General features: G+C 59.8%; 50 protein-coding genes and 1 pseudogene (1 of these 51 only partly in view). 31 read left to right on the top strand and 20 right to left on the bottom strand.

Annotation, left to right across the window (positions count from 1 at the left end):
* Positions 1 to 1,387 carry the 3' portion of an FAD-linked oxidase C-terminal domain-containing protein gene (locus WKI89_RS02310; protein ID WP_337867602.1) on the top strand. Its footprint begins 41 nt before the window's first position, so only the last 1,387 of its 1,428 coding nucleotides appear in the window; its start codon lies off the left edge, out of view; its stop codon occupies positions 1,385 to 1,387.
* A gap of 17 nt (positions 1,388 to 1,404) precedes the next feature.
* Entirely contained in the window at positions 1,405 to 1,956 is a 552-nt protein-coding gene (locus WKI89_RS02305) for a hypothetical protein (RefSeq protein ID WP_337867601.1), read from the top strand.
* 11 nt (positions 1,957 to 1,967) lie between these two features.
* Here WKI89_RS02305 and WKI89_RS02300 read toward each other — a convergent pair whose 3' ends face one another.
* Both WKI89_RS02300 and mgtE read right to left on the bottom strand, forming a co-directional pair.
* On the bottom strand, positions 1,968 to 2,360 hold the full coding sequence (locus tag WKI89_RS02300; RefSeq protein ID WP_337867600.1) for an inorganic diphosphatase: 393 nt from the start codon (positions 2,358 to 2,360) through the stop codon (positions 1,968 to 1,970).
* Positions 2,361 to 2,550: 190 nt separating this feature from the next.
* Positions 2,551 to 3,912, bottom strand: coding sequence for a magnesium transporter (mgtE, locus tag WKI89_RS02295; protein ID WP_337867599.1), 1,362 nt, complete (start codon positions 3,910 to 3,912; stop codon positions 2,551 to 2,553).
* 585 nt (positions 3,913 to 4,497) lie between these two features.
* Here mgtE and ffh point away from each other — a divergent pair.
* The 6 genes from ffh to rplS all read left to right on the top strand — a co-directional run bounded on the left by ffh (position 4,498) and on the right by rplS (position 8,791).
* Positions 4,498 to 5,802 carry a signal recognition particle protein gene (gene ffh / locus WKI89_RS02290; protein ID WP_337867598.1) on the top strand — a complete coding sequence of 435 codons (1,305 nt, stop codon included), beginning with the start codon at positions 4,498 to 4,500 and terminating at the stop codon, positions 5,800 to 5,802.
* A gap of 87 nt (positions 5,803 to 5,889) precedes the next feature.
* Entirely contained in the window at positions 5,890 to 6,135 is a 246-nt protein-coding gene (rpsP, locus tag WKI89_RS02285; protein ID WP_337867597.1) for a 30S ribosomal protein S16, read from the top strand.
* A gap of 215 nt (positions 6,136 to 6,350) precedes the next feature.
* The gene (locus WKI89_RS02280; RefSeq protein ID WP_337867596.1) at positions 6,351 to 6,569 is read left to right on the top strand and encodes a KH domain-containing protein; all 219 of its coding nucleotides are present in this window, start codon (positions 6,351 to 6,353) and stop codon (positions 6,567 to 6,569) included.
* Between the two features lie 113 nt (positions 6,570 to 6,682).
* Positions 6,683 to 7,171 (top strand): ribosome maturation factor RimM, encoded by a 489-nt coding sequence (gene rimM / locus WKI89_RS02275; protein ID WP_337867620.1) that lies wholly within the window; start codon positions 6,683 to 6,685, stop codon positions 7,169 to 7,171.
* Positions 7,172 to 7,296: 125 nt separating this feature from the next.
* Positions 7,297 to 8,007: a tRNA (guanosine(37)-N1)-methyltransferase TrmD gene (trmD, locus tag WKI89_RS02270; protein ID WP_337867595.1), complete on the top strand. Its 711-nt coding sequence runs from the start codon at positions 7,297 to 7,299 to the stop codon at positions 8,005 to 8,007.
* 295 nt (positions 8,008 to 8,302) lie between these two features.
* On the top strand, positions 8,303 to 8,791 hold the full coding sequence (rplS, locus tag WKI89_RS02265) for a 50S ribosomal protein L19 (RefSeq protein WP_337867594.1): 489 nt from the start codon (positions 8,303 to 8,305) through the stop codon (positions 8,789 to 8,791).
* A 43-nt stretch (positions 8,792 to 8,834) separates the two neighbouring features.
* Here rplS and WKI89_RS02260 read toward each other — a convergent pair whose 3' ends face one another.
* Both WKI89_RS02260 and carB read right to left on the bottom strand, forming a co-directional pair.
* Positions 8,835 to 9,197, bottom strand: a complete 363-nt coding sequence (locus WKI89_RS02260; RefSeq protein WP_337867593.1) for a hypothetical protein — start codon at positions 9,195 to 9,197, stop codon at positions 8,835 to 8,837.
* A gap of 111 nt (positions 9,198 to 9,308) precedes the next feature.
* On the bottom strand, positions 9,309 to 12,431 hold the full coding sequence (carB, locus tag WKI89_RS02255) for a carbamoyl-phosphate synthase large subunit (protein WP_337867592.1): 3,123 nt from the start codon (positions 12,429 to 12,431) through the stop codon (positions 9,309 to 9,311).
* A 191-nt stretch (positions 12,432 to 12,622) separates the two neighbouring features.
* Here carB and WKI89_RS02250 point away from each other — a divergent pair, with 191 nt between their 5' ends.
* Positions 12,623 to 13,120: a ferritin gene (locus tag WKI89_RS02250; protein WP_337867591.1), complete on the top strand. Its 498-nt coding sequence runs from the start codon at positions 12,623 to 12,625 to the stop codon at positions 13,118 to 13,120.
* 179 nt (positions 13,121 to 13,299) lie between these two features.
* Complete coding sequence (locus WKI89_RS02245; protein WP_337867590.1) at positions 13,300 to 13,599, top strand: rhodanese-like domain-containing protein; 300 nt, start codon at positions 13,300 to 13,302, stop codon at positions 13,597 to 13,599.
* A gap of 57 nt (positions 13,600 to 13,656) precedes the next feature.
* Here the strand turns inward: WKI89_RS02245 and WKI89_RS02240 are convergent, their stop codons facing one another.
* The 4 genes from WKI89_RS02240 to WKI89_RS02225 form a co-directional block, all read right to left on the bottom strand.
* A complete protein-coding gene (locus WKI89_RS02240; protein WP_337867589.1) occupies positions 13,657 to 14,997 on the bottom strand; it encodes a hypothetical protein in 1,341 nt (446 codons plus the stop codon).
* A gap of 97 nt (positions 14,998 to 15,094) precedes the next feature.
* Positions 15,095 to 15,955: a sulfurtransferase gene (locus WKI89_RS02235; protein ID WP_337867588.1), complete on the bottom strand. Its 861-nt coding sequence runs from the start codon at positions 15,953 to 15,955 to the stop codon at positions 15,095 to 15,097.
* Positions 15,956 to 16,121: 166 nt separating this feature from the next.
* Positions 16,122 to 16,637: an Rrf2 family transcriptional regulator gene (locus tag WKI89_RS02230; RefSeq protein ID WP_337867587.1), complete on the bottom strand. Its 516-nt coding sequence runs from the start codon at positions 16,635 to 16,637 to the stop codon at positions 16,122 to 16,124.
* A gap of 9 nt (positions 16,638 to 16,646) precedes the next feature.
* On the bottom strand, positions 16,647 to 17,606 hold the full coding sequence (locus WKI89_RS02225) for a nitrilase-related carbon-nitrogen hydrolase (protein WP_337867586.1): 960 nt from the start codon (positions 17,604 to 17,606) through the stop codon (positions 16,647 to 16,649).
* Between the two features lie 478 nt (positions 17,607 to 18,084).
* Here WKI89_RS02225 and WKI89_RS02220 point away from each other — a divergent pair, with 478 nt between their 5' ends.
* On the top strand, positions 18,085 to 18,567 hold the full coding sequence (locus WKI89_RS02220) for a TlpA disulfide reductase family protein (protein ID WP_337867585.1): 483 nt from the start codon (positions 18,085 to 18,087) through the stop codon (positions 18,565 to 18,567).
* Here WKI89_RS02220 and WKI89_RS02215 read toward each other — a convergent pair.
* Positions 18,550 to 18,921 carry a transcriptional repressor gene (locus WKI89_RS02215; RefSeq protein ID WP_337867584.1) on the bottom strand — a complete coding sequence of 124 codons (372 nt, stop codon included), beginning with the start codon at positions 18,919 to 18,921 and terminating at the stop codon, positions 18,550 to 18,552. The genes WKI89_RS02220 and WKI89_RS02215 overlap by 18 nt on opposite strands.
* 75 nt (positions 18,922 to 18,996) lie before the next feature.
* Here WKI89_RS02215 and WKI89_RS02210 point away from each other — a divergent pair, with 75 nt between their 5' ends.
* Together WKI89_RS02210 and WKI89_RS02205 are read left to right on the top strand one after the other, a co-directional pair.
* Positions 18,997 to 19,899, top strand: coding sequence for a metal ABC transporter substrate-binding protein (locus WKI89_RS02210; protein WP_337867583.1), 903 nt, complete (start codon positions 18,997 to 18,999; stop codon positions 19,897 to 19,899).
* A gap of 134 nt (positions 19,900 to 20,033) precedes the next feature.
* Positions 20,034 to 20,507, top strand: a complete 474-nt coding sequence (locus WKI89_RS02205) for a hypothetical protein (RefSeq protein ID WP_337867582.1) — start codon at positions 20,034 to 20,036, stop codon at positions 20,505 to 20,507.
* Between the two features lie 16 nt (positions 20,508 to 20,523).
* On the opposite strand, the gene WKI89_RS02200 is transcribed toward WKI89_RS02205, so the two are convergent.
* On the bottom strand, positions 20,524 to 21,591 hold the full coding sequence (locus tag WKI89_RS02200; RefSeq protein WP_337867581.1) for an N-acetylmuramoyl-L-alanine amidase: 1,068 nt from the start codon (positions 21,589 to 21,591) through the stop codon (positions 20,524 to 20,526).
* A gap of 72 nt (positions 21,592 to 21,663) precedes the next feature.
* On the bottom strand, positions 21,664 to 22,713 hold the full coding sequence (locus WKI89_RS02195) for a YibE/F family protein (protein WP_337867580.1): 1,050 nt from the start codon (positions 22,711 to 22,713) through the stop codon (positions 21,664 to 21,666).
* Between the two features lie 121 nt (positions 22,714 to 22,834).
* On the opposite strand from WKI89_RS02195, the gene WKI89_RS02190 reads away from it, so the two are divergent.
* Positions 22,835 to 23,392, top strand: coding sequence for a YIP1 family protein (locus WKI89_RS02190; protein ID WP_337867579.1), 558 nt, complete (start codon positions 22,835 to 22,837; stop codon positions 23,390 to 23,392).
* 258 nt (positions 23,393 to 23,650) lie between these two features.
* Here the strand turns inward: WKI89_RS02190 and WKI89_RS02185 are convergent, their stop codons facing one another.
* The gene (locus WKI89_RS02185; RefSeq protein ID WP_337867578.1) at positions 23,651 to 25,621 is read right to left on the bottom strand and encodes an elongation factor G; all 1,971 of its coding nucleotides are present in this window, start codon (positions 25,619 to 25,621) and stop codon (positions 23,651 to 23,653) included.
* Between the two features lie 199 nt (positions 25,622 to 25,820).
* Here WKI89_RS02185 and WKI89_RS02180 point away from each other — a divergent pair, with 199 nt between their 5' ends.
* Positions 25,821 to 27,392 carry a DNA repair protein RecN gene (locus WKI89_RS02180; protein WP_337867577.1) on the top strand — a complete coding sequence of 524 codons (1,572 nt, stop codon included), beginning with the start codon at positions 25,821 to 25,823 and terminating at the stop codon, positions 27,390 to 27,392.
* A gap of 64 nt (positions 27,393 to 27,456) precedes the next feature.
* Complete coding sequence (locus WKI89_RS02175) at positions 27,457 to 28,803, top strand: sensor domain-containing diguanylate cyclase (protein WP_337867576.1); 1,347 nt, start codon at positions 27,457 to 27,459, stop codon at positions 28,801 to 28,803.
* Here WKI89_RS02175 and WKI89_RS02170 read toward each other — a convergent pair.
* From WKI89_RS02170 to gmk, 4 genes are all read right to left on the bottom strand, one after another.
* Positions 28,789 to 29,409, bottom strand: a complete 621-nt coding sequence (locus WKI89_RS02170) for a MarC family protein (protein ID WP_337867575.1) — start codon at positions 29,407 to 29,409, stop codon at positions 28,789 to 28,791. The genes WKI89_RS02175 and WKI89_RS02170 overlap by 15 nt on opposite strands.
* Positions 29,410 to 29,653: 244 nt before the next feature.
* The gene (argR, locus tag WKI89_RS02165) at positions 29,654 to 30,112 is read right to left on the bottom strand and encodes an arginine repressor (protein WP_337867574.1); all 459 of its coding nucleotides are present in this window, start codon (positions 30,110 to 30,112) and stop codon (positions 29,654 to 29,656) included.
* Between the two features lie 457 nt (positions 30,113 to 30,569).
* The gene (gene rpoZ / locus WKI89_RS02160; RefSeq protein ID WP_337867573.1) at positions 30,570 to 30,878 is read right to left on the bottom strand and encodes a DNA-directed RNA polymerase subunit omega; all 309 of its coding nucleotides are present in this window, start codon (positions 30,876 to 30,878) and stop codon (positions 30,570 to 30,572) included.
* A gap of 52 nt (positions 30,879 to 30,930) precedes the next feature.
* Positions 30,931 to 31,608 (bottom strand): guanylate kinase, encoded by a 678-nt coding sequence (gene gmk / locus WKI89_RS02155; protein ID WP_337867572.1) that lies wholly within the window; start codon positions 31,606 to 31,608, stop codon positions 30,931 to 30,933.
* 237 nt (positions 31,609 to 31,845) lie between these two features.
* Between gmk and WKI89_RS02150 the strand changes: the two genes are divergently transcribed.
* Positions 31,846 to 33,300 (top strand): glycoside hydrolase family 13 protein, encoded by a 1,455-nt coding sequence (locus WKI89_RS02150; RefSeq protein WP_337867571.1) that lies wholly within the window; start codon positions 31,846 to 31,848, stop codon positions 33,298 to 33,300.
* Between the two features lie 526 nt (positions 33,301 to 33,826).
* Positions 33,827 to 37,999: an LAGLIDADG family homing endonuclease gene (locus tag WKI89_RS02145; RefSeq protein WP_337867570.1), complete on the top strand. Its 4,173-nt coding sequence runs from the start codon at positions 33,827 to 33,829 to the stop codon at positions 37,997 to 37,999.
* 233 nt (positions 38,000 to 38,232) lie between these two features.
* Here WKI89_RS02145 and WKI89_RS02140 read toward each other — a convergent pair whose 3' ends face one another.
* Positions 38,233 to 38,358, bottom strand: a complete 126-nt coding sequence (locus WKI89_RS02140; RefSeq protein ID WP_337867569.1) for a hypothetical protein — start codon at positions 38,356 to 38,358, stop codon at positions 38,233 to 38,235.
* A 184-nt stretch (positions 38,359 to 38,542) separates the two neighbouring features.
* On the opposite strand from WKI89_RS02140, the pseudogene WKI89_RS02135 reads away from it, so the two are divergent.
* A pseudogene (locus tag WKI89_RS02135) lies at positions 38,543 to 39,044 on the top strand (helix-turn-helix domain-containing protein).
* A gap of 595 nt (positions 39,045 to 39,639) precedes the next feature.
* Here the strand turns inward: WKI89_RS02135 and lon are convergent.
* Both lon and WKI89_RS02125 read right to left on the bottom strand, forming a co-directional pair.
* Positions 39,640 to 42,024 carry an endopeptidase La gene (gene lon / locus WKI89_RS02130; protein WP_337867568.1) on the bottom strand — a complete coding sequence of 795 codons (2,385 nt, stop codon included), beginning with the start codon at positions 42,022 to 42,024 and terminating at the stop codon, positions 39,640 to 39,642.
* A 196-nt stretch (positions 42,025 to 42,220) separates the two neighbouring features.
* Positions 42,221 to 42,436 carry a hypothetical protein gene (locus WKI89_RS02125; RefSeq protein ID WP_337867567.1) on the bottom strand — a complete coding sequence of 72 codons (216 nt, stop codon included), beginning with the start codon at positions 42,434 to 42,436 and terminating at the stop codon, positions 42,221 to 42,223.
* Positions 42,437 to 42,972: 536 nt separating this feature from the next.
* On the opposite strand from WKI89_RS02125, the gene WKI89_RS02120 reads away from it, so the two are divergent.
* The 10 genes from WKI89_RS02120 to WKI89_RS02075 all read left to right on the top strand — a co-directional run bounded on the left by WKI89_RS02120 (position 42,973) and on the right by WKI89_RS02075 (position 54,126).
* On the top strand, positions 42,973 to 44,304 hold the full coding sequence (locus WKI89_RS02120) for an NAD(P)-dependent oxidoreductase (protein ID WP_337867566.1): 1,332 nt from the start codon (positions 42,973 to 42,975) through the stop codon (positions 44,302 to 44,304).
* A gap of 56 nt (positions 44,305 to 44,360) precedes the next feature.
* A complete protein-coding gene (gene preA, locus WKI89_RS02115; RefSeq protein WP_337867565.1) occupies positions 44,361 to 45,746 on the top strand; it encodes an NAD-dependent dihydropyrimidine dehydrogenase subunit PreA in 1,386 nt (461 codons plus the stop codon).
* A gap of 157 nt (positions 45,747 to 45,903) precedes the next feature.
* A complete protein-coding gene (gene hydA, locus WKI89_RS02110) occupies positions 45,904 to 47,283 on the top strand; it encodes a dihydropyrimidinase (protein WP_337867564.1) in 1,380 nt (459 codons plus the stop codon).
* 208 nt (positions 47,284 to 47,491) lie between these two features.
* Entirely contained in the window at positions 47,492 to 48,136 is a 645-nt protein-coding gene (locus WKI89_RS02105) for a LysE family translocator (RefSeq protein WP_337867563.1), read from the top strand.
* 8 nt (positions 48,137 to 48,144) lie between these two features.
* Positions 48,145 to 48,972 (top strand): ABC transporter ATP-binding protein, encoded by an 828-nt coding sequence (locus WKI89_RS02100; protein WP_337867562.1) that lies wholly within the window; start codon positions 48,145 to 48,147, stop codon positions 48,970 to 48,972.
* A complete protein-coding gene (locus tag WKI89_RS02095) occupies positions 48,972 to 49,895 on the top strand; it encodes an ABC transporter permease (RefSeq protein ID WP_337867619.1) in 924 nt (307 codons plus the stop codon). The genes WKI89_RS02100 and WKI89_RS02095 overlap by 1 nt, the downstream gene beginning before the upstream one ends.
* 2 nt (positions 49,896 to 49,897) lie before the next feature.
* Entirely contained in the window at positions 49,898 to 50,866 is a 969-nt protein-coding gene (locus tag WKI89_RS02090) for an ABC transporter permease (RefSeq protein ID WP_337867561.1), read from the top strand.
* A 134-nt stretch (positions 50,867 to 51,000) separates the two neighbouring features.
* On the top strand, positions 51,001 to 52,086 hold the full coding sequence (locus WKI89_RS02085) for an ABC transporter substrate-binding protein (protein WP_337867560.1): 1,086 nt from the start codon (positions 51,001 to 51,003) through the stop codon (positions 52,084 to 52,086).
* A gap of 90 nt (positions 52,087 to 52,176) precedes the next feature.
* Positions 52,177 to 53,415: a Zn-dependent hydrolase gene (locus WKI89_RS02080; RefSeq protein ID WP_337867559.1), complete on the top strand. Its 1,239-nt coding sequence runs from the start codon at positions 52,177 to 52,179 to the stop codon at positions 53,413 to 53,415.
* Between the two features lie 3 nt (positions 53,416 to 53,418).
* Positions 53,419 to 54,126 carry a PucR family transcriptional regulator gene (locus WKI89_RS02075; RefSeq protein ID WP_337867558.1) on the top strand — a complete coding sequence of 236 codons (708 nt, stop codon included), beginning with the start codon at positions 53,419 to 53,421 and terminating at the stop codon, positions 54,124 to 54,126.
* A 178-nt stretch (positions 54,127 to 54,304) separates the two neighbouring features.
* Here WKI89_RS02075 and WKI89_RS02070 read toward each other — a convergent pair whose 3' ends face one another.
* Positions 54,305 to 54,679, bottom strand: a complete 375-nt coding sequence (locus tag WKI89_RS02070) for a hypothetical protein (protein ID WP_337867557.1) — start codon at positions 54,677 to 54,679, stop codon at positions 54,305 to 54,307.
* 768 nt (positions 54,680 to 55,447) lie between these two features.
* Here WKI89_RS02070 and WKI89_RS02065 point away from each other — a divergent pair.
* Positions 55,448 to 55,780 (top strand): zf-TFIIB domain-containing protein, encoded by a 333-nt coding sequence (locus WKI89_RS02065; protein WP_337867556.1) that lies wholly within the window; start codon positions 55,448 to 55,450, stop codon positions 55,778 to 55,780.
* 122 nt (positions 55,781 to 55,902) lie between these two features.
* Entirely contained in the window at positions 55,903 to 56,355 is a 453-nt protein-coding gene (locus WKI89_RS02060) for a hypothetical protein (RefSeq protein WP_337867555.1), read from the top strand.
* Positions 56,356 to 56,533 lie beyond the last annotated feature (178 nt).

The raw sequence follows: 56,533 nt of genomic DNA, 5'->3' as shown, positions 1-56,533 counted from the left end.
CCGCCCCACCTACACCCAGCCTGCCCAGTCCGTCCAGGAATTGCAGGCGCGGCTGGGCCGGGAGAAGATGCTATTAGAGCTGGCCCAGCGGCGCAACTACTCCTACGACGGCATCGCCATGGGCGTAACCCCGGCCCTGGTGGTGCTGCCAACCTGCACCGCCGATGTGGTGGAGGTGGTGCGGTTCGCCAACCAGGTGGGGTTGCCCATCGTGGCCCGGGGGGCGGCCAGCGGGCTCTCGGGGGGGGCGGTTCCGGTTCAGGAGTCCATCGTGCTCTCCTTTACCCGCATGACCGGGCTGCACATCGAACCCCAGGCCCGCACCGCCACCGTGCAGCCGGGGGTGGTCACCCAGCAAATTAGCGAGCGGGCCCGGCCCCATGGCCTCTGGTACCCCCCCGACCCGGCCTCCTTTCGCACCAGCACCATCGGGGGCAACCTGGCCGAGAATGCGGGTGGGCCCATGTGCTTCAAGAAGGGTGTGACCGGCGATTACGTGGAGGCGCTCGAGTTCGTAGACTTTGCCGGCCAGGTGCACCGTGTGGAACGTAAGGCCTACGACCTGGTGGGTCTGCTGGTGGGCTCCGAAGGCACGCTGGGCCTGATCACCGAGGCCCGGCTGCGCTTGGAGCCCATCCCCCGCTACACCCGCACCCTGATGGCTATCTTTGGTGAGGTGGGGCAGGCCGCCGAAGCGGTCTCGGAAGCCATTGCAGCGGGTGCGGTGCCGAGCAAGCTCGAGTTCGTGGACAACGGCTGCATCAACGCGGTGGAAGACTACCTGCGGCTGGGCCTGCCCCGCGAGGCTGCGGCCATCTTGCTGGTGGACACCGACGGCAACGATCCCCTCGTTGTGGAAGAGGAGCTGCAATGGGTGGCTGAGGCCTGCCAGAAGCACGGGGCCACCGTGCGGGTCGCCCAGGATGCCGCCGAGAGCGAGGCCCTCTGGAAGGCCCGCCGCTCGATCTCGCCGGCGATTGGCGCCATCAAGCCCAAGCGCATGAACGAGGACATTGCCGTACCGCGCTCGAGCCTACCCGAAGTGGTGCGGGCCATCGAGGCGCTAGGCCGGCAGTACGGCCTGCAGGTGGTGCAGTTTGGTCACATCGGCGATGGCAACCTGCACCCCAACGTGCTCTACGACCCCAGGGTGGACTCCGAGGAGAAGGTCTGGGAACTCCTGCACGAGATTGCCCGGGTGGCCTTGCGGCATGGGGGCGTGCTCTCCGGTGAGCACGGCATCGGCCTGATGAAGCGCGACTTTATGAGCGAAGCGGTAGACCCCGAGACCCTCGAGGCCTTAAGGCGGGTCAAGGCCGCCTTCGACCCACACAACCGCCTGAACCCCGGCAAAGTGTTGCCCGAGCCCCACTTGCCGGAACACTGAGCAGCGAAGCTGGAGGCATGCGCACAGGCCTCTGGTTTTCACTTCTGGCCTGCTTTGCTTTTGTGGGGCTGGCCCAGGCGCAAAACCCCTTTTCGGTGGGGATGGCCTATACGACTGAACCGCTGGTCGCGTTTGAACAGGCCCAGCAGCCCGAACGACCCTCCTGGGATCGGCTGCTTTTTGGCCCGGCCCCGGAGGGCTACCGGGGGCTGGCCGTTTCCGCCCGCCTTCTGGCCTGGAGCGTGCCCTGGACCCTGGTAGGCTCTACGGTTGGGCTCGCGAGCGATGACCCCTGGCAGCGCTCGTTCTGGCTCACCAACTCGGTATGGGCGGCGGTGAACTCCGGCATCGCCCTGGTGGGGTTGTTGGGGCCTGAGCCGAGCAAGGATAGCCTCCGCGACCTGCTCTACATCAACGCCGGGATTGATCTGCTCTACATCGCCGGGGGTGTTTTCCTGGCCTTGCAGCCCGATGCCCGCAGCCAGGGGGCGGGATGGGCGATTGCCCTGCAGGGGGCCTGGCTGCTGCTCTTTGACCTGCTTAACGGGCTGGCGTTGGAAAACCGCTGATAACAAAACACCTATAGGGATAAAATGAACTGAATGGCCTCCTCAGCCGTGGTAAACCGGGGTTGCCGGCCCACAAACCAGGTGTAAAGGCCCGCATGGTCAAGGGCTTCCAGGCTGCCTGGCTGGCCCAGAATGATCTTGTGGTCACCGTCTTTGACCCAGACCATGCCCAGTACCTCGCCCTCGAGCCGCGTTCCTGCCGCAACTGGTTCTCGACTGGCCCAGATTGCATCCAGCGCGGCCTGGTCGGCGGGGTTGAAGTATTCAGGAATCAGGCCATAGTTCACGGGGGGCAGGCCCCACGCAGGTTGCCAAGGGGGGTCGTAGGGAACCAACTTCTGGCCGTCCCACTCGAAGCGCCGAGGGCTCCCCAGGCTCCACTCCACAATCATCTCGAGTCGCATACCACCTCTCCCTTCGGTCGGCTCGAACCCTTCACCGTTGATTACACCCAAAGGTGGAGGATTCGAGCGGAACCGGTATAAATTTTGTTGCCTGCGAGAGCAGTAAAAAAAGAGGCTGTGCTGGGGGTTACGAGCTTTTCCCCCGAGGGAACGATACGAGCCACCCACGATGGAAGACCCGTTTGGGCGCTCACAAATTTAGCAACCAGCGGGCTACGCTCAGATAAACCACCAGACCGGTTACATCGGTGACGGTGGCAATCAGGGGGTTGGAGATGAGGGCGGGGTCGAGCTTCAAGCGGCGCAGCAGCAGCGGCAGCATAGCCCCCACCACGTTGGCCAGCAACACCACTAGACCCAGCGAAATCCCTACCACCCACAGCAAGCCCACCTGACCATCGATCAGTACCTTAACGGTCAGCAATGCCGCCAGGGTTAGGCCCAACAGGGTTCCTACCCCCACCTCCTTGCGGGCGATACGCAACCAGTCGCTCAGCGACACATCGCGGGTGGCCAGCGCCCGCACAATTAGGGTGCTGGATTGGTTGCCGGTATTGCCCCCGGTGCCCACCAGCACCGGCACGTAAAAGGCCAGGGCTGTAACGGCCTCGAGCACCAATTCAAACCCCTGCAGAATCGAACTGGTGATGCTGCCGGTCACGATCAGGATAATCAGCCAGCGCACTCGAGCGCTCCACAGCTCCCAGACGCCGGACTTGCTGTACACCAGCTCGGGCGACTCCACCGCGCCCAGCCGGTAGATGTCCTCGGTGGCCTCTTCCTGGATGACGTCCACCACGTCGTCAATGGTGACAATCCCCACCAGTTTCTTATCCTCGTCCACCACCGGCAGCACCGTGAAGTTGTAGTCGGCCATCAGGCGGGCCACCTCTTCCTGGTCGGTGTCGTCGCGTACGAATATAACGTCGGGGTTCATAATCTCGGCGACACGGGTCTTGGGGTCGGCCACGATCAGGTCGCGCAGGGTGAGCACCCCTTGCAGATGCTCCTCGGCATCCACCACGTAGATCACGTAGATCTGCTCGGCGTCGGGGGCTTCACGCCGCAGAAAGCGGAACACCTCTTCTACCCGCATGGCGTCGCGCACTGCGATGTACTCCGAGGTCATGATGCCGCCGGCCTCGTCCTCGTCGTATTCGGTCAGCTCCTCCACCTCGGCCCGGGTCTCGGGGTCGAGCTGGCGCAGCAAAGCCTCGGCCTGGGCGGGGTTTTCTTCCTCGACGGCATTGATGGTGTCGGCTAGGTCGTCGAGGGAGAGTTCCTCCAGCAGCTCCTTGACCCGCCAGGGGGGCAAGGCTTCCAAGAGTTCGGCTTGCTCGGTTTCCTCGAGGTGGCTGAAAACCTCCGCGGCATCGGCAGGGGAGAGCAGGGTCAGGATGGGCAGGTGGTGTTCGGGGGCAAACTCCGACCAGTGCTCCAGAATCTGGGCGGGGTAGAGTTCTTCCAGCGCAGCCTTGACCTTGAAGGCGTCGCTCTCCTCGAGGGCGCTCTTGAGTGCTTCTAGCCCGATGAGGGTTTGGGTGTCGTACATGTGCGGCCTCCTTCGGTTTTCGGCCAGAGCCGAATCTTGGAAGGAAGCTCCGCAGGGTACACGGTTTGTCGAGGATTAGTCGGTGTGGGAGCACACCGGGCGAAATCTTCGACTAGAACTGTGATCTTCCACGGTGCCTCCTGGGCGGCTTGATACCTGGTAGCTTGACCCTATGTCTTGCTTGAGGCAAAAAGCCTAAAGTAGCGTAGCACTAGAGGCTGCTTCTGGCAAGCAAATTTGAGCCTTGGCGGGTGGCAGGCTCGAGCCGTTTGGCTTGGCTCGACAGCTCTCTCGTACGTATTCCGGCAGTATTGTTCACCTTTGATTACACCCAAAGGTGAAGGATTCAAGCGGAACCGGTATCAGAAAATAACCAGTACCCCGACAGGCCCAGACGATGCCCAAAACACATAAAACCGGGAAATGCTGCGAGGGTCAATCAAGGCAAGCACTTCCTCAAAAAATATGATATTGACACACTCAATCCATTGCTGCTAACCTAGCGGGCGGCCTCGAAGAAGTGGGGCAAAAATCGCAAAATTGCCTTTAGTGGTTTCTTGGGCATTTGCAGGTTAGACTGAGACTATGTTTGAAACCCTTACCCAACGCATCCGCGCCGCAGTGGACAAGCTGCGCGGGCGGGGTCGTATCACCGAGGCCGACCTCAAAGCGACCTTGCGCGAGATTCGTATGTCGCTCCTGGAGGCCGATGTCAACTTCGAGGTTGCCAAGGGCTTTGTGCAAGCGGTGCAGGAGAAAGCCCTGGGACAGGCAGTGCTGGAGAGCCTCACTCCCGCGGAGCAGATCCTGACGGTGGTCTACGAGGAACTGGTGAAGATGCTGGGGGGCGAGGCCCAGCAGCCAGTCCTCAAAAACGAAGGCAACCTGTGGTTCATGGTGGGCTTGCAGGGCTCGGGCAAGACCACCTCTGCCGGCAAACTGGCCCATTTCTACAAGTCCAAAGGCCGCCGCCCCTTGCTGGTAGCCGCCGATACCCAGCGCCCTGCGGCCCGCGACCAGTTGCGCATCCTGGGCGAGAAGATCGGGGTGCCGGTGCTGGAAGTGGCCGATAACGAGCGCCCCGAGACCACCCGCACCCGGCTGCAACAGCAACTGACCTTCGACTACCGCGACCTGGTGATTGTGGACACTGCGGGCCGTCTGCAAATTGACCAGGCCCTGATGGACGAGCTGGCCAGGCTCAAACAGGTGCTGGGGCCCTCCGAGACCCTGCTGGTAGTGGATAGCATGACCGGCCAGGAAGCCCTGAACGTCTCCAAGACCTTCGATGAGCGCATCGGCGTCTCGGGCCTGATTCTGACCAAGCTCGATGGCGACGCAAGGGGTGGGGCTGCGCTTTCGGCCCGGTACGTGACGGGAAAACCCATCTATTTTGCGGGTGTGTCCGAAAAAATTGAGGGCTTGGAGCCTTTCTACCCCGACCGGCTGGCCCAGCGCATTCTGGGCATGGGCGACCTGCAGACCTTGCTGGAGAAAGCCAAGCTGGCCGAGCTCGAGGCCCCCCAGAAAGACCTCAAAGAGATCACCCTCGAAGACCTCATCACCCAGATGCGCCAGATGCGCAAGATGGGCAGTTTCACCGAAATCCTGGGGATGATTCCGGGGATGTCGCGGATGCTGCCCCCAGGCTTCTCGGTGGACGAAAAGCAGGTGAACCGCATGGAGGCCATTGTGCTCTCCATGACACCCAAAGAGCGCCGCGATCCCAGGGTGCTCAACGCCTCGCGCCGCAAGCGCATCGCGGCGGGCTCGGGAACCACCGTGCAGGAGGTCAACCGCCTCATCAAAACCTTCGAGGATACCAAGCAGATGATGAAGACCCTGGCCAAACAGCAGCAAAGGGGTGGGAAGGGACTGTTCAGACGGTAGGTTTAACGTTGAGATGTTCTGAGGTTCAGAAGCCTCCGCTCAACAAAAAAACGCATGAAGAAGTTAGACAGCTAGAAGGAGAAAAACATGACCAAGATTCGCCTCTCTCGTTTCGGTTCCAAAGCTAACCCGCACTACCGCATCGTGGTGGTGGACAGCCGTGCCAAGCGCGACGGGGGTTATATCGAGCGCCTCGGCTACTACGACCCCCGCAAGACCACCAAAGACTGGCTCAAGCTCGACCAGGAGCGGGTGCAGTACTGGCTGGGCGTGGGCGCCCAACCCACCGACACCGTCAAGAAGCTGATCAAGCAGGCTAGCACGGGCGCATAACGCTTGTCACCGGCAAAAGCCGAAGGCTCATACCGTTTCCGCTTGAATCCTTCACCTTTGGGTGTAATCAAAGGTGAGGGGTTCAAGCCGACCGAAGGGAGTGGGAGTGCATTCCGGCAGTATCGTTTAGGCTTTCAAAGGTGAACGATACTGCCGAAATGCGTATCATACCCCTGGGCTTTCGGCTTTGCGGTTTTGGCTTTAGGCTAGTGGGTATGAAAGACCTTGTCGAATATCTTGCTAAAGCAGTGGTGGATCACCCTGGCTCCATTCGCGTTGACGAGCGCCGGGGCCGTGAGGGTCTGGTCTACTATGTAGAAACCCATCCCGAAGACAAGGGCCGCATCATTGGACGGCAGGGCCGGGTGATCGAGAGCATTCGCACAGTGGTGCGCTCGTTTGCCAAGGGCCGGGTGAGCGTGGAGGTGCGCTAGAGAGCAGGCTCGAGGCACCGACACCCAGACCTTGCACACGAGGGATGGGAAAGCCCCAAATGCGTCTGGAGCGCAGCAAGGGGCGTCTCGAGCGCAGGGTTGTCATAGAGCGTATGCGGCGCGTTGAAATAGGGCGTATTGGAAAATCCTACGGTATGGAGGGGGGTCTCAAGTTTCGCGGCGAGGCCGTGGTCTTTGACCTCAAGAAGGTATACCTGGAGGGTCTGGGCTACCGGGCCATCGAGGAGGTCGCAGAACTGAACAACGAAATCGTGCTGTATCTGACGGGTGTGCAAAACCGCCAAGAGGCCGAGCGGCTGGCCGGGTTGCGGGTCTATGCTGACCCGGACGACCTGCCCCGGTTGGAAGAGGGCGAGTACTACTATTTTGAATTAATTGGTCGGCCCGTTTTTGTGGATGGCCAGCCCTTTGGAGAGGTGGTAGACGTGGAGGATGGCCCACAAGACCTGCTCATCATCAAAGCCAGGGGTTCGTCCCTGCGGGCCCAGAGCAAGACCTATATGGTGCCGCTCCAGGCGCCTTATGTGCATATCAAAGCCGATGGCATCTACATCGAGGCGATACCGGGCCTGCTCGAGTAGGGCGTGCAGAAGGCCAGATATGACGTGCTTCGCTCTATTTTGACGGTGGGAATGGCCGCAGTAAAAACGAGTTTGGCACAGTTATTTTGGGTTCATTCCCCGAACCGCTCTACACGGCCTATGCTATGAAATACACCATCCTGACCCTGTTTCCCGACCTGGTACGCCCCTGGACGCAAGAGTCTATCATCCAGAAGGCGATCCAGCGTGGTCTGATCGAGGTGGAGGTGCGGGACATCCGCGCCTATGCGGAAAACAAACACCACACCGTGGATGATACGCCCTACGGCGGTGGGGCGGGCATGGTGATGCGGGTAGACGTGACGGTGCAGGCCATCGAGGCCGCCGGGTCCGCCGACGAGGTGATTTTGTTGTCCCCGGCAGGCCAGCCATTTACCCAGAAGCTGGCCGAAGAGCTGGCCGGTAAAACCCATCTGGTTTTGGTCTGCGGGCGCTACGAGGGGATTGATGCCCGCGTCGAGCACTTCGTGACCAGGGAAGTCTCGATTGGCGATTACGTGTTGATGGGGGGCGAACTGGGGGCGCTGGTCATCCTGGAAGCCACTGCGCGCTTGATTCCTGGGGTGATCAAGGAGGCTCAGAGCCACCAGCAGGACTCCTTTTCCACCGGCCTGCTGGACTACGCCCACTACACCCGCCCGCCGGAGTTTCGCGGCCTCGCGGTTCCGGAAGTTCTAACCTCGGGCCACCACGCCAAAATCGCCGAATGGCGGCGCAAACAAGCCCTCAAGCGCACCCAGGAGCGGCGTCCTGACCTGTTGGAAAAGGCCGAGCTGACGCCAAAGGACTTGGTTTGGCTCGAGGAAGATAGCTAAATGCCTCTACCGAACAAGCCAGCACACTGGGGAGGGCCGGCTGAGCCCGTCGAAGCCCAGCCTTAGACTGGGTAAAACCGGGAACCGCCAACCAACGGGCTGGCCGCAGCGGGGATGTGGCTCCTGAATTTTTCCAGCTTTGACAAGGGGTGTTTTGGCTGCTAGAATCACAACTTGCTGACCTGTCCCGAGTATCTGCTTGGCGGATACGCTTGAGGGCAAGAATCCAAGAACCCGCTTTTAGCCAACGGCAAAAAGCGCATGAGTAGGTTCCGCTGGAACAAGGAGTCAGACCATGAACCGTGGCGCTTTGCTCAAAGTTGTAGAGAAGAAATACACCCGAACCGATATCCCCCAGTTCAAACCCGGTGATACCGTAAAGGTCAACTATAAAGTAGTAGAAGGCAACCGTACCCGTGTGCAGGCTTATGAGGGCGTGGTGCTGAAGGTCAAGCGCAACGGCTTCAACAGTGCTTTCACGGTGCGCAAAATCTCTTTCAACGAAGGTGTGGAGCGGGTTTTTCCCTTCAACTCGCCCCTTATCGAGAGTGTGCAGGTGGTGAGCCGTGGTAAGGTGCGCCGGGCCAAGCTCTACTATCTGCGTGAGCTGCGCGGCAAGGCGGCCCGCATCCGCGGTGACCGCAAGCGCCTCAACGAAGACGTGGAAGCAAGGGCGCAGGCTGCCAAGGAGGCCGCCCAGGCCAAGGCCGCAGCCGATGCCGCCAAGCTGGAAGCTGAACACGCCGCAGAGGCCAGCCAGGCCGCGGAAGAAAGTAAAGAGTAGGGCGGTTTTTACAAGCAAGGCCGGAGTGGAACCCCCACTCCGGTTATTTTTTCCGCTGCGCTAGCGACTGGCGTATGTGCCACAGCCCCTCGGGGATTGAATACAGCAGCCACAAGTATCCAAACAACCCAATGGCAATCCAAAAGGCCCGGTGTGGGTCGCCCGGATTGAATAGGCCAAAGCTCAGGCTTAGCGGCAATGCAACCAACACGGCCCTGGAAAGCCCTGGACGCTTGTGGCGGAAATGATAGATTTCGCCAGTGCCCAGTCCAATCCAGAGCAAGGTCTCCCAGCGCACCACCTGATGCCAATAGAAGGTGAGCGGCCAGGATAGCCAGGCGATGGTCGTCAGAGCAATGAGCGGATAGGCCCAGATTTCCCAACGCTCGAGCGGCTCGCGGAACACCTGAGCTAGAGTATACGGGCCAAATCGCGTTTGCCACAAAATTTCCGCACCGCGTGCGGGGTCATGTACCTAGGCGGTTTTTGTTGTACTGCGTACATGCGGGAACCGCTCTCAGTGAGTCCCAGCATGCCAGTGCTGTAGAGATTTAACCGCCAGCCCGGACTGGCGGGCACGCCGAATGGCTTCTAGGCTCCACCTAGCTCCCTCGAGCGTGGTGATGAAGGGCTTGCCGGTCTCCACCGCGCGGCGCAGCTCAGGGTGGGGGGTGAGGGCAATCAGCAGGTCGTAATCCTCTTCGGAGAGCTGGAAACCGGCGGCCTCCCAGTCGGGTTTGAGCTGCTCGGCCCCGATGAAACGCACCCTGCCGGAAAGCGGCAGCCGCTGGCCCACCCCCAGCTCGGCCCGGTAGTAGGCCAGGTAGGGGTCGGTGTCTATGCCCATGCTCTCGCCGGTGGAGCGCATCTCGGGCCCCAGCACCGGAATCACCCCAGGGAACTTGAGCCAGGGAATCAGAACCTCCTTGACCGCGTAGAAGCTGGCGGTCGGATCCTGGGTGAAGCCCAGCTCGTCTAGGGTTCGGCCCACCGCGATCAGGGCCGCGTACTTGGCCAGCGGGTGGCCGATGGCCTTTGAGACAAACGGTACCGTGCGGGAGGCGCGGGGGTTGGCCTCCAGGATGTAGACCACGCCATCTTTGATGGCGTATTGCACGTTGATCAGGCCCTTGACCCCCACCGCCAGGGCCAGCTTGCGGGTGTAGGCCTTGACGGTCTCGAGCTGCTCGGGGGTGAGGGAGATGGGCGGCAGGATGGTGGCCGAGTCGCCGGAGTGCACCCCGGCCCGTTCGATGTGCTCCATGATGCCCGCCACCACCACCTGCTTACCATCGCACAGCGCGTCCACGTCGAGCTCGAGGGCGTTTTCCAGATACTGATCTAGGAGAATCGAGGGCCGCTCGGCCAGGGCTGCGTAGATGCCGCTCAGATACCAGCGCAGCTCCTCGGGGGTGCGCACCACCTGCATGGCCCGCCCCCCCAGCACATAGCTGGGCCGGGCCATCAGGGGATAGCCCAGGGTCTCGGCCAGCTTGAGAGCTTCCTCAGGGTTGCGGGCCACCGCACCCTTGGGCTGGGGGATGTCCAGCGCGGCGCAGAGCTGGTTGAACTCGGCCCGGTCTTCGGCTTTGTGGATGGCCTCCCAGCTCGTCCCCAGCAGCGGCACACCAGCCTCGGCGAGCTTTTTAGCCAGCTTGAGGGGGGTCTGGCCACCCAGGGTGGCGATGGCCCCGATGGGTTTCTCGTGCTCGGCCAGATTGAGCACATCCTCCAGGGTAAGGGGCTCGAAGTAGAGGCGGTCGGCGGTGTCGTAGTCGGTGGAGACGGTCTCAGGGTTGGAGTTGACCATGATGGTCTCGTAGCCCCGGGCCCCGGCTTCGCCGGGCCGCTCAGGTGGTATCACCGCTTCGCGCAGGGCCCAGACCGCGTGCACGGTGGCATAGTCGAACTCCACCCCCTGTCCGATGCGGATGGGGCCGCTGCCCAGAATGACCACCTTGGGCTTGCCAGTAGGGCGCACCTCGTCCTCGAGCTCGTAGGTGCTGTAGTGGTAGGGGGTATAGGCCTCGAACTCGGCCGCGCAGGTGTCTACGGTTTTGTAGACTGGCCTGGAGCCTGAAGCCAATCGCTGCTTCCGAGCTACCGTCTCCGAAACCCCAACCAGCTCACCCACTTGCGCATCCGATAGACCCAAGCTCTTAACAAAACGCCAGTCCTCGGCATCTTCCAGGCGGTTATTCTCGGTCTCGAGGTAGTGTTCGGCCTCCACCACCTCCTTGAGCTGGGTCAGGAACCAGGGCTCGATCTTGGTTTTTTCGTAAAGGTGGTCTACCTGCACGCCCCGCCGCAGCAGTTCCAGGACTGCATAAATTCGCGTGGGGCTGGGGTAGAGCCGGGCCTCCAGCTCCTCGCTGGTAAGCCCCGAGAACTCCGAGCGCACATCGGCCTCGAGGCTCCGCAGGGCCTTGCCAAAAGACTCCTTGAAGGTGCGGCCAATGGCCATCACCTCGCCCACGCTTTTCATCTGGGTGCCCAGCCGGTCGGAAAAGCCGCCGGGGTTGGTGTTGGGCAGGGTGCCGAACTTTTCAAAAGCGAAGCGGGGAATCTTGGTGACCACGTAATCTATGGTGGGCTCAAAGCTGGCCGGGGTTTTCTGGGTGATGTCGTTGGGGATTTCGTCCAGCCGATAGCCCACCGCCAGCAGCGCGGCAATTTTGGCGATGGGGAAGCCGGTGGCCTTGGAGGCCAGGGCGCTCGAGCGCGAAACCCGGGGGTTCATCTCGATCACGATCATCCGCCCGCTCTTGGGGTCAATGGCAAACTGGATGTTGGAGCCGCCGGTCTCCACCCCAATCTCACGGATGATGGCGATGGCCGCATCGCGCATGCGCTGGTACTCCACATCCGAGAGGGTCTGGGCCGGCGCGACCGTGATGGAGTCGCCGGTGTGCACCCCCATGGGATCCAGGTTCTCGATGGAGGTGATGATCACCACGGTATCGTTTTTGTCGCGCATGACCTCGAGCTCGTACTCCTTCCAGCCCACGATGGACTCCTCCACCAGGGCGGAGTGGGTGGGGGAGAGCGAAAGCCCCCGGCTCAGGATTTCCACAAACTCGGCCTCGTTTTCCGCGATGCCCCCGCCGGTGCCCCCCAGGGTGAAGCTGGGCCGCACCACCACCGGATAGCCCGTCACTTCGCGGGCAAAGGCCAGCCCCTCTTCCAGGCTGTGCACCATCTTGCCCCTGGGCACGTCCACGCCAATCTTGAGCATGGCTTTCTGGAACTCCTCGCGGTCTTCGCCTTTTTTGATGGCGGCGGCGTTGGCCCCAATCAGCTCGACACCGTACTTTTCCAGAATGCCCTGTTCGTAAAGGGCCATCGAGAGGTTGAGCGCGGTCTGGCCGCCCAGGGTGGGCAGGAGGGCGTCGGGCCGCTCGACGGCGATAATTTTTTCCAGGAACTCCACCGTGAGGGGCTCCAGGTAAGTGCCCTCCGCAAGCTCAGGGTCGGTCATGATGGTGGCCGGGTTGGAATTCACCAGCACCACCTGGTAGCCCACGCTGCGCAGGGCCTTGACAGCCTGGGTTCCCGAATAATCGAATTCTGCCGCCTGGCCGATGGTGATGGGGCCGGAGCCGATAATCATAATCTTTTTCAGGTCGGTGCGAGCAGGCATACCAAGGGGAGAGCATAGCACTTATTAGGGCCGGTGGCTACCCGGTTTTTGCATAGTGTTGCGCGGTTTGAGTATAAACACGCAAATGCCCGGCCTGGGGGTTGGATTACTTTAGGGCTCTTCAGACGTGCTACGCTCGAAGTGTGTAGTTTGCAGTAAGACTATCGCTTCTGGAACAAAAGGAGTCGAATATGCCAAAGGCTGCACAGTCCATGATCTCGAGCAACCTCGCCCAGAAACTCGGAGAGCAGATTGGCCACGAACTCGGTGCGCACCAGCAATACCTGGCCATCGGCACCTACTTTGCCCAGCAAAACCTGGACAAGTGGGCAGCGCTCTTTTACCAGCAGGCCGCGGAGGAAAAAGAGCATGCCATGAAGATTGTGCGCTTTCTGACCGATGTGGGCCAGACCGTGCACTTCCCGGCCATCCCGGTGGCTTCCACCGGTTTCAAAAGCCCGGCGGATGCAGTTGCCCAGGCCCTCAAGTGGGAGCGCACCGTGACCGAGCAGTTCCAGGCCATGGCCAAAATTGCCTTGGCCGAAGGTGATTATGTAGGCTTCCAGTTCTTGCAGTGGTTCTTGGAAGAACAGGTTGAAGAAGTGAGCAGCATGGAGAAGTACTTGGCCCTGGTCGAGAGCGGTATCAATCTCTTTCAGGCCGAGGAATTGTTGGAAATTGAAGCCTAGTGGTTTGGTAAGTTAAAGATTGATGTGCAGTGAAGTTCCCAAAATGAAGCGCTCAAAGCAACTTCCAAATATTAAGTGAGCCAAATCCATCCCAGGAATTAAGTTACCGGAGCACTAGTGCGGTACTTCATCTTTCCACAGGGGCAATCGCCCCAGTTTTTTGTTTTATCCTTTGAAGTATGCGAACCCTTAAGCCTGAGTTACTCAAGAACTTTCTACTAGACAGCCCGGTGGTGGTGGATGTGCGCCCACCCGAACAATACAACCAAGACGACTTCATCCAAGCCTTGCATGTGCCCCTGTCGGATATCCAGCACGGCAACCACAACCTGCCCAAAGACCGTCCTCTACTGCTGGTTTGCGAACGAGGGGTGATGAGTGAACTGGCCGGGCTCTACCTGGAAGCGGCTGGCTACGAGTTGGTCTACAACCTCGAGGGCGGCCTGCAAAAGCTGCGTAAGGTGGCCGAAGAGCGGTAGGCCAAGCCAGATAAGGGGGTAAAAGTCGTTCTGGTCAGACTATCAATGGGTCGGGGTTCACTCGGTGCGCTTGGGCAGCTCGTCCAGCCGCAGGCCGTGCCACTTTTCAAGGTGCTCGCGGTGGGTTTGCAGGTAGGCCCCCGGCTCGAAGAAGCGGTCGTAGTACTCGAGGTCGAGGTGGTGGGTTTGTAAGAACATCAGGCTGTAGATGGTGGGGACGGTGGCGGGGAACTTCCCAAAGGTATCGAACAGGTACTGGGCCTGGAGGGCCACCACCTCTATCAGCCATTCTTCGTGCGGGAAGGCCTGGGCACGCACCGCAGGGGTGTTTTTCCAGGGGCCGGGGGTCTCGGGGTTGAAGGGGCCGCCCGCCTGGTATTTGCGCGCCACCACGGCCTCCACCGCCTGGCGCATGCTGGGGTGGTGCGGGGGGCAGTGCCCCTCAAAAACGCCTTCCAGCCCAGTCGGGTTGGGCCGCGACCAGCCGGGCTTGAAATCGTAGCGGAAGCCCAGGCCCGGCACCTCGGGGTCGCCCGAGGCCCCCAGGGTTCGTACCCGATCCAGTCCATTCAGCATCCAGCCGCCCAGACCCATTGCTTGTTGCATGAGGTGGCCCGCAAACACCGATGTGCTAATCTCTGCCGAGACTTCTGCAAGGGTGGCCTGGTCGAAAGCGGTGAGCGGGTAGGGTTTGTCTACCGCAACATATTCCTTAAACTTTTCAAGACCTGGGATACTGCGGTTGTGCACGTCGTCGTAGAGCACGAAGCCGTTCTGGGCGATAAAAATGAGCTTGAGCAACTGATGTTGCGCAACGTCCGCGATGGGCCAAACCAAAAGAGAGCCAGGTTTATTGGCATTCCAGGCATTGTGACCAGCCATGAAGGGTTCACGGGGAGGAATATGGAGCCGTGTGTCGGACAACTTATGAATGTATTGCTTGTGGGCCATTAGCAGTTCCACTGCATCTACCGTGCCCTTGGCAGTTCGTGGAACCGGTGGGCTGGCATCGCGGGTTTTGAAAATATAGGTTCCGCTGTCGTCAGTGAAGAAGAGCTGGCTGGTGTGGAAGCCCGCCGCACTGGGAAAGGTACGCCCTGCTGCCATTCCGGAATAGCTAGGAAGGTGCGGCGAAACATTTTTGTGATGGCTGATCAGGTTGTGCCAGCCGGTTAGGCCGCCCATGGTGGTGAGGATCAGCAGGCGCTCTGGTTCAGATAGCGGGAGCGGCTCATAGCGGGACTTGTAAGCCAGCGGCCCGTCAGGTAACTCACCGCCCAAGGCGAAACGGCGGCTACGACGGCCAAAGAGTGCGTCGGTAAGGGGGACCCTTAGGAGTTCCTCGAGGGCCCGGCGTTCGTGTGGGTGGATGATGGGCTCAGACTCGGCGTGTGGCATTTCCTCCAGTCTATCCCGGATTCTCCTGCGGATGCGGGGCCGGCAGAACAAAAAGCCCCCCGCAAGCCGATGGGCGGGGGGCCTCTGGGGCGCGGGTTTACTTTTCCGGGCCTTTTTCGATGGGAACCCCCACCGCATTGCCCCACTCGGTCCAGCTCCCGTCGTAGTTCTTGACGTTGGGGAAGCCCAGCAGGTGCTTGAGCACAAACCAGCTATGGCTGCTGCGTTCGGCAATGCGGCAGTAGGCGATCACCTCCTTGTCGGGGGTGATGCCCTTGCTTTCGTAAATAGCCCGTAGCTCTTCGGCGCTCTTGAAGGTGCCGTCGGCGTTGACGGTGGTGGCCCAGGGGATGCTCTTGGCGCCGGGGATGTGGCCGCCGCGCAGCACCCCTTCCTGGGGGTACTCGGGCATATGGGTCTTCTCGCCGGTGAACTCCGCAGGGCTGCGCACATCTACCAGAGCGCCCTTGCCGGCCTTGACCTTTTCTAGATGGGCCAGCACCTCGTCGCGGAAGGCCCGCAGGCTGGGGTCGCGCTGGCCGGGGGTATAGGAGCCTTTGGGGTAGGTGGGCACCTCGGTGGTGAGGGGTTTGTTTTCCTGCACCCACTTAATGCGGCCCCCGTTCATCAGCTTGAGCTTCTGGTGGCCGTTATAGCTAAAAAACCAGAAGGCATAGGCCGCCCACCAGTTGTTCTTATCCCCGTACAGCACGATGGTGGTGTCGTTGGAGATGCCCAGCCGCTCGAACAGGGCGGCCAGCTCGTGGGGCTGGATGAACTCGCGGATAGTGTCGTCCCACAGGTCGGCCTGCCAGTCTATTTTTTGACTGCCGGGGATATGCCCGGTGTCGTAGAGCAGGATGTCTTCGTTGACCTCGAGGATGCGCACCTCGGGGTTGTTTAGGTTCTCCAGCACCCAGTCGGTTGAAACCAGCAAGTCGGGGTTGGCGTAGCTCATCTTCATCCTCCCAAAAGACTTTTTAACACGGCATCAGTTAACCCAAAACAGCTTAGTGCAATGATGTCCAAGGTTACGCTGACATAGGTTACAAAAAATGTAATCTATAAATGAAATCCTACTCCCAATCGCCCCTCATTGCAACGGCCGTGTACGAATCAAGCGATCAGTTCTTCGACCTCGAGCGGGTGCCCTTGCCCGCGCGGCGGGTAAGCAGCTCGCTCGAGGGCAGCAGGTGCCCCAGGCACTCGGTGTAGTCCACCCCCTGTCGGAAGTCGGCGGCCAGGTCGGCCACGCTCACCTGGCTCAGGATTTGCAACGCCGCATCCCGGACCTTGAGCCAGACCACGCTCCGCGCATGGCAGCGCTTTTCCTCCCCGCAGGCTTTGGGCCAGTTGAGGCTCACACAGGCCAGGGGGGCGATGGGGCCATCTACTGCCCGAATCACGTCGCGCAGGTTGATCTCCTCGGCGGGGCGGGGGAGGGCATACCCGCCCCCTTGGCCCTTTTTGGAAGTTACCAAGTGGTGGCCTACCAGGGCGGCCAGAATGCGCGCCAGGTAGGTGTGCGGTACGCCGGTGGCCTTGCTGAGTTCCTCGCTGCCCACCAGGCGCTCGGGGGTTTGGGCGCCCAGATAGCCCAGGATTTTGAAGGCGTAGATATCGGTTTTGGAAAGGCGCATGGCCTCAATTTAGCCCATCGCGTGTGCCCGCGGCAGTTCTACTATTGCACGCACGAAAGCATCGCCCGCCGCGCGATCGGCCTGGGCCAGCGGGCCGCCGGCCTGATAGACACCGCTCTTGCCCTCGAAGTACAGGTCGTAGAGGTGCCCGTTGAACATGGGGTTGAGGCCATAGCGAAGGTGCTCCCGGTTTTGCAGCTTTTTGCCCAGCCCCTCACGCAGCCAGACCTCCCCCTCTATCTGACTTCTATCGGCGCTCCAGGGGCCGTCCCAGCGGGCGGCGTTGGCCGAGGGCTGTACCACCAGCCAGGCCCCGGCGGCATCGGCCTGCTCGAGCAGGCTTTCGTGAAAGGCGTCCAGACAGATTAGGTTGGCAATGGGCCCCAGGCGGGTCTGGATGGTCTGCCTTCCAGCCTGTCCCCGTGATAGGAAAGCCATCCGCTCGTGTGCAGTCAAGTTGACTTTGGGGACACGCCCCAACACCGTGCCCTGTGGAGAAATAACCAGTGACAGGTTGTAGACGGCTTGACCCTGGGGGTGGAGTCGCTGGGCAGGCTCCCAGTCCATGAAGGGGCTGAAAATGCTGCCTGCAACCACATAAGCCCCCGCGGCCTGGGCGGCCTCCCGAAAAGCCTGCTCGTACACCGGCCAGACCTTCCGGGCCCGCAGATGGTAGAACGCAGCCGGACTCAAGACCCCCAGCTCGAGTGCAGCCCGCCAGTTTTCTCGAATCAGAAGCAGTGCGGCCTGCAGGCTGGTCTTGGCCTCCCGAACGGCCCTGGGGGTGTCCAGCCAAAACAAGAGCGGAAGGGCAAACGCTTCGGGAAAAGCGACGATGCGAGGTTCGTTTTCCGGGAGCCCGCGCACGGCGGTCTGGGCAAGCCCCAGCACATATTCCCTGAAGCCCTCGGTGCTGGTGTAGGGCAGCAGGTGCAGCTCGGTTTGCACTGCGACTAGATGTATCCGCATTACACACACCTTACCCCAGGTCGTACAGGTAGGCCAGTTCTGCACTGGGTATAACGTCGTGTGGCAAGCTCTCGAGGTTACGAAACATGGTTCACAACGCAGCTTCAGTTCGGAGATAGAAAAGCAGAATAAACCTGTGCGGCACGGCAGACTCACGCTAAAGCCTCCCCTACGCGGTAGGGGAGGTACTGGCTGTCCTTCGGCCAGCTAGGAGGGGTGGGTTCCGAAATCGCCCATGCAATCTGTGATTGCATGGACTGGTGCGAAACAAACCTCGCCCTGCCCAGTAGGGGTGGACTTTACAATGCCGGTAGGCTGATTGATGGGTTTTCAACCTTCGGCTCAGCTTTTCAGCTTGTTGGATAACTTTGAACTGACGTTAACGTAGCTTTTCTGGTAGTCCCACGGATTGACCAAAGCCCGACTATGTAGACTGGCTCGCCGAGTGGGCCTGCTAAAACCCTTATGCTGGTGCTTGATGAGGCGCTGGTTTTGGGTAGCGTTGCCGTGTGTGGTGTTGGCCGGTTTCTGGCTGCTGCAGCCTCGAGCGGCCTCCGAGGTCGAGGTGCTGCCTTCGGTGGTGCTCGAGCGGCTGGAAGGCCAGACGGTTAACCTGGCCGATTTCAAAGGAAAACCCATTGTGCTCAATGCCTGGGCTACCTGGTGCGCGCCCTGTCGCCGCGAGATGCCCTTGCTGGTGGAGGCTGCTAAAGCCAACCCCGAGATTAATTTCGTTTTTTTGAACATCAGCGACGGCCCGTTGGCCGTGCGCGCCTTTGAAGATGAGCTCAACCTCAAGATTCCCAACGTCCTGCTGGACCCCGAGGCCAAGCTGAGCGACCCGCTGCGAATTCAGGGTCTGCCGGTCACGCTCCTCTACGATGCCAAAGGCAACCTGGTAAAGCGTCATATCGGCGAGATTGAAGCCGCGGAGCTCGAGGCCTTACTTCAAGCATTCTAAGCAGCGCCCATACAGCACAACCTCGTGCTTCTCGGTTTTGAATCCTTTGGGCAACATAAACGAAAAGTCGCCCGGACAGCCCTCTAGTTCAAACACTTTGCCGCAGAGGGTGCAGTGAAAATGGTGGTGGTGCTTTTTGCCGGCCAGCTCGTAGCGTGGGGCCTCGCCCGGCAGTTCGACCGACACCGCGCTGCCTTCCTCCAACAGCCCTTTGAGGGTGCGGTAGACGGTTGCAATGCCCATGCCGGGTACTTTGTGCCGCGCGGCTTCCAAGACCTCGTTAGGGGAGAGCGGGCGATCCAGCTCGGCCATCACCTCGCGAATGGCCTTTCGCTGGCGGGTTGAGCGTTCCATACCCCTCAGCATAGCAAACCCGCGCCTTGACAATATGATAATGATTTATCATTATGATTTGCAGGCGAGGAATTTATGCAAAGGTTCTTACCAATAACGCTTCTGGTGGTGATGGGGCTGGGTTCGGCCTGGGCACAGCCGGTACAGGTAGCGGCTACTACGGGTTTTATTGCCGATATGGTGCGCAACGTGGGGGGTAGCCGGGTAACGGTGGTGCAGGTGGTGCCGGGCGGTAGCGATCCCCACAGCTTTGAGCCGCGCCCTTCGGTGGTGCAGGCCATCAGCCGGGCGCGGGTCTTTTTTGCCAATGGGCTCGGGCTCGAGCCTTTTTTTGAGAAGCTCGAGGCCCAGCTTCCCAAGAGTGCCCGCGTGGTGGAGCTGGCCGACGGCATGCCCAACTTAATCGAGCTGAAAGAGGACGCGCAAGCCCCTGGTAGCAAGCCTGAGCACGGCCATGACCACGGCGAGTACGACCCCCACCTCTGGCTCGACCCCACCTACGGCATCCGCTACGTCGAGAAAATCCGCGATACGCTCGGTGCCGTTGACCCTGCTGGACGTGCTACTTATACCCAGAATGCGGCCGGCTACATTGCCCAGATCCGCCAAGCCGACGCGGGTGTCCAGCGCTGCCTGGCCAACGTTCCCCCAGCCCAGCGCAAACTGGTTTCGCAGCACGAGGCGCTTTTATACATGGGCCGCCACTATCAGCTCACCATCGTGGGCAGCATTGCCGATTTTGCCGGGCAGGAGCGCGGCCCTGCCAGTCTGGCCAGGCTGGCCCAGGCCATGAAAAAAGAAAATGTGCGGGTAATTTTTGCCGAACCCCAGTTTTCGCAAGGGGAGGCCCGTGCCCTTGCAGAGGCCACCGGGGCGCGCATCGTGCGCATCTACTCCGACGCCTTCGACAACACCGTCAATACCTACCTCAAGCTAATCCAGGCCAACGGGCAGGCCATCTGCCAGGCGTTCCGCTAAGTACCACACGGGAATTCCTGGGATGAGGAACAAACAATGCTGATCACAATGGCTGGTCCATGTGAGGTAGTTGTTCGCTGAAGTGGGTGTGCTCAGGCTGCTACAGCCAGGCATCCAGCACAGGTGTTCCGTCCATGACCTGCGAACCAGCCGACAATCCGCTCTCGGTGCAGTTTTGGTTGTGGGGCCAGGACGTGCTGGCAGGCTACCTCGAGGCCTACGGCTTCCAGAAATACCTCAATCCCTGCGGCAAGGGCTCGAGCATCTACCGCAAGGGTGGGGTGGGGCTGCACTCGAGCGCAGCCTGGCTCATGGCAGCGCATGGGTTCGTGGTTTACTCACGGCCCAGCGAAGGCTTTTTCTGGCTGGAGGACGACAAAACCCTGCCGGCCCTGCCCGGACAGGCCATTCTGGTTGACTGTGGCTGGGGCCTCGAGGCGTTTGGAACCTTCGTGCAGACCTATGAGGCCTGGATTGCGCAGCACGCAGGCCCGGCGTACCGCAAAGACCTGCTGAGAAACCTGCCCATCGCAGCGCGGCGCTCGAGGGCGGCGTGGGAAGGCTGGGTGCTGCACGCGGGAAATCCTGTAGCGGCGGTTATTGAGTAACCGGGGCAAGTACCCCCTAGCGCTGGGCGTTACCACTGTTCAAAAAAGCGATGATGCCACCTGCCAGTCCATTGGCGAGCTGGCTGCGATAGGCACGGGTGGCCAACTTTTTGCCCTCGATGGGGTGATTTACAAAACCGATCTCCACCAGAATGGCCGGGATGCGGGCGTTGCGAATCACGTAGAAGGGGGCGGTATGTACACCCCGGCTCATGGCTCCCGTCTCGCGCACCATCGAGCGCAGGGTTTTGAGGGCGAGTTGTTCGGAAAACTTGAGGTTGGCCTGGGCCAGCAAATCCCGCATCAATCGCTGGGCCACGCTGCGGGCCTCCTGGGTAAGGCGCTGCCCCAGAGCACCCCCACCGTTTTCCAGTATGGCCTTGGACAGGAGCCTCTGGTCAATGGTCTCGCCGAAGTAATACACCTCAATTCCTTGGGCTGCCCGCTCCGCAGCGTTGGCGTGAATAGACACAAAGAGGGTGCGTTTGCTGTCGGCCATCGCGGCCCGCAGGCCCAGGTCGGTGGCCTTGTTGGCCGAGAGGTGGCGGTCGGTGGAGCGGGTCATGATGACCCGGACGCCCCTGGCCTCCAGAAGACGCTTGGTGCGCAGGGCTACGTCCAGCACGATCTCCTCTTCATGGACAAAACCCACTGCTCCAGGGTCTAGGCCCCCGTGGCCGGGGTCGAGCACCACTACCGGCGCGGGGGCTTTGGCGCTGGGGCGGGGTTGGCTGCGGGTGATGGCGGTGCTGCTGCGCACTTCCAGCACCAGCCGGCGGGGGTTGGTGAGCTCGAGGGTGCGGTAGCCTGTTCCGGCTCGAACCGTTACCACGTAGATCGAGCCACCCGAACTGGGGGTGGCTCGATACCCCACCACTTGCGCGGTGTTGAGCAGCTTCCTCAGGGTTCGGGGCGGGGTGCCCTGAAAGCGAATCGAAATTTCGTTGCCCTGGCGCTTCAGACTAAAGATGGCCTCGTTGGGGATACTAAATACCAGTCTGGTAAGGCCATTTTCGGTGCCTACCCTGGGCTGGGCCAGTCCTAGAGAGGCCAGACAGAATAAGAGTGCAAGAATATACCGCATCTATCGCAAGTGTAGCGTCAAGCCATGAGAATTGCCACGACTGGATGGCCCTGTTGTGGGAGTACCCCTGCCTTACTGCCCAGGCCATTTGCGGTCAATGTAGTCCAGCCTCCGCCCCCGCAGCAGCCAGGCTGCCATCAGGGTTGTTAGGGGAACCGCCAGCACCAGCGCCAGCGAACCTACCAGCATCGCCACAATTTCGGCGGCAAAGGTCTCGTTGTTGATGAGCAGCATCAGGGGGACGTCGCTCTGGCTAATCAGCAAGAGCAAAGGAAGCGTGCCTGCCGCATAGGCCAGAACCAGGGTGTTGACCAGGCTTCCAATGTGATCGAAGCCCACCGTCATGCCGCGCGCGTACAGCTCGCGCAGGCTGTAGCGCGGGTTGGCCTGTACCAGCGCTTGAATCACCGAGGCCTGGGTCACCGTCACATCATTCAAAGCCCCCAGCGCGCCCACGACCACCCCTGCCAGGTACAGCGAGACCAGATCGAGGTTGCCCCCAAGCTGAAAACGGGCCAGGAAGGCTTCTTCGGAGGTCAGGCCGGTAAACTGCATCCACTCGGTCAACAGCACCGAAAGCACCAGGGCTACCAGAGTGGCAAAGGTGGTTCCTATCAGGGCAGCCGTAGTTTTGCGGTTGATGCCATGGACGAAATAAATCGAGAGAGCCAGAATGCCAAAGGCCCCTACAAACGTGATGAGCAGCGGATTGTTACCGGCAGAAATTTGCGGCACCACAAAAAGGGCCAGCACCCCCATGCTGGCTGCCGTACCTAGCAGGCCGCGCAAGCCCTTACCTCGCCCTAGGGTTACAGTTACCAGTACAAACAGCCCCAACAAGGCCCATAAAAAGCTGATGCGGTATGGTTCAGCAATATAGGTTCTGCCGTCGGCTTCGTAGACCACCACCTGCTGCCCTGCCCGAAAACCCGCCGACTCGGTGGGGAACTCGGCTTCCTTGAGCTGGTCGCCCACCCGCACGGTCGCGCTGCGTTCGCCCATCTCAACGATGCGGGCAATCGAATACGCACCGGGCGAGCCAGGGGGTGCGGGTTCGGGCTGGGGTGCGTTCTGCGCCAGGGCCAGGTCCAAAACAACCAATAGAACAAGCCAAAAACGCATGGTTCTAATCTATTCCGCTTTCTGATGAGAGGATGATAGTCGCTGGCTAGCCAGCAAACTGATAATCCGATGAGATTTCGTTGTAAACTACACTTGTATCAACAACACAGGGGAGGTTGCTATGAACACCACACCATCCATTACCGATACCGTGATGAACATGGTCAGTCAAAGCATTCAGGTGCTGACCAAACCCAGCGTAGAAACGTTCGAGCAGTACGAAAACAAAGGTACCCTGCGCGAAGCTGTGATCTACGTGCTCGTAGCAGCCGTGATTACCGGCCTATTCAATCTCGGCAGCGGCATAGGCGCTTTCCTGAACGGGATCATTTTTACCATCGTGGGTTTCCTGATCTTTACCTACCTGGTGCACTACGTGGGCAAGACCCAAGGCGGTAGCGGTACGCTCGACAATGTAGCCTATACCTTTGCCCTGTTCTGGGCACCCATCAACGTGTTATTTGCGGTGGCAAGCCTGATTCTTCTGATCACAGTTATTGGCATTTTCTTGATTCCCTTGCTTGCTATCGCAGCACTGGTCATCAACGTCTATTTTGCCTATCTAGCGGTTCAGTCGAGCATGAACCTGCGCGAGAGTGGCAAAATTTGGATCACACTGGCCGTGGCTTTTGTTGGAACCCTGGTGGCCAACCTGCTCATCTCGGGCATCCTCCGCTGAACTATGTGATACGCATTTCGGTAGTATCGTTCACTTCGGCAAGCCTAAACGATACTACCGAAATGCTTTTCTACTCCCTTCGGTCGGCTTGAATCCTTCACCTCTGACTGCGGCGGGCGGTGAAGGATTCAAGCGGAAACGGTATGATACCAGATTCGGTTAGTTCGTTACCGAATCTGGTATAAGTGGCTCAATAATTGTGAAGAGCGCTCTGTGAACTCAAATTTAGGCCGCATGGGTTGTGAACTATACGGCTCGTCAAGCTTCGGCCTTTTGCCGATCGGCGATTACCTTCTGGGCAAGGTTGGGGGGCACCTCGGCATAGTGAGAGAATTCTAGGCTGTAGGCCCCGGTCCCTTGGGTCAGCCCCGAAAGGGTGCGGCTGTATTCCAAGATTTCGGCCAGCGGGGCTTCCGCATTCACGACGGCCAGTGCACCCTCCTGATCCATGCCCAAGATGCGACCGCGCCGCGACTGCAGGTCTGACAAAATATCGCCCACCCGCTCTTGGGGTACAAAAATCTTGAGGGTGTAGACCGGCTCCAAGAGGGTTGGGCTGGCCTGTGCTACCACATTTTTGAAGGCCAGTTGTGCAGCCAACTGGAAGGCCATGTCGGAGCTGTCTACGTCGTGGTAGGAACCGTGGTAGACGGCAGCCTTGTAGCCGATCACTGGATAGCCTGCCAGCACCCCTTGTTTGGCGGCTTCCTTAATGCCCATTTCCACCGATTCGGTATATTTGGTGGGAATCACCCCGCCGGTAATCTCCCAGACAAACTCATAGTCTTCGTGGGGTTCCAAGCGCAACCACACATCACCATACTGGCCGTGTCCTCCAGATTGCTTCTTGTGCTTGCCTTGACCTTCGGCCTTGCGCCGAATGGTCTCGCGGTAGGGGATTTTGGGGGGGCGGCTGGTGATCTTTACACCATAATCGGCGAGGCGTTCCTTAGCGGTTTCTAGATGCAGATCGCCCATGCCCCACAGAATTTGCTCGGAGGTTTCGGGGTTGCGCTCAAATTTCAGGCTGGGGTCTTCTTCCAGCAGCTTGCGCAAGGCATCCCCCAGCTTGGCCTCGTCGCTGCGTGACTCGGGCGAAATGGCGATCATTACGTTGGGTTCGGGCAAACGCGCTGAGGGGAACTCGAGCTTGTGCCCCTGCCACAACTCCATCCCTTTGTGCAGGTTGTCGGCTTTGGGCAGGGCTAGAATGGTGCCGGCCTCGGCTTCTTCCAGCTCGAGCAAATCCTTGCCCTTAGCGGTATAGATGTGGGCTAGGCGCACCGAACCGTTGTCAGATTGCAGCGTATCCCCCACCTTTACCTTGCCGCGATACAGCCGGGCAAAGGCCACCTGCCCCATGAAGGGGTCTACCTGCACCTTGAACACCTTGGCCGCAGGACTGCCCTCGCCCCATCGCTCTTTGGGAGAGGGGAGGGCCTCCAAAAACAAGTCCAGCAGCATGTCCAGCCCGATTAAGGCCCCCGACGAGCCAATGGCAACAGGAAAGACCTGCCCCTTGCGCACCGCTTCGTGGAAGGCCCGTGAGAGGGCCACATCTTCCACTTCGCCGCCCTCGAGGTACTTCTCCAACAGGCTTTCGTCGGTCTCGATGATGGCCTCGCGGGCTTCGTTGCGGTACTTCTCGACCTGTGCTTTTTGGTCTTCGGGGATGCTGGCGACCACCGGGCGGCCCTTCTCGTAGCGGAAGGCCCGGTCGTGCAGCACGTCAATCAGGCCAACCCACTGTCCGTTCTCGTACAGCGGCAGGTGGGCCGGGATGATGTGCCCCAGGGTGGAGCGCAGGTCCTCTATCAGGGCGAAAAAATCGCCCCCTTTCTCAAGCTTGGTTACGATTACCATGCGCGGCAGTTCCAGGCGCTCCGCGACCGTCCAGGCCCGCTCGGTTCCGATCTGTACGCCGGTTTCGGCGGACACCACCACCACTGCGGCGTCGGCGGCTTCCATGGCCCCGCGAATTTCCCCCACAAAGTCGGCGTAGCCTGGCGCATCGAGCAGGTAAATCCGATGCCCTTGATAGGTTAGGGGCAACACCGCGGTACGAACCGAGACCCGGTGGGCTTTTTCCTCCGGGGTGTAGTCCGAGGTGGTGTTGCCCTCTTCCACCTTGCCCATGCGATCCTTGCCCCCGGTGAAGTAGATGAGCGCTTCGCCGAGGGTGGTTTTTCCGCTTCCGCTGTGCCCCACGAGGGCGACAGTGCGAATCATGCAGACCTCCTTGGTGGCATCAGTATACGGGTTTGGAGGAGACAAAAATACTCCAAGGCTTCGGTGACATGGTCGGCTTGAACCCCTTTCTACTGTTGGGACTGGCATTTCACAGATGATGCAATTTAGACCTCGATGCACCTTTGGTATGTGATTATTCTGCTATTAACAAAACCAATGTGATACCCTACATCTGGGTATGTTAGAACGCCTCGAGGTGCAAAACTTGGCGGTATTGGAGCGGGTGGCGCTCGAGTTTGGCCCTGGCCTAACGGTGCTCACGGGTGAAACCGGTGCAGGCAAGAGCGTGCTGGTGGATGCACTATCGCTTTTGCTGGGTGAAAAAGCCGAGGGTCTGATGCGCCCCGGTGCCGATACCCTGCTGGTCACGGCTTTCTTCAACGGTAAGAGCCTCTCACGCAAGGTTTCGCAGGGTCGTAGTACCCCCCGCATCGAGGGTGAGGTGGTAAGCCTTAAGGAACTGAGCGAGGAGGCAGCCCAGCACCTGACCATCCATGCACAGCACGCCGCACTGGCCCTGTTTAGCCGCAAAGCACAGCGTGGGCTGCTGGATTCGCTCATTGAGCCGGGTTTGGTCGAGCAGTACCACCGTGCCTATGCGCAATACCAGGCCCTTCTCAGCGAGACCGAGCGCCTCGAGGCAGCAGCCCGCGAGCGCGAGCGCAAGCTGGATATTCTGCGTTTTCAGACCCAGGAGATTGACCAGGCCAAGCTGGTGGTGGGCGAAGATGAGCAGCTCTTGCAGGAGGCCGAGCGCCTGCGCCACCTCGAGACCCTGCGCGAGCGGGCCTCGGCGGCCATTTCGGCGCTTAGTGGCGAGGGGGATGCCCTGGGGTTGGTGACCTTGGCCGCGCGGGAAGTTAAAGCAGCGGGGCGTTTCGATGCTGAGCTGGAGCACCTGGGCCGGGATTTGGAAAGTGCCCTGGATGGTTTGCGGGCGGTGAGCCGCGAGCTCGAGGACTACCTGGAGCGCCTCGAGGCCGACCCTCATCGCCTAGATGAGGTGGAGGCGCGACTGGCTGTGATTGAGAAGTTGGGGCGCAAATATGGCGAGGGTATCCCGGCCATCCTCGAGTTTGCCGAGGCCTCGCGGCGCGAACTGAAGGAGCTCGAGGGGGCCGAGGATCGCCTAGCCCAACTCTACGCCGAAAAAGAAACAGCCTGGAACGCACTGCTGGAAGTGGGCCGACAGCTCTCCGAGGCCCGGGCCCAGGCGGCCCGCTGGCTTTCCGACAAAGCCAGTGAGGAAATTCGCGCCCTAGGTATGCCCGCCGCCCGCTTCAAGGTAGGGCTGGTTCCCCTGGAAAAACCCGGCCCCGAAGGACTGGAAGATGTGCAGCTCCTGTTTTCGGCCAACCCTGGCCTGCCCGAAGCCCCCCTGGAGAAAGCAGCCTCGGGCGGCGAGCTTTCACGGGTGATGCTGGCGCTGGCCCTGCTGACCGGCTCGGAAGCTGATACGGTGGTTTTTGACGAGGTGGACACGGGTGTGGGGGGAGAGGCCGCCTGGCAGGTGGCCGAACGCCTGGCGCGGCTGGCCCAGCAGCGCCAGGTGCTGGTGGTGACCCACCTTCCACAGATCGCGGCCAGGGCAAGTACCCACTACCGGGTGGTCAAAAACGACCAGTCGGTGAAGGTGCAGAGGGTGCAGGACGAAGAGCGGGTGCGGGAACTGGCCCGTATGCTCTCGGGAAGTTATTCCGAGGCGGCCCTCGAGCATGCCCGTGAACTTTTGATGGGCTCGGTCACCTAAGGCGTTAATTAGCGTTGCATAATGCGAATGACCCCCATACACTAATAAACACGAACTGCCCTTTATGAAAGCCACCGCTCCCCCCCTCGAGCCAGATACCCTGCACTGGCTCAATCAACTCCCGGAGGCAGTGGTCTGGCTGGATGCAAAAGGATTCATCGGTTGGTGTAACCCTGCAGCCACGGCCATCATCCCCAACCCCGATCCGGTGGGTCAGCGGTTGGAAAACTGGTTTCAGCCGGTGCTGCGCGAGACGCGTATGCACGAGCCGATGAACACGGGTTGGTGGCAGGGCAATTCCCGAAAGGGGCTGGTAGGAATCGCCGGCAAGCGCTGGCGCTGGTTCCTGGTCAGCCTGGCTCCCTACAAAAGCGGGCAACTGTGCATCCTGAGCGAAATCACCCGGGAATATAACCAGGCGCTGGCCTACCACTCTTCCCTCGAGGTGCTTTCCAGCTTGCTTACGCAGGAAGAAAAACTCGAGGAACTTTTCATACGGGTGCTGCAAACAGCGGTGGAGGTGGTTCCTGGGGCCGAGGCCGGAAGCCTAACCTTGCTGGAGAAGGGTGAGTTTCGCTTTGTTGCCCAGATTGGTTTTGCCGGCAACTTGACCGAGCACGCCATCAGCTACAACCACGAGCTAGCCTGGTATGGACAGGGCGAGGAAGATTGGCTGTTGGGCAAGCCTCGCTTACTAGTGGCCCCCCAAATCCAAGAGCGAACCCGTAAGCATATCTCCCATGAACTGGATATGTTCAACCAGGTGGGCAAACTGGAAGAGCTGAAGGCCACCATTACCGTCCCGATTGTGCTACAGGGCCAGGTCATGGGTACCCTAAATCTAGACTCTCTCAGCTCCACCGAGGCCTTCCCCCCCGAGAGCCTGGCCATTGCCCAGACCTTTGCCCTACAGGCGGCCACGGTGCTGTATGGCTTGCTCATGCGGCGAAATCTATCCAAACTGGCCTTGAGCGACGCCCTCACCGGGCTGGGCAACCGGCACGCCCTGGAAGTGAACTTTCCCAAAGTCAGGGCCCAGGCCGAACGTCTGGATCTACCCCTGACTCTCGTCTACTGGGATATGGATGGCCTCAAGCGGCTCAACGACGAGTATGGTCATGCCGCGGGCGATCAGGCTCTTAAAATTTTAGCAGCAGCCCTTCGTAGCGCCTTCCGCCAAGAAGACCAGGTTTTCCGCATCGGAGGGGACGAATTTGTGAGCCTGCACCTGGGGTTGCCCCTCTTTGAAGTCCCCGAGATGGTGCGACGGGTGCGCTCAGCCATTCACGTAGAAGTTAGCGTAGGAGCAGTAGCTATCACCCCCCTCCAAGACCTAGAGACCGCCCTATTGCAGGCGGATGCCGCCATGTATAGAGACAAGCGCCGGGTTCGGAACTCACTCGAGTTTTAGCAGTACCCGCACCCCGTCGGCCACATACTGCACGGCCAGGGCGGCCAGCAAAATGCCCAGCACACGAGTGATCACATTTATTCCGGTGCGGCCTAGCGAACTCGAGAATTTGAGCGCGGCCCGGAGCGACCAGTAGGTGAGGAACAAGACCACCGCTGCCATGCCCAGTACCAGTACGAACCCCCCAATGCCACTGGGGGCTGTTCCGGCCAGAATCAAAACCCCAGCCAGCGTGCCCGGCCCGGCGATTAAGGGTATGGCCAGGGGAAACACCGAGATATCGGCCCTGGCCCGTGATTCGGCGTGCTCTTCGTCGGTCTCGCGCTCGAGCTGGGCATTGATCATGTCCAGGGCAATCTTGAACAACAGCAATCCCCCTGCCACCTTGAGCGCCTCGAGGCTAATACCCAGGTAGCGCAAAACCACTCCGCCCAGCAAGGCAAAAGCTAATACCAGGATGCCTGCTACCAGCGTGGACCTGAGCGCGATGCGTTTTTGCTCTTCGTAGCTGCGTGTCCCAACCAAAGCCAGGAACAGCGGAATCAGGCCGATGGGGTCAATCAGCACAAAAAGGGTCAGGAAGGCCTGAAGGGCGAACTCTACCATTGCTACTCAGATCCTTTTGGGTGGCAGTGGGAGGGATAGCAGGGGAGTAAAAGCCGTCGGTGGCCGGTTTGTTGCTGGTAATACCCAGTCTGACCATGACCGATCCATATCTGCCATATCTGTTGGCCCAGGCCCTCGAACAAACCTCCTAGCGCAGGTGAGGGGCGCGTTGAGCACTTCCTCAGGGCCTAGAGATGGGAGTAGCGTACTGCAATTTAGCGCGCTCAGCTACTTGTCCTCTGCTTCAAGTGAGCAATTCGTCGAACTCCTCTTGCAGAGCCTCGGTATCCTTAACTGTGCGGCCTACCACTAGAATCGAGTCCTCTCCGGCGATGGTGCCTACGATATCATCGCGGCGCAGCCGGTCAATCAACAACGCGATGCCCGAGGCGTGGCCCTCCGAGACCTTGAGCATGAGTATGTTCTCGCCCCGATCCACATCGCGCACAAAGGTGCGGAAAATGCGCCGAAGTTCTTCCATCACATCTTCCGCCAGATCGAGCTGAGCCAGGGCATATTTGTGCTTCCCTCGCCCCAATGGAACACGTACCAGACGCATTTCGTTGATATCGCGGCTCACGGTGGCCTGGGTTACTTCATAGTTCATTTTGCGCAGCCGATCCACCAGTTCGGCCTGGGTAGATATACTTTCTCGGCTAATGATCTCCTGGATAACCCGGTGCCGCTGTTCTTTGCTTGACATAGCGATTTCTCCCCAAGTCTCGATGGGTGATTATACAAGGTATATGCAATTTGTGATTATACGGGGTGCATTTGCAATGTTTCCAGCTCCATGAGCGACGTAAAAGGTTTTTCCTCTATCATCGCGATTTCCCCAGTCCGTGCATGAAGATGCGGCCGTTCTGGGCGGGTCATTCCAAGCCTACGTTCGGGCAGCCAAGATGCGATACAGAAAGGCCTCCGGATGCGTCCTTGACAAAGTCGCTTACGCGATTTCGGCTAGGTTGTTTGTGCAATCCCGGTGCAAAGCACTAGGTGCCAAGCACTAGGTGCCAAGCACTAGGTGCCAAGCACTGGCTCAGCCGGAACCTACTGGCGAAGTCACTTATGCTCTTCCGAAGAAGAGCAGTTGCCTGGCCAAAATCTATTGTGGCGTGGCGGGTGTACGACGCTAAACACGTCACTCACGGGCAGATTTGTTAGTCTGCAGGTTCGACGACTTCACGGGGGTAGATCTGATCGAGGAATTTGGTCAGGCGATCTTCGGCAATCAGGCTTTCGCCGGTCTGTAGGCGGCGGGTCTGGAGTTCTTTCATAGCCCAGGTAACTGCGTTGGGATCAGGCTTCTCGCCCTCGAGGGTGCGCATTCGGGGCAGCTCACTGTTGTCTAGAACAGTGTTCTTGAAGTCGTAGCGCAGAAGCTGCTGGGCGCGCTTTGCGGTCACGACCGTCAGGCGGTACTTGGAGTCGGTCAGGGCCAAAAGGGTATCAATGCCAGGTTCAGCCATAGGTATACCTCTGCAACTAATCACCGATTTTACATCAGAAAGTGAGAAATGTTTACTTACCGCTACCGTTCTCGCCTGCTTCGCGGCGTCTGCGCTCCAATTCGTCGAGTTCGGTTTCCAGGGCTGGGTCTAGCGAAAGGGCTCGAGCCAGTGCTTCGCCCATGCGGGGCTGCAACAACCGCTCGGCCTGAATGATGGCGGCAAAATCGGATACGGCCTTGTCGAGTTGGTCGTTGACGAGCACATACTTGAACTGGTCGGCCATACGAATCTCTTCCTCGGCCCGTTTGAGCCGCTTGTGAATCTTGGTCAGGCTATCGGTTCCACGCACCAGCAGCCGGCGACGCAACTCGGAGAGCGAGGGGGGAATGATAAAGACCAGAATCGCCTCCGGCATGGCCTGCTTGACCTGCAAAGCACCCTGTACCTCTATTTCTAGAATGACATCTTGCCCTTTGTGCAAGGCTTCTTCCACGGGCTCTCTGGGGGTGCCGTAGTAGTCGTCCACGTACTGTGCCCACTCCAAAAAACCCTGTCCAGCAATCTTGCCTTCAAACTCGGCCTTGCTCACAAAGTAGTAGTCCACCCCGTTGCGCTCACCCACCCTTGGGGGGCGGGTAGTCATGGAGATGGAGTAGTACATACGGTGATATTCCAAGAGCCGCCCCCGGATGGTGCCCTTGCCCACCCCTGAAGCCCCGGTCATGACAAACAGATTCCCACGCGGCATAACTGGGGCATAGTATCAGAGCCAGTAGCTGAACGCCAAACAAGCTCGAGGACGCCGCACGCTGTGTGGCGTAATTTACTCAAGTACAACGGTTCTTGTTGTACTTGGTAGGTCGTGGGAATCGCATTGAGGGTTATCTTTAGATAACGAATTTCGGTTTGCTTACACTTGAGATTTCCGATTTAGGGTTTAGACTAACCCCTGGCAACGTGCAAGCGTTTTCTTGTGGGAGTTTAGATGACACCAGCTTGGGTCAAGGATGCAGTTTTTTATCAGATATTCCCGGATCGTTTTCGCATAGGAGAAGGACCGTCGGCCAATCCAGCGCCGGTGCACAGCGGGTTTGAAGCCTGGGATGCCCCACCCACCCTGCGCGGATTCAAGGGAGGCAATCTGTGGGGCGTGATCGAGAAGCTGGACTATATCAAGGAGCAGGGCTTCAATGCGCTCTACTTCTGTCCGGTCTTCAGTTCCACCGCCAACCACCGCTACCACACCAGCGACTACTTTCAGGTAGACCCCATACTGGGAGGCAATGCTGCTTTGCGCAAGTTGGTAGAGGAGGCTCACCAACGGGGTATGCGGGTGGTGCTGGACGGGGTGTTCAATCACTGTGGGCGGGCCCACTTTGCCTTTCAGCACGTCATGGAAAACGAGGCGGCCTCGCCTTACCGTGACTGGTTCCACATCTACAAGTTTCCCTTGGGTGCTTACGCAAAAAGCGCCAACTATGCGGCCTGGTGGAACAACCCCGAGCTACCCAAGTTCAACACCGCCAACCCCGAGTGCCGCGAGTATCTGCTGTCGGTGGCGGAGTACTGGTTCCAGTATGGTATTGATGGCTGGCGCTTGGATGTGCCCAACGAGATTGACGATGACCATTTCTGGCGCGAGTTCCGCCGTCGGGTCAAAGCCCAGAACCCCCAAGCCTACATCGTGGGTGAAATCTGGGACGACGCTGGACGGTGGTTGCAGGGCGACCAGTTCGATGCGGTAATGAACTATCCCTTGGGGCGGGCCATTCTGGGGCTGGTGGGGGGCGATTCCCTCGACAAGGATCTGGCGGCCAAAAGCGGCCTAGGGCGGCTGGAAAGCCTGGGGGCGATGGCGTGCAACAACCGGCTCGAGGATCTCTTCCGGCGCTATAGCTGGGACATCGTGACCGCCCAGATGAACATCATGACCTCGCATGACACCCCCCGCATTTTTAGCATCTTGAGGGCCAAGATCGAGCGGGTGCAATTGGCTTTTGCCATGCTCTTCACCCTGCCGGGGGTGCCGACGGTCTACTACGGCGACGAGATTGGCATGGCCGGGGGTCACGACCCCGACAACCGCCGGGGCATGATCTGGGACCAGACCCGTTGGCACAGGCCTTTGATGCAAACCATTCAACAGATGTCAGCCTTAAGGCAGTCGCTTCCGGTGCTGCGCCACGGCAGATACCAGTACCTCTACGGGCAGGATGCCCACCTGGCTTTTGCCCGCAGCGACGAGCAAGGAAGCGTGGTCGTGACCATCAATGCTTCGCCCGAGGCTTGGCGCATCAACATCCCGCTGCACGGGGTCTGGCCCAGGGGCGAGCAGGCCATAGACTTGCTATCGGGTAAGGAAGGCAAGTGTGTGGGAGGCAACCTCGAGGATGGCATCTTGGAGCCGTTTTCCCTGGCTGTCTGGCAGGCTCGCGAGTAGGACTAAGTTCCCAGGATGCGGAGGACAGAGGGCCGTACACCCAAATCTTCGAGGATTCCTGGCCGGTTGCCGCCAAACCGATACGTTCTGGAGGCCCCTACTGCCAGCAAAAAACGAGCCCTGTAGGGCGGTTTTATCCGGGGGACGGTCTTCATTTTTCCTGTGTACCGAACTTAATCTTCCTCCCGGGCCTTGATGTAAAACGGCCCACGCTCTATTGTGGGAAGTAGCCTCGCGAGCCCCCTGCACTCACCCAATCTCGAGGTTCCTTCTGTCTAAGACAGAAACAATCTTAATCTATCTACTACTTATAGTAGTATTTCACTAAAGATACCCCCAGATGTTTGGCCTCGAGGCTTGATTTTCTCATGATACCTACTGTATTCTGTTTTCATCCGAAAAACTGATATTGCTTGACCCCCCTTGTCAATAACATACAATAGGTAGTAGTATCTGACGCAGAATCCCCTACATCTTGTGCCACAATGGTGGCCGGGGATCACGCGCTCAAATTTTGGAGGACAGCATGAATAGCTTCACACCCGCACTTTTTGATGACCACGCCCAAGCCATTGCCAAGCGCCAGTACATGCAACCTAGCGATGGGGACGTGTTTGGAATGTTTCGCCGGGTGGCAGCCTGGGTGGCCTCGCCCGAAAAATCCGAGCAGGACAAAGCGTACTGGGGAGAGCAGTTTTATCAATTGATGGCTTCCAAGCGTTTTTGCCCCGGTGGGCGGGTGTTGGCCGGTGCGGGTACCCAGCACGGTAATGTGCTCAATTGCTTCGTGCAGGGTGCAACCGAACACGACCCCAGTAGCTTTGATGGGGTGCTGGAAGTGGCGACCAAGCTGGCCCTGGTGACCAAAGTGGGTGGGGGCAACGGGGTCAACCTGGATCCCTACGTTTCGCGCAAAAGCGCAGGCCCCCGCGGTACGGTACGCGGTTTTGCCTACCTTGCCGCCGATCATGCCGATGTCGAAGACTTCATCAAGGGCATGATGCGCCCCCCCATCAACCCCGATGGCGAGAAGGAAAACATTACCGTGCGCAACTGGACGCGGGTGGTCTATGGCCTCCTGAAGCCTGAACTGGCGGCGCTGGCCCGGCGCAACGGGGTCATGACGGTGCGGGAAAGGCCCAACGATGTGCTGGGGGTGCCCGATGATATGCGCGGCATTATCGAGTCTGCCAAGGCCGCCCTGAGCCTAGCGGTGAGGGGCCAGGAACCCCATGTGGACTTTAGCAGCCTGCGCCCCGAAGGAGCCGAAATTAAGGGCAGCGGTGGCACCAGCAGTGGCCCGGTGAGCTTTTTGTTGGAGATTTTCGATAACTTTTTGGAGTGGGCCAACCTGGGAGCCGAAAAAGTCGGCCCCGTCGCCACCCTGCGCTATGTGTATGCGCCGGTGCTGCGGGTGGTGCGGCAAGGTGGAACCCGACGTGGCGCCGGGATGGCCACCATCGCCATTGACCACCCCGACCTGTTGGACTTCCTGACCGCCAAAGACCTCGACCGTGAGGCCAGTGAGGGCGACATCTCTACCTTCAACATCTCGATTCTGGTCACCGAAGCCTTCTGGCAGACCCTGCAAGCCGATGGGCTATGGGCGGTAGAACCTTCGGAAGTGCCGGGCAAATACTACCCCCACCCGGTGCAAGGCAACTACAGCGGGGTGCTGCCCGACCTACCCGAGCGCGCCCAGGACGGCGCCCGCCCCATTCCTGTCTACGACGGCAAAGTACCGGCCAAGTGGCTCTGGCACGAAATCGCTTGGCACGCTTGGGCCACCGGCGAGCCCGGCTTGATCTTCGTGGATCGTATCAACGAGCTTTCCGCGCTCAAGAACCTGGGGCCGCGCTACCAGATTCGCTCGACCAATCCGTGCTTCGTGGGCAGCACCCGCATCTCGACGGAGTTCGGTCTCGTGCCCATCGAGCAGCTTGTGGAGAAGGGCAGCTTCTATCTGGTCACCGATAATCGCGCCCCCTTTGCGGGCTTGGGCGCGGTTCGTTGTGAGCGTGGCGTGACGGTGCGCAGAGCGGCCAAGGCCTTTTACACCGGTGAGCGGGAGGTGTTGCGCCTCGAGACCCGAGAGGGCCTCACCCTGACCCTGACCCCCAATCATCCCCTGCTTACGCCCCAAGGGTATGTGGAGGTCGGCCAGTTGAAGCCCGGCGACAGGCTGCTGGTACAGAGCGGGGAGGGCTTATGGGCCAAGGAGCAGGCCCTGCCGCAGGCTGCCTTGCGGGTGGTGCGGGAGCGGGTCGCGGTGGCGGGGGGCAGGGGCCTTCACGGAAGAGCAGATGTGCGCGAGCAGTACGCCAACATGCCTACCCAGTGGAGCGAGAACCTGGGTCTGGTACTAGGTTGGTTGGTTGGGGATGGGTACTCGCGCGAGGACGGGGTAGGCTTCTTCTTTAGCAACCGCGAGTTTGCCCAGGCCCAGACCGTGGTGGATAGCCTGCGCGACTGGTTCGGTCGAGGAACCCTGCAAGCCACCGCCTCCAACACGCAACACCTGCACTTCAACAAGCTACCCGCCGAGTTCTTCGCCGCCCTCGGTGTCAAGGGGGTCAAGGCCACTGAAAAGAGGGTTCCAGAGAGCTTGTTTACAGCGCCCCGTGAAGCGGTGGTGGGCTTTTTGCGTGGGCTGTTCAGCACCGATGGCAGCGTGGAGCGCAATGATGCCAAGCAGAGCTGCAGCGTGCGGCTGGCTTCCTCGAGCCTCCCCCTCCTCAAAGACGTACAACTCCTGCTACTCAACTTCGGCATCTTCGGGTGCATCTACCACCGCCGCACGGCGGGCCACAAAGCCCTGCCCGATGGACGGGGTGGGCTGCGCGAGTACCCCGTGGCCGATCAGTATGAGCTGATTATCGGAGCCGAAAGCCGTGATCGCTTTGCTGAGGTTATCGGCTTTGCGTTACCTGAGAAACAGGCCAAGCTCCTCGAGTTCGTCACAGGGCGAAGCCGCGGCCCCAACCGCCAGCGCTTTGAGGTCACAGTGAGCCACGTGGAGCTGGCCGGAACCGCACCCGTCTACGATCTAACCGAGCCGGTCACCCACAGCCTAGTTGCGGGTGGCGTGGTGGCCCACAACTGCGGGGAAATCCCGCTCACGGTGGGCGAACCTTGCGACCTGGGGGCCATCAACCTAGCGGCCTATGTGGAAAACGGTGAGTTCAACTATGCTGCCTTCCGCCAGGATGTGCGCACCACCATTCGATTCCTCGACAACGTGCTGGACGTGAACGTGTTTGCCTTGGAAGATAACCGCACCGCCTCGCAAACCCTGCGCCGCCTGGGCCTGGGGGTGATGGGCCTGGCCGACATGCTCATCAAGATGGGGCTGCCCTACTCCTCGGAGGCGGGCCGCCAGGCAGTGACCCAGGTGATGAATATAATGCGCGAAGAGGCCATCGCCGAGTCGGAGCGGCTGGGTCAGGAGCGGGGGGTGTTCCCGGTGTATGAACAGAACCGGGCCGCTTTCGAGGCGCTGGGTATCCGCCCGCGGCGCAACGTGGCGGTGCTGACGGTGGCCCCCACCGGAACCACCAGCATGCTGATGGGGGTCTCGAGCGGCATCGAGCCGATGTTCTCGCCCTTCATGTGGCGGCGCATTGGCGGGCAGTACAAGGCGCTGCTGCACCCTTTGTTCGTGGAGATGATGGAGCAATTCCCGGCCTCGGGGCCGTTCGAGAAGGACGGGGCCTGGAACTGGGACGCCATTATCGAAGCCATCCAGGCCAACCACGGCAGTGTGAAGGGCTTAGAAGGCATTCCCAGCGCCATTGGCAACGTGTTTGAAGGCGCCCACGACGTGCCCCCGCTGGATCATGTGCGGATGCAGGGCGTGGTGCAGACCGCCTTCGACGCCGAGGGCTACGCCGCCAACTCGCTCTCCAAGACTATCAACCTACCCAACGAGGCCAGCGTAGCCGACGTGGAAGCGGCCTATACCGAAGCCTATCTGACCGGCTGCAAAGGCATCACCGTCTACCGCGATGGCAGCCGCGAGTACCAGGTGTTGTCGGTGAGCAAAGAGGAAAAGAAGACCGAGGGCCAGAAGGAGGAGACCGTCGCGGTGCAGCCGGCGCTGCTCGAGGTTCCCAGCACCCCTTCCCTCGAGACCAGCCGGGGTGTGGGCCCCATCTTCGAGCGCACCGGCCGCTTGGTAGGCTACACCGACATGGTGAAACTGACCAACAGCGACGGCACCCGGCGGGGCTTTTTGGTGACGGTGAACATGCAGGGCGAACACCCGGTGGAGGTAATCCTAACCTCCGGCAAAGCCGGCGACGAGGCCAACGCCGACAGCGAAGCCCTGGGCCGCATCATCTCCAAAGCCCTGCAATACGGCGTGCCGGTGGCCGAGCTGGTCAAGACCTTGCGCGGCATCAATGGCGGCCTGTACGGCAGCTACCAAGGCCGCTTTGTCACCAGCAAAGCCGACCTAATTGCGGTGGCCTTGGAAACCACCAGCAAAATCCAGCTTGCCGACGATGAGCGCAAAGCCGCCCAGATGCCCCTCGACGACCACATGGTGCCCCAGGCCATGCAACGGGCCATGACCGCGCCCATCCATAACATCCAGCCGAAAACCGGCCTGGGCAAGTGCCCCGAGTGCGGCGACGAGAACCTGGTGCGCGAGGAAGGTTGTACCAAGTGCTATAGCTGTGGGTATAGCAAGTGCGGGTAAATTTCTAAACTCCAAAAACATTGCGCACTGCTGTAAGGAGCTTCCCATGAAAAAGCTAAAATTTAGCAATGATAAGGAAGCACTAGTGGTCTGGTAAGTTAAGGATTGATATGCAGTGAAGTTCCCAAAATGAAGCGCTCAAAGCAACTTCCAGATATTAAGGGAGCCAAATCCATCCCAGGAATTAAGTTACCGGAGCACTGGTGGTTTGGTAAGTTAACCCAAGTTGCTACCTACAAAATACTGGCCAGCCGCCTGAAGTTGTGGGCAAAGATGAAGCCCCACACCTTGAGCACAAACCCTTCGAGGGTCGTGGCATGAATCCGCTTGAGGAATAGCTCCGATAGGGCAGAACCCACCGATTTGATGATCTTCCGCCCCTGCTGGGCTATCCACTGCGGCGCTTGGAGTTCCTCTTGCGGATGGCGCGCAGCCGGATACCCTCGGCCATGGCCAGGCCATCTTCGGCCTGATGGTCGGTATGCCCCCGACTACATACAGCTCATAAGAAATCTTCAAGACTCTTTCTACTCAAATGGTGCCATGCAACTGGCCCAACATCAGCGCCGCCCCCGGTTGGAACTCCAACTACGACACCATCCAGATAACCTCCACGCCCTCTACCGGGAGTCCCAAGACCACACCGAACGCGCCCGCTGGCACGCCCTCTGGCTTCTGGCCAGGGGTCAGAGCATCCCCGAGGTAGCCAGGAATCTGGGCTATACCGATCGCTGGGTGCGTCAGGTGATCCACCGCTACAATCAGGGCCTGCCCATGAAGAATCGGCGGTACGAGAACAAAGGCCGGGCCCCCCTCGTACCGCCCGAACTCCAGGAGCACTTCCGCCAGGCCCTCCTCCAGCCCCATCCCAGGGGCGGGCTTTGGAGCATACGCAACGCTGCAGAGTGGCTGGCTGAAAGGCTGGGACGTCCGGTGGATGCGCGGCGGGCCTGGTACTGGATGCGCCGTCTAGGCCTGGCGCCGCTGCGCCCCCCGGGAGGCGGATGCAAAGCGGCAGGAGGCTTTCAAAAAAAGCTCTTCCTGATGGTTTTCCTGTTCAGGTTGTTCTTTCCTGAACTGGAGTTGGAGGTGTGGGCCTTGGATGAGCACCGCATAGGGCTGAAGCCTATCCGCCGACGGGTATGGGCCTTGCGAGGGCAGACGCCGCTAGCGCAGGAGCGGCCCCGCTATCGCTGGCTGTATGGGTACGCCTTCATAAGGCCGGGTACGGAGGGCGGGGGTGGGCCAGCTGGTACTGGTGGTGCTGGACACACACCTCGGGGCGGGTGGAGCCAGCCAAGGGCCTGGGGCTGTGTTATCTGCCACCCTACTCGCCCGAGTTGCAGCCGGTAGAACGAACCTGGGGGCTCAGCGACGGGGTCGTGGCCAATGGGCAGGTGCAGGATGAAGAGGAGCTGTGGGCCAAGGTGGAAGCCCGGTGTGCTTACCTACAAACCCAGCCAGCGCTTATCCAGAGCTACACCCTATTTCACTGGTGGCCGGGGGATATTAGGGGAATGAATCATAAGGATTTCATATCAGTTCCAGGCCGCCTAATTTTCTTCTGCTTGCAGTAAACATGGCGTGAACCACAACCAAACCCCCACCCTGACTTAAGGGAGGGGGCTGGTACTGTGAGCTTACGCGCCCGCACCCGGTTGCTGACGATTATCGCTGGGCTGCACCACAGGCGGCATGGCTGGCTCGGGCAAAAGCAGGTACTCGAGCACCTCGCCCACGTTCTCCACCAGCTTGATGTTCAATCCTTCCAGCACCTCTTTGGGTAAGTCCTCGAGCTGTGGCTCGTTGTCCTTGGGCAGCACAATCTTGTGGATGCCCGCCTGGTGGGCAGCCAGGAGCTTCTCCTTCACACCGCCAATCGGCATCACTTTGCCGCGCAGGCTGACCTCGCCGGTCATGGCGATATCCATGCGGGCCGGGCGGCGGCTCAGGGCGCTGGCAATGGCGGTGGTCATGGTGATACCGGCGCTGGGGCCGTCCTTGGGCGTGGCCCCGTCGGGCACGTGGACGTGCAGGTCTACTTTGTTGTGGAAATCTTCGGGCAGGCCGTAGTCGCTGGCGTGGGCCCGCAGGTAGGTCAGGGCGGCCTGGGCCGACTCCTTCATCACCTCGCCGAGCTGGCCGGTGAGCGATAGCTTGCCATTGCCGGGCACGGCGGCCACCTCGATCGTCAAGAGGGTGCCGCCCACCGGCGTCCAGGCCAGGCCCTGGGCGGTGCCCACCTGGGGCTCGGTCTCGGCCTTGTCGGGGCGGAAGCGGGGGATGCCCAGATAGGTGGGCACGTCCGCGGCATCCACACTACGGATCCCTTCCCAGTTGCCTTCCAGCCAGAACTTGGCTCCTTTGCGGACGATTTTACCAAGCTCGCGCTCGAGGCCCCGCACCCCGGCCTCGCGGGTGTACTCGTTGATGACCCGCATGATGGCGGTTTCGGTGACGTCAATTTTGCCGTCCATGCCAGCTTCCTTGACCTGTTTGGGCCAGAGGTACTGTTGGGCGATGGAGGCCTTTTCGAGGTTGGTATACCCCGGAATCTCGATAATCTCCATCCGGTCGAGCAAGGGCCGCGGGATGGTTTGCAGGGTGTTGGCGGTGGTGATGAAGAAGACCTTGGAGAGATCGTACTGGACGTCGAGGTAGTGGTCGGTAAAGGTGTTGTTTTGCTCGGGGTCGAGCACTTCCAGCATGGCGCTGGCCGGGTCACCCCGCCAGTCCGAGCTCATCTTGTCAATTTCGTCCAGCAAAATTACCGGGTTGACCACGCCCACCTGCTTCATGGCGTGGATCAGCTTGCCCGGCATGGCCCCGATGTAGGTGCGGCGGTGGCCACGGATTTCGGCCTCGTCGCGCACCCCACCCAGCGAGATACGGTGGAACTTACGGTTCATGCTGCGGGCAATGGAGCGGCCCAGCGAGGTCTTGCCCACCCCCGGCGGCCCCACCAGCACTAGGATGGGCGCTTTGTTGCGCACATCCAGGTTGGCGGTCATCTGGCGTACCGCCAGGTACTCCAAGATGCGCTCCTTGACGTCTTTCAGACCGTAGTGGTCTTCGTCTAGAATCTGGCGGGTGTGGGTAATGTCTAGTACCTCGGGGTCGGCTTTGGTCCAGGGCACATCGGTCAGCCAATCGAGGTAGGTGCGGGCCACTGTGGCCTCGGGGCTGCCCTGCTGCATGCGCTCGAGCCGATCCAACTCTTTGAGGGCCTTGGTCTGCACGGCCTCGGGCATCCCGGATTCCTCGATCTTTTTGCGCAGCGCATCGAGGTCGCTCAGACCGTCTTCACCACCCCCCAGCTCTTTCTGGATGGCTTTCATCTGCTCGCGCAGATAGTATTCGCGCTGGTTGGTGTCCATCTGGTCTTTGACCCGCTGGGCTACCCTCTTGTCGAGCTCGAAGCGCTCCAAGTCGCGGCTGAGGAATTCCAGAACCTTCTTGAGGCGGGCCTCAATGTCGGTCAGCTCGAGGATTTCCTGCTTCTCGGCTACCGTCCAGGTCGAGTGATAGGCGATGGTATCGGCCAGCATGGCCGGGTCGGTGGTGCCCTTCACCGCCTCCAACTGATAGCGATCCAGCCGCAGGGACTTGTGGCTGCTCACGTATTTATCGAAAGCATCTTTGAGTTCTTCCACCAGCACACGGGTTACGGTCTCGTCGGCGGGGAAGATCTCGGAGTACACCTCGCCTCGAGCCCGCAGAAAAGGCCCAGCGATGTAGTCCTTGACCTCGGCCCTGGCGCGGGCCTCCACCATCACCTGCAAAGTACCATCGGGTAGGCGCATGGCCTGCTTGACCACCGCCTGAACGCCCCATACAAAGAGATCGTCCTGGGTGGGGTCGTCTACTTCCGGGTCACGCTGGGCTACCAGGAAGATCAGCCGGTCGGCCCCCATTGCCTCTTCGACCGCACGCTTGCTTTTGGCGCGGCCCACATCCACCGGGGTGGTGGTATGCGGCAAGATGACGGTATTTCGCAGTGGAATGACCGGCAGTTCTAAACGCATAGGGTATCTATCTCCTGAATTCCGCCTGGGGTTCGTCGCTCTCACGGCGGGATGGGAGCGATATACATTGATTCTATAAGGAGGCGGGACATGGATAGGGTCAAATCTTACACTTAGGCTACTTGAGTATACCCTACTCAAGATTTGTTTATTTCAATCACCGATTGAACTCATCTTCAATTGCCAATCTGAACCGTCAAGGAACCGGGATTCGCCGTACTTCACTCACATTCCCCAAAATGAGTTCAATCTTTAGATACTCACCCAGCTTGGGTGCAGGGTTCAGAAAAGTATCCTGAAAACGCAGCCGACGGGTGGTGTCGCCTGTTTGCAACACCACATCATAGAAAATTGCCCCATGAATGCTGGCGACCTGGGATTGCAGAACCGAACCTTCAAGTGTCTCGTACACAAGAAAATTCTAAAACTTTCTTGACGCTAATGTGGGGTTTGAAATTCATATTGACCGGTATATTGCAGCTAAATCCACCTGGGCTTAGCTACTCCAGGTTTATATGATAGGCATCAACAGGACAGAAATAACCAGCAGTAGTGCAACGATTGCCCCAGTGGCGATATCCATTAGTAAGTCGCGGGCGGCTTTCTTATCGGGTGAGGTTCGTTTGAGTGCCATAAAATATGTATATAACAGAAGCAGATTTAAGTCAAGACATAACGAGATAATTCCGTTTCACTCTAAACACAATCTCTGACCTACTCCGCAATTTCATTCACTAGGCTGCATAACCGTGAGCGTGCTACCCAGCAATAATGTGCTTGACAACGTTCTAACCTGGCTCGTATATTCCAGTTAGCTAAAACCATCTGGGTTAAATCGGCTCCCGCGAGGGCTCGAACCTTCTTCGTGATCCAACCATCACCGAGAGGGTTTTTGGCTTTTGCTATAGCTCAAGAAATGATCTCGACACGATGGTCAAAGGAGGAAGCGTGCAGATTATCAAGCCAGAGGAAGTTCTGTCTGAATACTACCCGCCCATGAGCAACCACGAGGCGCTGGTGGAGGCCAACCGCTGCCTCTACTGCTATGACGCGCCCTGTACTCACGCCTGCCCCACCCACATTGACATCCCCAAGTTCATCAAGAAGATCGCCAGCGAGAATGTGGTGGGCTCGGCCCGCACCATTCTGGAGTCCAACCTGATGGGGGCCACCTGTGCCAGGGTCTGCCCGGTGCAAGAACTCTGCGAGGGAGCCTGTGTGCTGGGTAGCGAGCACAAACCCATCGCTATTGGTCGCCTTCAGCGCTACGCCACCGATTACGTGTACGAGCGCGGGATTGACGTGTTCAAGCCTGGCCCCCCCACCGGTAAAAAGGTGGCGGTGATCGGGGCGGGGCCGGCGGGCCTGACCTGTGCGGGTGAGCTGGCCAAGCTGGGGCACAGCGTTACTGTCTTCGAGAAGCGCGAACTCGCCAACGGCCTCTCCACCTACGGCATCATCGTGCTGCGGGAGCCGCTCGAGGTGGCCCAGGCCGAGGTGGAGATGATCCAGCGGCTGGGAGTGACGGTTGAGACCCAGGTGGAGCTGGGCAAGAACCTCTCCTGGGAAGAGGTGAAGGCGGGCTTCGACGCGGTGTTTCTGAGCGTGGGGCTGGGGGCCGTTCCGGCGCTGGGGATTCCCGGCGAGGAGCACATTCTGGACGGCCTCGAGTACATCGAAGCCTCCAAGCTTGACCCCCACGGCATGAAGATTGGAAACAATGTGATTGTGATCGGAGCGGGCAATACAGCGGTGGATGCGGCCACCGTCGCCAAGCGACTGGGGGCCGAGCGGGTTACCATGGTCTACCGCCGCACCGACCGAGAGATGACTGCCTACCCTCACGAGTACAGCTTTATCAAGAACGAAGGGGTGGAATTCCGCTTCCTGACTCAGCCGGTCGAGGTGGTCAGCGAGGGCGGCAAGGTGGCGGGTCTGAGATGTGTGCGGATGGCGCTGGGCGCACGGGATGCCTCGGGCCGTCCATCACCTGAGCCTGTGGCGGGTTCGGAGTTCGTGCTGCCTTGCGACCAGATCGTCAAGGCCATCGGGCAGGAGAAGCCTTTGGTGGCGAAGCTCTTGGGCCTCGAGACCGAGAAAGGCTTCATCAAGGTCAACGACGACTTCGAGACCAGCCTGCCGGGGGTGTACGCAGGTGGCGACTGCATCCGCGCCAAAGGCTCGGCTTCCACGGTGATGGCGGTGCAGGATGGCAAAATGGCAGCCTTCGCCATCCACCGAAAACTCGCTCCAAGCGTGGGCGCAGCAGCAGATGATTGATTACAGAACCCCTCTCCCATCGAGGGAGAGGAGACTAAACCAAGAGAAGGAGCTTTATGGCAGACCTTAGCATCAACTTTGCAGGCATCAAGTCGCCCAACCCGTTCTGGCTCGCTTCGGCTCCCCCTACCAACTCCGGGGCCCAGGTGCACCGGGCCTTTGAGTACGGCTGGGGCGGCGCGGTCTGGAAGACCATCGGTGCGCCGGTTCTGAACGTGTCCAACCGCTACGGGGCCTGGCACTACGGGGGCCAGAAGATGCTGGCCATCAACAACGTGGAGCTGATCTCCGACCGGCCCTTGGAAATCAACCTGCGGGAAATCCGCGATGTGAAGCGCAACTGGCCCAACCGGGCGGTAATCGTCTCGGCGATGGTGGAGTCTACGCCCGAGGCCTGGCGCGACATCATCCTCAAGATCGAAGACACCGGTGCGGACGGGATCGAGCTGAATTACGGCTGTCCCCACGGCATGAGCGAGCGCGGTATGGGGTCGGCAGTGGGTCAGGTGCCCAAGTACTGTGAGCAGATCACCCGCTGGGTGATGGACGTGGCCAAAATCCCGGTGATTGTAAAGCTGACCCCGAACGTCTCGAGCGTGGTCCCCCCAGCCCACGCGGCTATTGCGGCGGGCGCGAATGCCCTCAGCCTGATCAACACCATCAACTCCATTGTAGCGGTTGACCTGGATACCCTCGAGATCACCCCCAACATCGGTGGCAAGGGCGGCCACGGCGGCTACGCAGGGCCTGCGGTCAAGCCCATTGCGCTCAACATGCTCTCCTCGCTGGGTGTGGATGAGGTGGTGCGGAAGTCGGGGGTACCTATCTCGGGCATGGGCGGCATCTCGACCTGGAAAGATGCCGCCGAGTTCCTTCTGTTAGGGGCTACCAGCCTCCAGGTTTGTACCGCCGTGATGCACTACGGCTTCCGTATCATCGAAGATCTGTGCGACGGGTTATCTAGCTGGATGGACTCTAAGGGCTTCAAGACCATAGGCGACGTAGTGGGAAAGAGCCTCCACCGCATCTCCGACTTCAAAGACTTCGACCTCTCCTTCCGGGCGGTGGCCCGTATTGACCCCGAGAAATGCATCCGTTGCAACCTTTGCTACGTGGCTTGCAACGATACCGCCCACCAGTGCATTGACCTGGTAGACGCCGCGGGCAACCGCGTCGAACCCTACCGCTACGACCTGCGTTCCAACGGGAAGCACCAGGCGGTGAGCACCCGTCCGCAGCCTGTGGTGCGCGAAGAAGACTGCGTGGGTTGCCGTCTGTGCCACAACGTCTGCCCGGTGGATGGCTGTATCGAGATGGTCGAGCTGCCCTCGGGCCGGCCCTCTATCACCTGGGATCAGCTCACCAAGGCCCGCCCCGAGGTGGGCACCGACTGGGAGGCCATGAAGTGGTACCGGGAAGAGGTAGGGATTGATATTCATTGAATGGGGCATCAGTCTGCGAACCCTCAAAGACTTCTTTGAACCGGATATTTTTGGGGAGTTTACAGCATCAACGAGCTCCCTCGAGGCCCAGATACTCATACCTCGTTATGAATAGTTGAAGAGGACTTGCGAAGCGCTAAAAGGGGGAATCCACGCCATGGGACTGCTTATCAAGAACGGCGAAATCATCACCGCAGATGCCCGCTATAGGGCCGACATCTACGCCGAGGGTGAGACCATCACCCGCATCGGCCAGAATCTAGAAGCTCCGCCGGGAACAGAAGTAATAGATGCCGCGGGGAAATATGTATTTCCCGGCTTTATAGACCCTCACGTACACATCTACCTGCCCTTCATGGCCACCTTTGCCAAAGACACCCACGAGACCGGCTCCAAGGCGGCCCTGATGGGGGGCACCACCACCTACATCGAGATGTGCTGCCCCAGCCGCAACGACGATGCCCTCGAGGGCTACCAGCTATGGAAGAGCAAGGCCGAGGGTAACAGCTACTGCGACTACACCTTCCACATGGCGGTCTCCAAGTTCGACGAAAAAACCGAGGGGCAGCTTCGGGAAATCGTGGCCGATGGCATTAGCTCCTTCAAAATTTTTCTCTCCTACAAAAACTTCTTTGGCGTGGACGACGGGGAGATGTACCAGACCCTGCGCCTGGCCAAGGAGCTGGGGGTGATCGTAACCGCCCACTGCGAGAACGCCGAGCTGGTGGGGCGGTTGCAGCAGCAGCTACTGTCCGAGGGAAAAACCGGCCCGGAGTGGCACGAGCCCAGCCGCCCCGAGTCGGTGGAGGCCGAAGGCACCGCGCGGTTTGCAACTTTCCTCGAGACCACTGGGGCGACCGGCTACGTGGTGCACCTCTCCTGCAAACCAGCCCTGGATGCGGCCATGGCCGCCAAAGCCAGAGGGGTGCCCATCTACATCGAATCGGTGATACCTCACTTCCTGCTGGACAAAACGTATGCCGAGCGGGGTGGGGTGGAGGCCATGAAGTACATCATGTCGCCGCCGTTGCGCGACAAGCGCAACCAAAAAGCCCTGTGGGATGCGCTGGCCCAGGGCTTCATTGATACGGTGGGCACCGACCACTGCCCCTTCGACACCGAGCAGAAGCTGCTGGGCAAGGATGCCTTCACCGCCATTCCCAACGGCATCCCCGCCATCGAAGACCGGGTGAACCTGCTCTACACCTATGGGGTGAGCCGGGGCCATCTCGACATCCACCGCTTCGTGGACGCGGCCAGCACCCGTGCTGCCAAGCTCTTCGGATTGTTTCCGCGCAAGGGCACCATCGCGGTGGGAGCCGACGCCGACCTGGTGGTCTACGACCCCCACTACCGGGGCACCATCTCGGTCAAGACCCAGCACGTCAACAACGACTACAACGGCTTCGAAGGCTTCGAGATTGATGGCCGGCCTAGCGTGGTGACAGTGCGGGGTAAAGTGGCGGTGCGGGACGGGCAGTTTGTGGGTGAGAAAGGGCGGGGTAAGCTCCTGCGGCGCGAGCCCATGTACTTCTGATGAAGCCGAACCAGCTTCTCAACTTCCTGGGTGGGATATGCCTCTCGATCGGTGTGCTTCTGGCACTTGGTGGTAGTTCGGCGTGGGCTCTGTTTGTGGTTGTGGGCGGTCTGTTAATCGTGATTGCGCAGCGTGGCTCCAAGAAATGGTGATTGGATTGGATATTTATGTATGACGCAGTAGAATCCCCAGCTAAGACGAGGTCTGGATGCTGATTCCCCCCGATCAACTGTTTGTGTTTGCTCTGGCCAGTCTGGCCCTTCTGCTGATTCCGGGGCCTGCGGTGGTGTATATCGTCACCCGCAGTGCCTCGCAGGGCCCCGCTGCAGGTATGGCCAGCGTACTGGGGATCCAGTGCGGCGGGATGGTGCATGTGCTGATGGCTACGCTGGGCCTCTCTGCCATTCTTCTTTCCAGTGCACTGGCTTTTAACCTGATTAAGTACGCTGGTGCGGCCTATTTGGTCTACCTGGGCCTACGGACTTGGTTTTCCAGGGAGTCGCTCGAGCTCGGAACCTTGCACCGCCAGTCGCTACGGCAGATTTTCGCCCAGGGCTTCGTGGTCAACGCACTCAACCCCAAGACAGCACTGTTCTTCTTCGCCTTCCTACCGCAGTTTGTGGACCCACTCCGGGGGGCGGCCTCGTTGCAGTTTTTGCTGCTGGGACTGGTCTTCATTACTCTGGCGACCCTTAGCGATGGGGCCTATGCGCTCTTGTCGAGCTCGCTAGGAGGCTGGTTGCGACACAAGGCCCGCGAGCCGCGCTTCGCCCTGGGGCAGCGGTTGGTTACGGGAGGAATCTACATTGGTCTGGGTCTGACTGCTGCCCTGACCGGCAATAGGTACAAATAGGGAAGCCCATGATGCAATCCAATACCCCCAACGCCGCCACATCCTCTGCCCAAGCGAAGGCCGCTCCCATTGTCTGGGTGCAGAACGTTTCGATGGTTTTCCAGACCGGAACCGTTGCGCTCAAGGATGCCAACCTCGAGATCGCCCCCGGCGAGTTCATCAGCCTGATTGGACCCTCGGGTTGCGGCAAAACCACCCTGCTGCGCCTGCTGGCCGACCTGATTCAGCCCACCTCGGGCGTCATTCGCATTGGCGGTAAGAGCCCCGAGCAGGCCCGCAAGGCTCGAGCCTACGGCTATGTGTTCCAGGCCCCCACCCTGATGGAGTGGCGCAATGTGCTCTCCAACGTGATGCTGCCCTTGGAGGTGATGAACTTTCCCGTGCAGGAGCGCAGGGCCAGGGCTGAACGGATGCTGGCTTTGGTGGGGCTGGAGAAGTTCGCCAGGCACTACCCCTGGCAGCTTTCGGGCGGGATGCAGCAGCGGGTCTCCATTGCGCGGGCTTTAGCCTTCGATCCGCAACTGCTGTTTATGGACGAGCCCTTTGGCGCCCTGGACGAAATAACCCGCGAGAACCTGAACCTGGAGCTTTTGCGCCTGTGGCGCGAGACCGGCAAGACCATCATCTTTGTGACCCACTCCATCCCCGAGGCGGTCTTTCTTTCCACCCGGATTGTGGTAATGACCCCGCGCCCCGGCAAGATCGAGACCGTCATACCGGTAGACCTGCCCCAGCCCCGCACCTTTGAGACCCGCGAGACCACCCGCTTTTTCGAGCTGGCCACCCTGGTGCGCGAGGCTTTGCGCAAAGGCCACGGCTACGAGGTGACCGAGTGATGCGAATCTCGCCCAACCTAGTGCCCATGCTGGTGGTGGCCCTGGTGGTGGTGGCGCTGTACTGGCCGCTGATGTACCTGGCCAACATCCCGGTAGCGCAGCGGGCCTTGGATACGGGTGCGGCCCTGCCCTGCAAAACCGCTTTTGAGTGCGCGACCCAGCTTAGAAGTCCGGTGCTGCCCTCGCCCCAGCAGCTCTGGAACGGCTTTGGCAATCTGATGTTCCCCCTCGATTCACCCAACGCCATTCCCATCAACGCTGCCGTGACGGCCTTCGAGACGGTGGTGGGTTTGCTGCTGGCGGCGGTGGTGGGCTTCTTTTTTGCGATAGGGATGGTGGCCTCGAGGGCCTTTGAACGGTCTTTGCTGCCCTGGATTGTGGCCTCGCAGACCGTCCCCATCATCGCCATTGCGCCCATGCTGGTGGTGCTGCTGGGGCAGTATGGGGTGCAGGGTTGGCTGCCCAAAGCCATCATTGCGGCCTATATCGCTTTTTTTCCCATCACCATCGGGGTCGCTAAGGGCCTTAAAAGCCCCGACCCCATGGCCCTCGACCTGATGAAAACCTACAACGCCAACCACTGGCAAACCTACCTCAAGCTGCGCTTCCCGGCCTCGGTGCCCTATTTGTTCACGGCCTTCAAGGTCGCCATGACGGCGGCCCTGATTGGGGCCATTGTGGCCGAGATCTCCACCATCAGCTTTCAGGGCATCGGCAAGATGCTGGCGGAGAACTCGAGGGCCTCGGATGTAGTGGCGATGTGGGTGATCATGCTCTCCTCAGCGGTATTGGGAATCTTGCTGGTGGCCCTGGTGAACTGGCTCGAGCGCCTGCTCACACCCTGGCGGCGCCCCGGTGGAGGCGCAGCGGTATCTGCTAATGCCAAACAGGCCCGGCTGCCTGGACGGGAGGGGGTGGGTTGAACATGACCCCGGCAAACCGGGCAGTCTTGGGTGGCTACTGGCTGGGGTGGCTGTTGCTGGGGCTGGGTTTTGGGCTATTGCTGTGGTTTATTGTGGCTTGGTGGAACCAGACCGAACCGGCCTCCGATGCCCAAAAGCTGCTGATTGTCCTCGGCCTTTTGGGGGTGGTGTGGGGTATTGCTGGGGTGGCCCGGCAGTTTGTGGACACCCCCAATCCGGTCATCGGCTTTATCCCCGCAGCCCTCACCCTGCTGGCCCTGGTGGTGACCGCTGAGGCCCTGCTGCGGGCCTACCAGGTGCCCCCCGGCCTGATTCCTACCCCCAGCCGGGTGCTCTCAACCTTGCTGGAGGTGCGGGATGTGCTGCTGCAGGATGCCTTCCAGACGGTGGTGCTGGAAGCCCTGGTGGGCTATCTGATTGGCTGTAGCCTGGGTCTGATTACGGCCTTGCTGGTGAGCCGGTATGTGTTTTTGGAGCGGGGGCTTCTGCCATACGCTGCGCTTTTTAGCAGCATCCCGATAGTGGCCCTGGCCCCGGTGCTGGTCAAGATGATCGGGATTGACTGGCCCTCCAAGGCGGTTATCGTGGCTATAACGGTGTTTTTCCCCATGGTAGTGAACACTTTTCGGGGTCTGACCGAGATCAGCCCGCTCTCGCTTGACCTGATGCGCTCGTATGCGGCTGGGGAAGTGCAGCAGTACCGCTGGTTGCGCCTGCCCAACGCCCTGCCCTTCATCTTTAATGCCCTCAAGCTGGGCACCACCCTGGCCATGATTGGGGCCATCGTGGGCGAGTTCTTTGGGGCCAACGGCCAGGGTCTGGGCTTTCGCATCCAGATCGAGGCCGGGCGTTTTGGCTTTGACATCGTCTGGTCGGCCATCATTGTGGCCTCGGTGATTGGTATTGCCTGGTATGGCCTGGTGGCGTGGCTCGAGCGGAGGTTAACCGGATGGCACGTATCCTTCCGCTAGCAGGGGTGTTGGATGGGCCGAACCTCTAGCTGCAACTTGTCCAGTGAGGAGGTGAAAAGAGCGCGCTTGACAAAAGGGTTGTGGGGTGCAGTAGGCTACCGTTTGAAGTCGTTCTGGCACAAAAGGAGGCAAGGATGAAGAAGTGGTCGGTCTTGTGGGTACTGGCAGTCTTCGTGTTGGCATCGCTGGCGAGCGCACAGCAAAACCTGGTCAAGGTTAACTTGCAGCTCAAGTGGTTTCCGCAGGCCCAGTTTGCCGGTTTCTTTGTGGCCAAGGAGCGGGGCTTTTTCCGGGCGCAGGGGCTGGATGTAACCCTGCTGCCGGCGGGCGACCAATCCCCCATTCAGGTGGTGCAGTCTGGCGCGGCCGACTTCGGCACGACCTGGATTGCCGACCTGCTCACCGCTCGGGAGCGCGGTATTCCGGTGGTGCACCTGGCCCAGTTTTTCCAGCGCTCGGGCTTTACGCTGGTGGCGCTGAAATCCACCGGCATCAAGGACCTGTGCAAAGACCTCAAGGGTAAGAGCGTGGGGGTCTGGCCCTCCGGCAACGAGTATCCGGCGGTGGCTTTGTTCCGCAAGTGCGGCCTGACCAGCTCGCTGGATCCCAGGGTAACCAACCCCGATGTCACCGCGGTAAGCTACCCCTTCGACCCTGCCCTGGTTTTCCCCGACAAGGTGCAACTGGTCTCGGCCATGACCTACAACGAGGTCAACCAGATTGCCGGGCTGGGCTACGACGAGACCAAGGTGGATGTGTTCAAGCTGGCCGATGAAGGTATCAACCTGCTTGAAGACCTGATTTTTACCACCGAACGGGTCTTGAACGAGCGCAACTTTAAGGGTTCGGGCCTGACGGGCCGCCAAGTGGCTGCCCGCTTGATTCGGGCCTCCATCCAGGGCTGGAACTGGGCGGTGGCCAACCAGGCCGAGACCGTCGAAAAGTACGTGCTGCCCTTCTGCGGCAACACCTGCAAAGGCTCCGGCACCCGCGCCGATGCCAAAGATCACCAAACCTGGCAGATGGCCGAGATCGCCAAGCTCTACAACGCCGGGGCCACCACCAAAGGCTGGGCCGGCTTCTTGGTGCCTGCCGACTACCAGGCCTCGGTGCGCCTGCTGCGCGAGCAGGGCATCCTGACCAAAGACCCCCCGGCGGCCACCGTGGACTACGGCCCCTGGGAAGCCGCCACCGGCAAGCGGGCTCGAGACTGGAAATAACCTGAGCTTGAGCAAGAGACGATTGTGCCAGGGGGCGGCCAGTGTGTCGCCCCCTATTTCACCCCAGGGCTACGCTTTTTGGAGACAATCATGCTAAACCCCAAACGAACTGTTGAAGAACTCAAGGAACTGCGTGACCTGACCGCCGACGAAAACGGTGCCTGGCGGGTGGCCTGGAGCGATACCTGGCTCCAGGCGCGCGAATGGTTTAACCGCAAGCTGGAAGACCTGCCCGTGGAGCAGCACTACGACGCCGCCGGCAACAACTGGGTCACGCTCAAGGGTAAAAGCGAGAAAGCCCTGCTGATTGGAGGCCACCTGGACTCGGTGCCGGGCGGGGGCTGGCTGGATGGCTGCCTGAATGTGCTGGCGGGCCTCGAGGTTCTGCGCCGCATCGCTGAGGAGTACCAGGGAAACCCCCCGGTTACGGTGCGGCTGGTGGACTGGGCCGACGAAGAAGGGGCCCGCTTTGGACGCAGCCTGCTGGGCTCCTCGGCCTTCTCGGGCACCCTCGAGCCCGAACTGGAAAAAGACCGCACCGACAAGGACGGCATCCGCCTGGAGGAGGCCCTGCGGCGCTGCGGGGTAGAGATGAGCAGGATGCTCGAGGCCCGGAGCGAACAGAAAAACGCCGCAGCCTACCTCGAGCTCCACATCGAACAGGGCCCGGTGCTGCTGGATATGGGCCTGCCCCTGGGGGTGGTGCTGGGAACCTTTGGGGTCGAGCGCCACGCCATCACCTTTAGGGGCCAGGCCGCCCACTCCGGCTCCACGCCCATGCATAAGCGCAAGGACGCCTTTCTGGCTGCGGCCAAGATGGCTTCCGAGATCTACAACATCACCGACCGCAACGGGGGGGTCAGCACCATCGGAAGCTGCATCACCAAACCGGGGATTGTGACCAGCGTGGTGGCGGAATGCACCATCACCCTCGACCAGCGCCACCTCGACGCCGATGCCCTGGCCCGGCTCAAGTTCGAGGCCGAAAAAGCCAGCCAGCGCTTCGCCCGCGAAGGGGGGCTGCCGGAGCCGGAGTGGAGCACCATCTGGCGGATTCACCCCATTCTGTTCCACCCCGAGCTGATCGAGTTCTGCGACCAGGCCATCCGCGAGGTGGTCGGGGTCTCGCACCGCCTGCCTTCGGGGCCCCTGCACGACGCGGCCGAGGTGGCCCGCGCCGGCATTCCCACGGTGATGATGTTCGTGCAAAGCCTGCACGGCATCAGCCATAACAAGATTGAGGACACCAAGAAAGAGCACCTCGAGCTCTCGGTGCAGGCCCTGGATCGGCTGGCCGAGAAGACCATGCACTGGATTGCCAAGCAGTAGGGTATGCACCTGCCCACCCTACGCCAGATTCTCGAGCTCCCTGCCTTTGCGGGCGCGGAGTTGCTGTCGGGGCAGTCTAAACTCGAGGCCTATATCACCTGGGTACACGTGGCCGAGGTACTGGATGTGGCCCGGCTGCTGTCGGGGGGCGAGCTGGTGCTTTCCACCGGCCTCGAGCTATCCCGCGCCACCTCAGAGGCCCGTGTGGCGTATGTGCGTTCGTTGGTAGAGGTTGGCGTTGGGGGATTGGCCCTCGAGCTGGTGCAGTGGTTACAGGAAGTGCCTGCCGAGATGCTGCTAACGGCCCGCATGCTGCAATTCCCTATCCTGGTGTTTCATACCGAGGTACGCTTTGCCGATCTAACCCGCGCTGCCCACGAGCGGATTTTGCGACCTGGGATAGATACGGAAGAGCCGCTCTTGGACTCGCTGCTGGAAGCCTTGGTCGAGACAGGCCGCGATCGAAGCTTTTTGCAACGTCAACTGGGCACTATCTTGAGCCTGCCCAACCGACCCCGAAGTACCTTGCTGGCTACCCTGGAAGCCCTGCTGACTTCGCAGTTCAACATTGCTGAAACGGCCCGCAAGCTAGGGGTGCGTCGGCAGAGTATCTACTACCGTTTGGAGCAGCTTAAGGGCATGCTGGGCAATCTGGACAGCCCCGAGCGGCGGCTGGGGTTGTGGGTGGCGCTGGAGTTGCTCAAGCGCTAATCAAGGGAGCCTGCTCATGCGAACCACCTTGGCACAGACATAAAGCTTCCCTCAAGAACCCGTCCTGGATATGGTGCGTTCTGATCGTGGTTCTCACCATTACTACGCACGCCATGCCGCGTAATTGACCCAGCGCAACGAAAACCGTTGTACTGGGTTTTCCCAGTGACCGTTCTGACTAGCCTTGCAGCCAGATAACCTGGGTGGTTAGACCCACTAGGGCCAGCAGCAAAAAGTAGAACAGCGACGAGCCGCCAATGACTTCTACGGCGCTCCACTGGGTACGGCCTAGTATTTTCTGGCCGATAAAAAGCGTTGGATAAGCATACAGCAGCACAAAAGAAGCCAGCTTGCCACCGATAGACTGGTGGAACTTGAGATTGACGGTCTCGTTGAGGAAATAGCGGTCATGATCGCTCAGGTGGTTGTACTCGCGCCCACCCAACTCGGAATCGAGCAAGCGGCGGTGCATCTGGTTCATGGTGCGGTGAGCAAGAAATGCGGCTACACCCAGCGCAAAAGTGATTAACAGTGGGACGAGAAGGGTGCTCATCGCCTTGAAGTATAGGACGATGTTTGCGAACGCCTAGTGATTTTCAACCGCCATGGTTTGGCCGATGTAACGCCTGAGGGAATTGATGGGTGCCCTACGTGGCTACCCAGACTGTCCACGGACTGTCCGGGGTTTGCAGTAGCGCAGCATCAATTCTGGCTTAGCAGTTCTCTCCGGTTTTTGTCACCAAACGAACGTGAAAGGCTAGTGGTTTGGTAAGTCTCAAGACTTGCACCTAAGAATCCCGTGCATGAATCCTCGAGCTCCCATCACTGGGCACCTGTCATTCCGATGAAGGAGGAATCTGATACGGCGCGGATAAAGGCGATTTTCTTAACCGTACCCCAACAGATTCCTCGGCCCACTACGCCTCGGAATGACGGGGTTCTTATGCCTGATGTTGCCTGGTTTGCGCGGTTTTGTATGACTGCAAGTTCTGAGTTAGGGATTGATATGCAGTGAAGTTCCCAAAATGAAGCGCTCAAAGCAACTCCCAGATATTAGGGGAGCCAAATCCATCCCAAGAATTAAAATACCGGAGCACTAGGACTGCACGATGCTTTTTTTTGCGCTTGCCGGTGGGCATTGAAAATCTCGAGGACTCAAGGAGCGATTTAGAGCAGGCACGGAACGCTTAGTAGTATGAGGTTTATGAGTCCTGAACGGGTATTTTTACTTCACTACTGTAGGGCAAAATCGGCTTTTTGAATAGCAGCCCCGTCCTTTTTGCACAGTTCTTTTTCTGTCAGCCTTAGGGCGGAGGAATATATGCCCCTTCTGATCTGTCCAAACTGCGAAACCGGAATGAATGAAATCCAGCGCAACGGCGTGCATATTGATGTCTGTCCCAAATGCCGGGGAGTTTGGTTGGATGGCGGTGAGATGGAAAAACTGCTGGGCCAGGTGCGCCAGTATGAACAAGAATACGAGGCAGAACTCGAGAGCTACCGCCGCCAGCAGTACGCCCCGCCGCAGCCACAGGGCTATACCCCTCCGCCAGCCCATCAGCGCAATCCCTACGACACCGACGACGATGAGTACTACAAGCGCCAGGGTAAGAAGAAAAGCAAGTTGGGCAGACTCTTCGACCTTTTTGACTAGAGCGGTCTTGACGAACCAGCGGCTAGGCGCACCTTGAAAAAGAAAGTCTAGGCTGTATTTCTGCACTTTGCACCAGCCAAAAGCTACTCGAGTACTGCACCAGGGAAGGGCTCTATCCGAGGATGCCTCCCCACCCGTCGGTCAAACTCAACCTACCGCCGGCGCGTCTGATGGCCATGCTTTCGATCATTCGGGTTCTTTTTTTCGTCATCCCTTTGTTGGCTCTGATGGGTGGGGCTTGCTGGATGTCCACAGGGGTGGGAATTCCGCAGCATGCGATGATTGGGGTGTATGACCAGCTTCACGCTTTGGGATCAACAACCTTGAAACTAAGGGCAGATGGAAGTTTCTCCCAGCAAATTAACCTTGGTGGCAAACCCCAAGAACTTGAGGGCTTCTGGCTCTACTGGCCCGAGCGTCAGACCCTAGCGTTGGGGCCAGTTTTTGTGTTTGAACAAGGTGAGTTGCGACGTTTGCGTTTTCGGGTGTTTCCGGTGGCAAGAGTGCTCTATCTTCCCGATAACCTTCCAGTGCCGATCATGATCGCTGCTGAGCCGCCCTTTTACAAGCGTTGATCGAAAGCCGCTCGTCTGACACGCACGACAGATTTAGGTGGAGACTGACCGATTATCATGGCAGGTGACGTCCTGTAGGCAGTAAATCTAAACGGCCAGACTTTTGCCCCATCTGGGCGTAACTTAATTTCTTGGGTTTCTTGTAAACCGTATAATCTGCCCAGCAGTCTTAAGCAAG

Origin of the sequence: Meiothermus sp. (genome assembly GCF_037443965.1) — a bacterium.
In the GTDB taxonomy this organism is placed as follows: Bacteria; Deinococcota; Deinococci; order Deinococcales; family Thermaceae; genus Meiothermus.
The sequence above is the reverse complement of the archived record's forward strand: the minus strand, read 5'-3'. Positions and strand labels throughout refer to the sequence as shown.

Coding starts and splice junctions, on each gene's coding strand:
- WKI89_RS02305 (WP_337867601.1), top strand. CDS start 1,405: ATGCGCACAGGCCTCTGGTTTTCACTTCTGGCCTGCTTTGCTTTTGTG.
- WKI89_RS02300 (WP_337867600.1), bottom strand. CDS start 2,360: ATGCGACTCGAGATGATTGTGGAGTGGAGCCTGGGGAGCCCTCGGCGC.
- mgtE (WP_337867599.1), bottom strand. CDS start 3,912: ATGTACGACACCCAAACCCTCATCGGGCTAGAAGCACTCAAGAGCGCC.
- ffh (WP_337867598.1), top strand. CDS start 4,498: ATGTTTGAAACCCTTACCCAACGCATCCGCGCCGCAGTGGACAAGCTG.
- rpsP (WP_337867597.1), top strand. CDS start 5,890: ATGACCAAGATTCGCCTCTCTCGTTTCGGTTCCAAAGCTAACCCGCAC.
- WKI89_RS02280 (WP_337867596.1), top strand. CDS start 6,351: ATGAAAGACCTTGTCGAATATCTTGCTAAAGCAGTGGTGGATCACCCT.
- rimM (WP_337867620.1), top strand. CDS start 6,683: ATGCGGCGCGTTGAAATAGGGCGTATTGGAAAATCCTACGGTATGGAG.
- trmD (WP_337867595.1), top strand. CDS start 7,297: ATGAAATACACCATCCTGACCCTGTTTCCCGACCTGGTACGCCCCTGG.
- rplS (WP_337867594.1), top strand. CDS start 8,303: ATGAACCGTGGCGCTTTGCTCAAAGTTGTAGAGAAGAAATACACCCGA.
- carB (WP_337867592.1), bottom strand. CDS start 12,431: ATGCCTGCTCGCACCGACCTGAAAAAGATTATGATTATCGGCTCCGGC.
- WKI89_RS02250 (WP_337867591.1), top strand. CDS start 12,623: ATGCCAAAGGCTGCACAGTCCATGATCTCGAGCAACCTCGCCCAGAAA.
- WKI89_RS02245 (WP_337867590.1), top strand. CDS start 13,300: ATGCGAACCCTTAAGCCTGAGTTACTCAAGAACTTTCTACTAGACAGC.
- WKI89_RS02240 (WP_337867589.1), bottom strand. CDS start 14,997: ATGCCACACGCCGAGTCTGAGCCCATCATCCACCCACACGAACGCCGG.
- WKI89_RS02235 (WP_337867588.1), bottom strand. CDS start 15,955: ATGAGCTACGCCAACCCCGACTTGCTGGTTTCAACCGACTGGGTGCTG.
- WKI89_RS02230 (WP_337867587.1), bottom strand. CDS start 16,637: ATGCGCCTTTCCAAAACCGATATCTACGCCTTCAAAATCCTGGGCTAT.
- WKI89_RS02225 (WP_337867586.1), bottom strand. CDS start 17,606: ATGCGGATACATCTAGTCGCAGTGCAAACCGAGCTGCACCTGCTGCCC.
- WKI89_RS02220 (WP_337867585.1), top strand. CDS start 18,085: ATGAGGCGCTGGTTTTGGGTAGCGTTGCCGTGTGTGGTGTTGGCCGGT.
- WKI89_RS02215 (WP_337867584.1), bottom strand. CDS start 18,921: ATGGAACGCTCAACCCGCCAGCGAAAGGCCATTCGCGAGGTGATGGCC.
- WKI89_RS02210 (WP_337867583.1), top strand. CDS start 18,997: ATGCAAAGGTTCTTACCAATAACGCTTCTGGTGGTGATGGGGCTGGGT.
- WKI89_RS02205 (WP_337867582.1), top strand. CDS start 20,034: ATGACCTGCGAACCAGCCGACAATCCGCTCTCGGTGCAGTTTTGGTTG.
- WKI89_RS02200 (WP_337867581.1), bottom strand. CDS start 21,591: ATGCGGTATATTCTTGCACTCTTATTCTGTCTGGCCTCTCTAGGACTG.
- WKI89_RS02195 (WP_337867580.1), bottom strand. CDS start 22,713: ATGCGTTTTTGGCTTGTTCTATTGGTTGTTTTGGACCTGGCCCTGGCG.
- WKI89_RS02190 (WP_337867579.1), top strand. CDS start 22,835: ATGAACACCACACCATCCATTACCGATACCGTGATGAACATGGTCAGT.
- WKI89_RS02185 (WP_337867578.1), bottom strand. CDS start 25,621: ATGATTCGCACTGTCGCCCTCGTGGGGCACAGCGGAAGCGGAAAAACC.
- WKI89_RS02180 (WP_337867577.1), top strand. CDS start 25,821: ATGTTAGAACGCCTCGAGGTGCAAAACTTGGCGGTATTGGAGCGGGTG.
- WKI89_RS02175 (WP_337867576.1), top strand. CDS start 27,457: ATGAAAGCCACCGCTCCCCCCCTCGAGCCAGATACCCTGCACTGGCTC.
- WKI89_RS02170 (WP_337867575.1), bottom strand. CDS start 29,409: ATGGTAGAGTTCGCCCTTCAGGCCTTCCTGACCCTTTTTGTGCTGATT.
- argR (WP_337867574.1), bottom strand. CDS start 30,112: ATGTCAAGCAAAGAACAGCGGCACCGGGTTATCCAGGAGATCATTAGC.
- rpoZ (WP_337867573.1), bottom strand. CDS start 30,878: ATGGCTGAACCTGGCATTGATACCCTTTTGGCCCTGACCGACTCCAAG.
- gmk (WP_337867572.1), bottom strand. CDS start 31,608: ATGCCGCGTGGGAATCTGTTTGTCATGACCGGGGCTTCAGGGGTGGGC.
- WKI89_RS02150 (WP_337867571.1), top strand. CDS start 31,846: ATGACACCAGCTTGGGTCAAGGATGCAGTTTTTTATCAGATATTCCCG.
- WKI89_RS02145 (WP_337867570.1), top strand. CDS start 33,827: ATGAATAGCTTCACACCCGCACTTTTTGATGACCACGCCCAAGCCATT.
- lon (WP_337867568.1), bottom strand. CDS start 42,024: ATGCGTTTAGAACTGCCGGTCATTCCACTGCGAAATACCGTCATCTTG.
- preA (WP_337867565.1), top strand. CDS start 44,361: ATGGCAGACCTTAGCATCAACTTTGCAGGCATCAAGTCGCCCAACCCG.
- hydA (WP_337867564.1), top strand. CDS start 45,904: ATGGGACTGCTTATCAAGAACGGCGAAATCATCACCGCAGATGCCCGC.
- WKI89_RS02105 (WP_337867563.1), top strand. CDS start 47,492: ATGCTGATTCCCCCCGATCAACTGTTTGTGTTTGCTCTGGCCAGTCTG.
- WKI89_RS02100 (WP_337867562.1), top strand. CDS start 48,145: ATGATGCAATCCAATACCCCCAACGCCGCCACATCCTCTGCCCAAGCG.
- WKI89_RS02095 (WP_337867619.1), top strand. CDS start 48,972: ATGCGAATCTCGCCCAACCTAGTGCCCATGCTGGTGGTGGCCCTGGTG.
- WKI89_RS02090 (WP_337867561.1), top strand. CDS start 49,898: ATGACCCCGGCAAACCGGGCAGTCTTGGGTGGCTACTGGCTGGGGTGG.
- WKI89_RS02085 (WP_337867560.1), top strand. CDS start 51,001: ATGAAGAAGTGGTCGGTCTTGTGGGTACTGGCAGTCTTCGTGTTGGCA.
- WKI89_RS02080 (WP_337867559.1), top strand. CDS start 52,177: ATGCTAAACCCCAAACGAACTGTTGAAGAACTCAAGGAACTGCGTGAC.
- WKI89_RS02075 (WP_337867558.1), top strand. CDS start 53,419: ATGCACCTGCCCACCCTACGCCAGATTCTCGAGCTCCCTGCCTTTGCG.
- WKI89_RS02070 (WP_337867557.1), bottom strand. CDS start 54,679: ATGAGCACCCTTCTCGTCCCACTGTTAATCACTTTTGCGCTGGGTGTA.
- WKI89_RS02065 (WP_337867556.1), top strand. CDS start 55,448: ATGCCCCTTCTGATCTGTCCAAACTGCGAAACCGGAATGAATGAAATC.
- WKI89_RS02060 (WP_337867555.1), top strand. CDS start 55,903: ATGCCTCCCCACCCGTCGGTCAAACTCAACCTACCGCCGGCGCGTCTG.